We start from the raw sequence: 57,671 nt of genomic DNA on the forward strand, positions 1-57,671 counted from the left end.
CGGGCTCGAGCGGGGCCGGCGGGAGTCGAGTTCCCACCGGCCCCGTTCTCGGATCCGGGCGGCGTGACGGTTGGCGGTACTGCGGGAGAGCCCGTGATCGGCGCAGAAGCCTGACAGGCCTCGTTCGTCGAAGACGTCGGCTCCCTCGATGATCCATGCGGTCAAGGTGGCGTCGAGCAGGTTCATCCGGGCATCCGATCTGGCCATGGATTACTCCATAGCCGGTCACAGTGCCCCGCAGCATCACCACAGCCTGTGTGTCACATGTCCGTGGACATCTCGTGTCTCATATGTCCCCGGACTGAACACGACCCCTGCTACGAAGTTTCACTCACATGCGGCGAAGCCGCTCTACAGCCCCAGATCCCGGCCGATCAGTTCCTTCATGATTTCGTTCGATCCGGCCCAGATCTTGGTCACGCGAGCGTCTTTCCACGCGCGGGCGGCGCGGTATTCGTTCATGAATCCGTAGCCGCCGTGCAGCTGGACGCAGTGGTCGAGAATTTCGTTCTGCACCTGCGAGCTCCACCATTTGGCCTTGGCTGCGTCGATGGCCGTCAGCTCGCCCTGGCCGTGGGCGACGATGCAGTTGTCGATGTATGCCTGCGCCACATCGAGTTTGGTGACGAGCTCGGCGAGCAGGAACTTGTTCCACTGCAGCGAGCCGATCTGCTGACCGAATGCCTTGCGGTCCTTGGCGTACTGCAGCGTCTCTTCGAGAATGGGCCGTACGTGTCCGAGGTTGGCCACCGAGCAGCTGATGCGTTCCTGGGGGAGCAGCTGCATCATGTGGATGAAGCCGCCGTCGAATTCGCCGATCATGTTGGCGCTGGGTACTCGCACGTTCTCGAAGAACAGTTCCGCGGTGTCGGATTCGGGCTGGCCGACCTTGTCGAGTTTGCGGCCGCGGGTGAATCCTTCGGTTCCGTTCTCGACGGCGAACAGCGTGATGCCCTTCGCCTTCTTCTCGGGCGTCGTGCGCGTGGCGACGATGACGAGGTCGGCGGAATTGCCGTTGGTGATGAACGTCTTCGAGCCGTTGATGATGAAGTCGTCGCCGTCCTTGACGGCGGTGGTCTTCAGCGCGGCGAGGTCCGAACCGCCGGAGGGCTCCGTCATGGCGATGGCGGTGAGGATCTCGCCGCTGCAGAACCCGGGCAACCAGCGCTTCTTCTGCTCTTCGGTGGTGAGCTTGACGAGGTAGGGCGCGACGATGTCGACGTGGATACCGAAGCACGACGCCACCGCGGCACTCGAGCGGGCGAGTTCCTCACCGAGGACGGCGTTGAATCGGTAGTCCTCGGCTCCGCTGCCGCCGTATTCCTCGGGCACTTCGAGGCCGAGGAAACCGTTGCGTCCTGCTTCGAGCCAGATCTCGCGGTCGATGTATCGCTGTTCGACCAGCTTTTCCTCGACCGGTGTGATCGTCCTGGTGACGAACTCGCGTACCGATGCGCGGAAGTCGTCGTGGTCGGACTCGAACAGGCTGCGCTTCACTTACTTGTTCCTCTCGGTAACGGCTGATACGCGCACAATACTCGTCGGTAACTACGCCCCGGAACGCGTATGGCACTATGCGAGGCATGGCTGACGCACCTACCTCGCTCGTCCGATCGACCACTGCGGCCGGCGCTGAGGTCGCTGTCCTGACGTTCGATCACGGCCCCCTCAATCTGTTCGATCAGGCAATGTTCGACGCGGTGGCCGCGAACGTTGCCGATTTGGCCGCGAACCCGCCGCGTGCGGTTCTGCTGCGTGCCGAGGGCAAGGTCAACTCGGCGGGCGTCGACGTGCACGTGTTCGAGGGATTGTCCGCGGCCGAGGGTGCCGATCTGTGGCGTGGGTTGTTCGCCGGCATCATTCACCCGCTCGAGGCGTTGCCGTGTCCGGTGATCTACGCCGCGCACGGTTTGACGCTGACCGCGGCGTTCGAGATCTCGCTGGCCTGCGACATCGTTCTTGCCGGACCCAAGGCGAAGTTCGGTCTGGTCGAGACCGTCGTCGGGTTGACGCCGTCGATGGGCGGACCGCAGCGTCTGGCCGAGCGGGCCGGGTCGGGTCGGGCACGTGAATTCGTCATGACCGGAGATCTCTACGACGCCCAGACGTTGAAGGAGTGGGGCGTGGTCAACCAGATCCACGACGACGTCGATGCCGCGGCGCTCGCGTTGACACACCGACTGGCCGACGGCCCTACCGTCGCCCATGCGGCCACGAAACAGATTGTGGCGGCGTGGCGTTCGGGCGGTGTGGCGCACGCGGACGACATCACGTCGGAGGTGTCGGGCGCATTGTTCGAGACCGATGATCTGCGCGGTGCGGTGACGAGCTTCCTCGAGGTCGGCCCTGGTAAGGCGACGTACACCGGCAAGTAGAATCGTATGAGTGAGTAATGATCAACTGGCCGAACTGCACCTGCACATCGAAGGGTCGCTCGAACCGCCGCTGATCTTCGATCTCGCCGAGCGCAACGCAATCACGCTGCCGTACAACGATATCGACGAATTGCAGGCGAAGTACGAGTTCACCGACCTGCAGTCCTTCCTCGATCTGTACTACGCGAACATGGCCGTGTTACGCACCGCCGAGGACTTCGCCGATCTGGCGCGCGCGTACTTCCGCCGCACCGCGCAGGCCGGGGTGACGCATGCGGAGATCTTCTTCGATCCACAGGCGCACACCGAGCGCGGTGTACCGCTCCAGGCCGTCGTCGAGGGATTGGCCGACGCCTGCGCGACCAGTGAGCGCGAATTCGGCGTCACCAGCGGGTTGATCGCGTCGATCCTGCGAGACAAGCCGGTGCTGCACGCCAACCAATTGCTCGACGAGCTGTTGGCGATGAAGGCACCGATCATCGGCCTCGGTCTCGACTCCGCCGAGGTCGGCTACCCGCCCTCGCTGTTCGTCGACGTGTTCGCCAAGGCACGCGCCGAGGGCCTGCACGTGGTCGCCCACGCCGGTGAGGAAGGCCCGCCCGACTACATCTGGCAGGCACTGGATCTGCTGAAGGTGGAGCGCATCGATCACGGCGTCCGGTGCCTGGAAGACGAGGCGCTGGTGAATCGACTTGTCGAGGAACAGATTCCGCTCACCGTCTGCCCGTTGTCCAACGTTCGGCTCAAGGTGATCGACGACGTCGCGCAGTTGCCGCTACGGCAGATGCTCGAACGTGGGTTGTCGGTGTCGATCAATTCCGACGACCCCGCTTATTTCGGCGGGTACGTCGACGACAACTTCGTCGCGCTGGAAGAGGGCATGGGTCTGACCGCGGACGAGCGGAAGCAGTTGGCGGAGAACTCGGTTCGCGCCAGCTTCGCGACAACCTGAATCAGTTCGCCGTCACCGAGATTTTCGGGTAGCCGGTTGCTCCGTCGGGGACGGTGTCTGCAGTCTTGTTGGTCTGCAGCTCCCCGGCGGAGTTGGTGGCCCGGGCGCGGATCGCGTGCTGGCCCGCCGGCAGGTCGAGCTCGATCATCCACTGCCGCCACGTGTCCTTGGAGTACTCCTCCGACAGGGTTGCCGGCACCCAATTGCCCTCGTCCACTTGTACTTCCACGGCCTCGATGCCGGTGTGCTGATCCCAGGCGACGCCCGCGAACACGGTCTTTCCCGCGGACACGGAGCTGCCCGACCGCGGGGTGTCGATGCGGGCAGCGGTCTTGATCGGACCGAGTACGCCCCAGCCGCGGTCGGTCCAGTATGCCGTCACCTTGTCGAATCGGGTGATCTCGATGTCGGTGACCCACTTGGTGGCCGAGACGTATCCGTACAGTCCGGGCACGACCAGTCGGGCCGGGTAACCGTGCTCCACGGGTAGCGGGGCGCCGTTCATCCCGACGGCCAACAGTGCGTCGCGGCCGTCGAGCAGCACTTCGAGGGGAGTGCCTGCGGTGAAGGCGTCGCTGCTGGACGACAGGGCCATGTCGGCGTCGGGGGAGATGCCCGCTTCTTCGAGGATGTCCTTCAGTGGGTAGCCGATCCACGTCGCGTTGCCGACGAGGTCGCCGCCGACGATGTTGGACACGCACGTCAACGTGACTGTTTTCTCCACCGCCTGACGCTGTGCCAGATCGGCGAACGTCAACTCGATCTCGCGGTCCACCATGCCGTGGATCCGCAGCGACCACGTATCCGACGCCACGCGTGGCACGACCAACGCGGTGTCGATGCGGTAGAAGTCCTCGTTCGGGGTGATGTACGACGCGAGGCCGTCGATCTTCAGGTCCGCCCCCGACGGTATCGGCGTTTGCGGCGTCGGGGTCGGGAGCATGAAGCCGAGTCGATCGGCGGTGACCGCTCGCGCCGAGGTGAGCATTCGTCCGGCCGTCCCTGCGACGACTCCGAGTACTGCGGCACCGGCGGCGAGGGTCAGAAAACTGCGTCGGTTCATTCCGTCGGTCGCCGGGGTGGCGGATCCGATGAGGGCGTGCAGCACGACGATGCCGACGATGACGCCGCCGATGGTCGGGACTGCATAGAACACCGTCGCGTCGGGTCGGGTCACCGCGGCGAGGACGCCGATTACGCCCAAGGCGGCGAACACCGCGGCCCCGATCGGTTTGCGAGCGATTCCTGCCGCGGCGGCGATAGCGCCGATGACCACGGCCATACCGAGGAACAGGGCGAGCTTGTCGGAGGTGCCGAACGTGTCGATGGCCCATTCACGGACCGGTGCCGGACTGTTGTCGACGGCCGAGGATCCGACGGCGGTCAGTGGTGACGAGTTCGGTCCGATGGGGACGGCGATCAATTCGCCGACGCCGAGGACGACTCCGGCGGCGATGATGCCGGACAGCGCGCGTTTTCCTGTGCTCACCGAGTCCAATGTAAGCGAATCCGTCGTGCGCGGTATTTCGTAGCAGGGTACGAGATACCGCTCACGACAGCAGGTGGTCCAGATAGTCGTTGCGGAACAGCTGCGTCGGGTCCAGTGAATCTCGGATGCGCAGGAAGTCGTCGAAGTGTTCGTAGGAATCACGCAGTTCGGCGCTGCCGAGAGAGTGCAGTTTGCCCCAGTGCGGTCGACCTCCGACGCTGCGGCAGATGGCTTCGACAGCGTCGAAGTACTCGCGGTGATCACGCCGGTGGTACTGGTGCACGGCGATGTACGCCGTCGGACGCCCGGATGCCGTGGACAGCCAGATGTCGTCGGCGGCCGCGAACCGCACCTCGACGGGGAACGCGATGGAGATCGCCGAACGCTCGAGCCAGCGATCCACCTCGCGCAGCACCCAGGCGATCTCGGAGACGGGTACGGCGTATTCCATCTCGACGAACTTGACCGTCCGCGACGACGCGAACACCCGGTACGAGCGGTCGGTGTACTCGCGAGCCGACAGTGCTCGGGCCGAGACCGCGTTCACCCTGGGAATCAACGCAGGCACCCGCGTCACCACTCGGTTGAGGCCCTCGAAGACCGTGTTGGACAGCAGTTCGTCGTCGAGATACGAGCGCACCTTGCCCAGCGGACGCAGATCGGTGTCACCGGGCAGGCGGGTGTTGCGTTTGGTGAGCACACGATCGGTGTGCGGAAACCAATAGAACTCGAAATGGTCGACGCCGGCGACGGTGGCATCGAGATCACGCAGCGTCGCCGTCAGCGTCGACGGCGTCTCGACGGCCTGCAGCGCGAACGCCGCGACGCAGTTCAACGTCACACGCGTGATGACGCCGAGAGCGCCGAGACCGATGCGGGCCGCGTCGAACAGTTCGGTGTTCTCGTCTCGGGAGCACTGCACCGACTGTCCGTCCGCAGTCATCAGCTCCAGCGCGTGCACCTGGGTGGCGATTCCGCCGAATCCGGCACCGGTTCCGTGAGTGCCCGTCGAGATGGCCCCGGCGACGGACTGCTCGTCGATGTCGCCCAGATTGGTCATCGCCAGCCCGAGCTCCCACAACCGCGCCGACAACTCCCGGAGTCGAGTGCCGGCCAGCACCGTCACCTGGGCAGATCCGTCGTCGGCGCGTTCGACGGATTCGATACCGCTCAGCGCATCCAAGGCGATCTGAATACCGTCGGTGACGGCAATGGGTGTGAAGGAATGCCCTGCCCCGACGCAGCGCACCGGCAGAGAGCGTTCGGCGGCATCGCGCAGAATCGCACGCATCTCCTCGACCGACGAGGGCTCGGCTCGACGCGCCGGGAATGCATGTTGATTGCCCGCCCAGTTCTGCCACGACCGCTCGATCATCGAATCACTATCTCGCAGCGCGCTCCCCTGGGGCAATCCAAGGCACAGATGTCGACCGCGACCTAGTATCGGGTCATGCAATCGAGGCTGCCCGCCGACGTGCGCCGCGCACAACTGGTGCAGTCGGCAATCGACGTCGCCGAGCGGGTCGGTATCGAGTCGCTCACCGTTCGGGCGCTGTCGGAATATGCCGACGTCACCAAGGGCATCGTGCAGTACCACTTCGAGACGAAGCAGGATCTGGTGATCGCGATGGGCGAGCACCTCATCGTGGACGTCACCGAGATACTGCACGCCGCGTTGGACAGCGCGGTCGGAACACACGAACTACCCGGTGTTCGGGGATTGCGCGAGTTGGTGCACAGCGGGCTGAGCGCGGTGTGGTTGCTGATCGAGAAATCGCACGGTCGTCAGCTGTTGGCGTACGAGATCAAGACGTATCTGTTGCGGCATCGCGCACTGGGTTCGGCCACGGCCGCCGAGATCGCCAGCGGTCAGTATCGAATCCGGGATTCCGAGGCGCAGCTGTTCTTCGAGAATTGTTCCGACCACACCGGCACACGGTGGCTCGAACCGGTGGAGTCGATCGCCCGCTTCGGGATGGCGACTCTCGACGGTTTGGTGCTGCGGTGGTTGGTGGACGGCGACGATCTCGAAGTGCTGGCCCAGATCGACGACTTGTCGGGTTTGATCGCCGCCAAGGCCGAAGACCGCTGAGCAGAAGATCGCTGAGTGGAAGAGCGCTCGACGGGACTTCTCGGCTGCGGAGTGTTTGACTGTGTCGGCCCGGCAACGACGACGAAGGAATGTGCCGAATGAGTTCGATCGCCGGTGACACCACCACCGCTACGACCCCGCTGTCCCGCATAGTCGCAGCCACCGAGGATCTCGAATCTCCCTCGGCGGCAGTCGATCTGACTGCTCTCGATGCCAATGCTGCAGCACTGCGTGCCCGCGCGAACGGTGTACCGATCAGGATCGCCAGCAAGTCGGTGCGGTGCCGGGCCGTGTTGAATCGGGTCCTCGCGGCGGAGGGCGTGTCCGGAGTGATGGCCTATTCGCTGCGCGAAGCGATCTGGTTGGCGCAGGCCGGCGTCGACGACATTCTGATGGGGTACCCGACGGTCGATCGAACGGCGCTCGCCGAGGTGGTCAACGACCGCGTGCTGTCGGGACGCATCACCTTGATGGTCGACGACGTCGCGCAGTTGGACCTGGTCCGCGAGGCCGCTCACAGCGACCTGCTCAAGCCCCGCATCTGTATCGACGTGGACGCATCGTTGCGAGTGGGGCCGCTGCACATCGGGGTCAGACGCTCTCCGCTTCGGGATCCGGCGCAGGTGGCGCAGTTCGCCCGTCAGGCTCGCTCGCGGGGGTTCCGGGTGGTGGGGTTGATGTTCTACGAGGCGCAGATCGCCGGCGTTCCCGACGCCAACGTCGCTGTCGAGTTGATGAAGTCGCTGTCGTCTCGCGAGATCGGTGCGCGCAGAACAGCAGTGGTGGACGCCGTGACCGCGGCGATCGGGCCGCTCGAGATCGTCAACAGCGGTGGTACCGGGTCGATCGATTTCTCTGCCGCGGATCCGGCCGTCACCGAGGTCACCGCGGGCTCCGGTCTGTTCGCGCCGACCCTGTTCGATCGGTATCGCGCGTTCTCGGCAGAACCGTCGCTGTTCTTCGCACTGCCGGTGGTGCGCAAGCCGACTCCGCGGATCGCCACCGCGTTCGGCGGCGGCTACATCGCGTCGGGCCCGGCGTCCTGGTCGCGGTCACCCCGACCTGTCGGCTGGTCCAGGAGGGCAGCGGGCGTTGTCGCGTCGGGCCTGAAACTGCTGCGCAACGAGGGCGCGGGGGAGGTGCAGACCCCGGTGAGCGGGGCCGACGAGGTGCGCATCGGCGATCGAATCTGGTTCCGCCACGCCAAGGCCGGGGAGTTGTGCGAGCGGTTCGACACCCTGTCTCTGGTGCATTCCGATGGATCGGTCGACGCCGTTCCCACCTACCGCGGTGAGGGTATGGCGTTCGGCTGACGTGCGTTCTCGCACAGCCGCATGAACGTGCCGAGCGTGACGAGTCCGTCCGGGGTCGACGGTAGATACTGGGTCAGTGCGTGTGAGCGCACCAGTATCGCGGCCCACTGACCGCGAGAGATGGCGACGTTGAGTCTGTTGCGCGACAACAGGAATCCCATTCCGCGGGGCACGTCCTCGATGGCCGACGCTGCCATGGAGATGAGTACCACGGGCGCCTGACGGCCCTGGAATTTGTCTACGGTTCCTACCGACACCTCGTCGAGTCCGGCGGCCGCGAGTTGCTCGACGATGACGGCGACCTGTGCGTTGTAGGCCGCGACCACCAGAAAGTCGGTCTGCTGCATCGGCCGCGGGGCGCTGCCGTATGCCGGATCCACCCACGGCCGACCCAGCAACGACCGGACCCGCGTGACGATCTCGTCGGCTTCCTCGATCGAGTCGGTGGAATTGCCGTGGTGGTCCAGCTGGACCACATGCAGCCCCGGTTCCAGACCCGACAGCGAACGAGACTGTGTCACTTCCTTGTTCGATTCGAGCTTGCCCTCGTACGACAGCGTCGACACCGGCGCGCACAGATCCGGGTGCATCCGCCACGTCGTTGCCAGGAAATAGCCGCGGTCGGCGGGCAGAGTGGCGTGCCCGGTCGTCAGCCATCCCAGGGCCGACTCGTCGACGGGCTCGGGGTGGGTGCCTTGACTGACCTGGGGGAGCTGCGCCGGGTCGCCGAGAAGAAGCAGGTTGCGTGCCGATACCGAGACGGCGATGGTGTTGGCGAGGGAGAACTGACCTGCCTCGTCGACAACGAGTAGATCGAGAGAGCCGGGTGGGATTCGGCCGGGGTTGGAGAAATCCCAGGCGGTGCCGCCGATGACGCAGCCCTCGTCGGCCTCGGTGACGAAGTGCGAGTATCCGGTGATGTCCACGACGGTGTGTGCGGTCGGGGCCTTCTTGCCCACCTTCGACGCGTCGACCCCGGCCCCGACGATGGTGTCGAGCAAGTTGTTCACCACGTGATGCGACTGTCCGACCACTCCGATCCGCCAATGATGGTTGTTCACCAGCTGTTCGATGACGCGCGCCGCCGTGTAGGTCTTCCCGGTGCCGGGCGGGCCCTGCACCGCGACGTACGAATTGTCGAGATCGAGCAGCGCGGCCGTGATCGCGTGTGCGTAGTCGTTGTCGTGGACCGCAGGAAGGCCGGAGCCGGAACGGGTTCGAGGCGTCGAGCGCATCAGCAGATCGGCGACGGCAGTTCGCGGCAGTTCCGGCAACCCGCCGAGAACCTCGGTTGCGACGGAGACGATCGCCTGCTCGAGATGTTTGGTGTTCGGCGGCGGCTCGGGGGCGGTGGCAACCGGGAAATCGGTGTACTCCTGCACGCCCTTGCGTAGATTCTCCTGTACGACAATCACATCCAGGGTGCCCTCGTAGCCGGTCCGGACGATTTCGACCGATGTGGTGGCCCGGTGCGTCGGTTGCTGCTTCGTCAACCCCTCCGGGGCCGGATTCTCGTACAGCAGTTTCACCTTCGAGCCGGACAGCACGCCGTTGCTCAGGTGTCCGACCAGTGTGACCTGACGACGCAGCACCCGCTGCCCGGGTGCAGTTTTCATCCAGTCGTGCACCAGCTCGGCGCGTTCGACCTTCAATACGTCTGCGGCGTCGGCCCATTCGTCGAGCGGATGGGTCAGGCGGTCGTAGTGGCCCCACCAGAACGGCTTGTTCTCTCGTCGGTGATACCCGATGGCTCCGGCGAACAATCCGAGCGCGTGCTGCGTCGGTGTGCGATCCCACGGCAGTCCGGCGCGCTCGGTGAGTTCGAGTTCGAGTGGGGTCGCGGTGCGGTCGACGACGTCCTCGAGGTCCAGCTGCTGCGGCGACCGCGGTGCCACGCCGGCGTCCGATGCCCGATCGAGCAGCCAATCTCGCAGTCGCAGTGTCGATTCGCAGTCGGTGCGGTTGTACTCGGCGATGTCGGCGAGCAGAGCTGCTGCCTCGGCGTCCTTGCCTCGATCTCGCAGTTCGCACCAGTGCGCGTATTCGACGATCGACGCCGCCGCGTCGGTGACGTCTCCGTCACGGGCCGCGGGCATGTAGAGCGGTTCGAGTTTCTTGATGCTGTACGAGCGAGCACCGATGCGAACAGCGGACCGCACGACGGGGTAGAGGTCGACCAGAACGTTCTCTCTCAGCAGATCGTCGACGGCGTCCTCGCCCACTCCGTACCGGCCGGCCAGCCGCAGCAGAGCCGTCTTCTCGTACGGCGCATAGTGATACACGTGCATCTTCGGATATTCGGCTCGGCGGGCGGCGACATAGTCGAGGAAGTCGAGGAGCGCACGGCGTTCCTGAGCGCGGTCGTGCGCCCAGAACGGCAGGAAGTCGCCGTTCGCGGTGTAGACGCCGAACAGGTACTCGAGACCCCAGTCGGACGAACCGGATTCCGCGTACAGCGGATCTCCCTCGAAGTCGAAGAAGATGTCACCGTCGTCGGGCTCGGGAATCACCCCCAGTGCTTCGGCGTCGAAGATCTCGAATTCGGCTGCCCCGCTGTGCTCTTGGCGCACCTGTAGAGCCGCCTGCGCGCGCAGGTTCTCCAGTGTTCGAGTGGACATGCCGTCCACCGGGGTACTCGACTCGGCGAGCTCGTCGATCGACGAGATCCCCGCGTCCAGGAGGCGGTCCCTGGTGCTGCCGCGCATGCCGGCGACGAGCACCAGATCGCGATGCTGCTCCACCTCGGCGGTGCAGGCATCGCATTGCCCGCATCCCGAATACCGCGGATCGAACCAATCGACGACGGTGCCCTCGGCGTGATGCTCGTCGAGAATGTGCTGCAGGTGTGCTCTCGACTGCCGGTAGACCGGAAGAATGTCGGCCAGCGCGTGCGCGGAGTCACTGCCGTCGCCGAGCATCAGATGCACCTGTTCGCTCGGAGTGATACCCCCGGCCTGCAGCGCGTCGGCGTACGCGGCCAACTGCAGCAGCGCCGGCACCTTTGCGTGTCTCGACAGTTTCGTGTCGTAGACGGTGTATCGAGAACCGTCGGCAACCAAGAAGTCGCAGAAACCGAGAAACCGTCCGTCGAAGAAGGTGGCCTGGTAGAGCACCGGCACGCGTGAGGTCAGGGCAGTGAAGGTCGCCCACGCCGCGTCCGCCAGTTCCTGGGCGGTGCGGCCCGGTCGGTCCATGGTCAGGACGCCACCGGGGAAGCGCCGCTCGAACGCGTCGAGTTGGCGTCGTTCGTGCTCGAATCCGAGTGTGGACGTGCGATCGAGCATCGGGTCCGCCGCGACGCTCTGCCGGGGGATCAGGCCGGTGACAGCATCCAGTCGTCGGAGCAGGCCGAATTCGCAGGACGCCGCCGCGGCGAGGTCGCTGGCGCTGTAGACGACCTGATCGCCGAGGAGGAACACAAGCGTCCACCCTAGCGACCCGCGACAGCGGCACCGGTCACGTTGCGCGCGGAAGCCGGCGGGAAGAGGCAAAATGATTCAATGCCTTTTTTCGACGGAGCCACCGGTGCTGTCCACTATCGAACCTGGACCGTCGCCGACGCTCGATTCGGTCTCGTTTTCCTGCACGGTCTCGGCCAGAACAGCGCCCACTACCACCGCTTCGCTCGGCTGCTGAACGAGCGCGGGGTGGACGTGTGGGCGGTCGATCACGTGGGGCACGGTCTGACCGAGGGCGAACTGACCGACGCAGCGCAGATTCCCGGTCTCGCCCAGAACGCGCTGCAGTTGATCGACATCGCCGAGGCCGAGCACCCCGAGTTGTCGTTCGCCCTGATGGGCCATTCGCTCGGCGCTGCGACGGCCATCGCTGCGCTGGGTGCGCATCCCGAGGCCGTTCGGTGCGCGATCCTGTGCGGAACGCCGAAATCCGTGACGGGTTCTGCCGACGACCTGTCCGACAACGTCATTCCGTTGCTGGCCGTACACGGCGTCGACGATCGTCTGGCACCGGTCGATGCCGTGCGTGAATGGATCGGGCGCGTTCCGCAGGCGAGCTTGCGCGAGTTCGAGGACGGCGGACACGACCTGCTGCACGAAAAGATTCACCAGGCCGTGACGACGGTGGTCGCCGAATTCCTCGACGATCACATGCACTGACGATCACGTGCACTGACGGTCACATGCTGTACGACGAAGGGCCCGACGCGATTGCTCGCGTCGGGCCCTTCGGCACTCGTGTTGGGTGATCTACGAGTAGATGGCCTCGATGTCGCTGCCACGTTCGGTGTGGATGATGTTGCGCTTGAGCTTCATCGTCGGGGTCAGCTCGCCGGTCTCGACGGTGAAGTCGTTCTCGAGGATCGTGTACTTCTTGATCTGCTCGGGGTTGGAGACCTTCTTGTTGGCCTCGGCCACGGCCTTGTCGATTTCGGCGACGAGGTCGGCGTTCTTGGACAGTTCGGAGAACGGGATGTCGGCAGCGAGGTTGTGGCGTTCGAGCCAGCCCGGCATCGCTTCGGGGTCGAGGGTGATGAGCGCACCGATGAACGGCTTGGCGTCACCGACGACGAGGCACTGGCTGATGATCGCGTTGGCGCGCAGCGCGTCCTCGAGCACCGCGGGGGCGACGTTCTTGCCACCTGCGGTGACGATGATTTCCTTCTTTCGGCCGGTGATCGAGACGAAGCCTTCCTGATCGATCGACCCCAGATCGCCGGTGTGGAACCAGCCGTCGACGATCGCTTCGGCGGTGGCCTTCTCGTTGTGCCAGTAGCCGCTGAACACCACCGGGCCCTTGAGCAGCAGTTCGCCGTCCTCGGCGACCTTGACCGCGTGGCCGTCGATGGGCTTGCCGACGGTGCCCACGCGCTGTTCCTTGGTGGTGTTGACGGTGACGGCCGCACTGGTCTCGGTCAGACCGTAGCCCTCGTAGACCGGTACCCCTGCGCCGCGGAAGAAGTGGCCGAGGCGAGCGCCGAGGGGGCCGCCGCCCGAGACCGCACGATCGCAGTTGCCGCCGAGCGCAGCCCGCAACTTGGAGTAGACGAGCTTGTCGAAGACGGTGTGCTTGAGGTTGAGGACCAGGCCTGCGCCGCCCTTCTCCTGGGCCTCGCTCCACTCGATGGCCGTCGCGGCGGCCTTGTCGAAGATGCTGCCCTTGCCGCCGTCGTGTGCCTTCTGCTTGGCCGAGTTGTAGACCTTCTCGAACACGCGCGGCACCGACAGAATGAAGTTCGGCTTGAAGACGGCGAACTGATCCACCAGGGTCGATACGTCCGAGGTGTGACCGACGGTCACCTTGGACTCGAACGAGCCGAACGACACCGCGCGGGCGAACACGTGCGCCATCGGCAGGAACATCAAGGTGCGGTTGCCCTCGCGCATGGAGTCGTGCAGCGCGATCTGGGTGGCCTGGACCTCGGCGTAGAAGTTCGCGTGTGTCAGCTGCACACCCTTGGGGCGGCCGGTGGTGCCCGAGGTGTAGATCAGGGTCGCGGGGGAGGCGGCAGTGACCTGGTGTCGACGGGTATGGACGTCCTCGTCGCTGACTCCTGCGCCGCGCGTGGTCAGCTCGTCGATGGCTCCGGCGTCGATCTGCAGTACCTCACGCAGGTCGGCGGCCCCGTCGGTGACGTCCTTCAGGTTCGAGACGTGAGACGCGGTCTCGACGATCAGCAGCTTGGTCGCGGAGTCCTCGAGGATCCACTGCGCCTGATCGGGCGACGAGGTCTCGTAGATCGCGACGGTGCACCCGCCGGCGGTCCAGATGGCGTAGTCGAGGACGACCCACTCGTAGCGGGTCGCGCTGAGGATCGCGACGCGGTCGCCGAGTTCGACGCCCGACGCGATCAGGCCCTTGGCCACGGCGGTGACCTCTTTGGCGAACTGACCCGCGGTGACGTCGGTCCAGGTGCCGTTCACCAGGCGCTGGAACGGGACGAAGTTCGGTGATTCCTTCTCGTACCGGAAGACGGTGTCGGCCATGGATGCGTCGTCGGGAATGGTGAATGACGCCGGCACAGAATATTCGCGCACTGCTGGACCCCTTACGGATAAATAGCGTGGTAGTTGTGCATTTCATCACACCCGAGTCCGTAACGCACCACCGAGGTTGTCCGCTTTGTGAATTTTCGGTCGTTTTTCGGGGGAGGTGAGTGTGACTCGGGGTACAACATAACGGTGTCCGGTCGTGTGTCTCCGTCGGGTCGCCCTCGCAGGGCCGCGTGTGCGTGCCCCCATCACCGCTGTTTTCGTCACCTGATCAGCGCAGAAGGAGTCGCGGGGGCCGGGCAGGTACTAAACTCGGGTGTATATGAGCACTTCAGAATCTGATCAGGATGCCGCCGTGACGTCTGACGAGACGAGTTCGTCCCCTCCCGTCCACGCAGGTGAGTCTTCTTCGACAGCGGATGACGACATCACTTTTGCCGATCTCGGAATAGACGAGCGGGTCCTGAAGGCCCTGCGCGACGTCGGATACGAGAGCCCGTCGCCCATCCAGGCGGCCACCATCCCGCCGTTGATGGCGGGGAACGACGTCGTCGGCCTCGCGCAGACCGGAACGGGTAAGACCGCCGCGTTCGCGGTGCCGATCCTGTCTCGTCTCGATGTCTCGCGTCGGACGCCGCAGGCCTTGGTGCTGGCACCGACCCGCGAGCTCGCGTTGCAGGTGGCCGAGGCGTTCGGGAAGTACGCCACCCACATTCCGGGTCTGCACATTCTGCCCATCTACGGCGGTCAGGCGTACGGGATCCAGTTGTCCGGCCTGCGCAAGGGTGCCCAGATCATCGTCGGAACCCCGGGCCGTGTGATCGACCACCTCGAGAAGGGCACACTCGACCTCTCCGGGCTCGAATACCTCGTGCTCGACGAGGCCGACGAGATGCTCAAGATGGGGTTCCAGGAGGACGTCGAGCGCATCCTCTCCGACACTCCCGAATACAAGCAGGTCGCGTTGTTCTCGGCCACGATGCCGGCCGCGATTCGCAAGATCTCGAAGCAGTATCTGCACGACCCGGTGGAGATCACCGTCAAGACCAAGACGTCGACGGCACCGAACATCACCCAGCGGTACGTGCAGGTGGCGCATCAACGCAAGCTCGAGGCGCTCACTCGAATCTTCGAGGTCGAAGAGTTCGAGGCCATGATCATGTTCGTGCGCACCAAGCAGGCCACCGAAGAGCTCGCCGAGAAGTTGCGCGCACGGGGATTCTCCGCCGCCGCGATCAACGGCGACATCGTGCAGGCACAGCGTGAGCGCACCATCGGCCAGCTCAAGAACGGCCAGATCGACATTCTGGTGGCCACCGACGTTGCGGCTCGTGGTCTCGACGTCGACCGCATCTCGCACGTCATCAACTACGACATCCCGCACGACACCGAGTCCTACGTACACCGCATCGGCCGTACCGGCCGCGCGGGTCGCGCCGGTCAGGCTCTGCTGTTCGTCGCGCCCCGGGAGCGTCACCTGCTCAAGGCCATCGAGCGCGCGACGCGGCAGCCCATCACCGAGATGCAGCTCCCCAGCGTCGACGACGTCAATGCGCAGCGCGTGACGAAGTTCAAGGACTCCATCACCGAGAGCCTCGGCAACGAGAATCTGGCGCTGTTCCGCCGTCTCATCGAGGACTACGAGCGCGAGCACGACGTGCCTTTGGTCGACATCGCAGCAGCTCTGGCCATCCAGTCGCGCGACGGCGAAGCCTTCCTGCTCAAGCCCGAGCCGCCTGCCCCGCCGCGGGCACCCCGCGAGCCTCGTGAGCCGCGGCCACCGCGGACGTTCGACGAGGATGCGGCCAGCTCGCATCACCGCAAGACCGGCCAGGAGATGGCGACGTACCGGATCAGCGTCGGTAAGCGTCATCACGTTGCTCCCGGTGCCATCGTCGGTGCCATCGCCAACGAAGGCGGTCTGCGTCGAAGCGACTTCGGGCACATCAGCATTCGCCCCGACCATTCGCTGGTCGAGTTGCCTGCCGACCTCGCCGACGAGACAGTCGAGGCGTTGCGTCGTACCCGCATCAGCGGTGTGCTGATTCAGCTGCAGCCCGATTCCGGTCCTCCCGGACGTAGCGGCGGACCGCGCGGCGGCGGAAAGTTCAAGGGCAAGCGCTAGCACCACGTGCGCGGAACTTCGTAGCCTGCTACGAAGTTCCGCGCACGACCCGCCGGCTCGAGCGTTTGATGGCTCAGGCCCCGGGTATCCGCACGTGCATGACCAACGTCACTCTGCGTGTCAACGGAACCGATCGTGAGATCGACTGCGACACTCGATCCACTCTGCTCGACGCACTTCGCGAGAACCTGGATCTCGTCGGGGCCAAGAAGGGGTGCGACCACGGTCAGTGTGGTGCCTGCACCGTCCTGGTCGACGGCCGGCGAATCAACAGTTGCCTCACGTTCGCCGTCGCGCAGGTCGGGCGCGAGATCACCACCGTCGAGGGACTGTCCGACGGCGACACTCTGCATCCCGTACAGCAGGCTTTCGTCGATCGTGACGCCTTTCAGTGCGGGTACTGCACGTCCGGGCAGATCTGCTCGGCGGTCGCGGTGATCGAGGAGGCAAAACAGGGCTGGCCCAGTGCGGTCACGGAAGACCTCGAGGCCACCGATGTCGAACTCGACTCCGGCGAAGTGCGCGAGCGAATGAGCGGCAACCTGTGCCGCTGCGGTGCGTACGCGAACATCGTTCCCGCAGTGCAGGACGCGTCATGAAAACATTCGATTATCGAACCGCCACTGCGGTCGACGACGCTCTCGAACGCCTGGCGGGGGACGAGAACGCGATGTTGCTCGGTGGCGGCACCAATCTGGTCGATCTGATGAAGCTGGGTGTGGCGGCACCATCGGCGTTGATCGATGTCACGCGATTGCCGCTGCACGACATCGACGTCGCCGACGACGGAGCGTTGCGGATCGGATCCGGGGTGTCCAACAGTGATCTCGCGGTGCATCCGGTTGTCCGCCAGCGGTATCCGGTGCTCTCGCGGGCAGTGCTGTCCGGGGCCTCGGGCCAGCTACGCAACATGGCCACCACCGGTGGAAACCTGTTCCAGCGCACCCGATGCGTCTACTTCATGGACGCATCCAAGCCGTGCAACAAGCGCGAACCCGATTCGGGTTGTCCGGCACGTAACGGCGAGCATCGAAACCTCGCCATTCTCGGTGCGTCGGAGGCCTGCGTGGCGACGCATCCGTCCGACATGGCCGTTGCGCTTTCGGCTCTCGACGCGCGCATCGTCGTTCGCGGAGTCGACGGTGAACGGAAACTCGAGATGGACGAGTTCTACCGATTGCCCGGCGATGATCCGACGCGAGACAACACTGTCGCCCGAGACGAGATCGTCACCGCCATCGAAATTCCGAAGGCTGCCGACGGCACTGTCTCGACGTATCGGAAGGTACGGGACAGGCAGTCGTACGCGTTCGCGGTCGCGTCGATCGGCGCTGTGCTCGACGTCGAGGACGGAATCGTACGTGGGGTGTCGATCGCGCTGGGCGGCGTTGCGCACCGACCGTGGCGGGCCCGAACCGCCGAACATGCATTGCTCGGAACCGCTCCCGACGAGGCGTCGTTCCGGGCTGCGATCACCGAGGAGCTGCACGCAGCAGAGCCGTTGCGAGACAACGCCTTCAAAGTTCCGCTGGTGACAAACCTGGTGACGCGCACTCTGGTGGAATTGGCAGAGCTGGGCACACACGAAGAGTTGGGAGATCGGTCATGACGGCATCGATCGGCCAGTCGATTCAGCGCACCGAGTCCGTCGACAAGGTCACCGGCCGAGCGCGCTACGCGGCCGAGCAGCCGCCGATCGCCGGCCAGGTGTACGCCTGGTACGTGCCCGCGACGGTTCCCGTCGGGACGGTCGAGAACGTCGAACTCGCTGACGGGGGCCCGTCGGTCCACGCGCTCCTGTGGCACGGCAACGCCGAGAAGTTGGGCGACGTGGAAGATGCGGAACTACATGTGCTGCAATCGAATTCCGTTGCTTACCGCGGCCAGATCGTGGCCGTCGTTCTGGCCGAAACCCTCCAGGATGCCCGCGCGGCTGCCGCCCGAGTACAGGTGCGTTACGCCGACGTTCGCTCACCCGACAACACCCTGAGCGCCGATCACAGCTCGCTGTATGCGCCCGAGTCCGTCAACGCTGGGTTCCCCACCGACGTCACGGTCGGTGATCCGGACGCTGCATTGACGACGGCCGAGCACGTCGTCGACAACTGGTACTCGACGGCTCCGATGCACAACAGTCCGATGGAACCGCACGCCACCACGGCGCAATGGTCCGATGGTGTGCTGACGGTCTGGGATTCGACGCAGGCACCGTCGGGCGTTCAGGGCGATCTCGCCACGGCGTTCGGGCTCGAACCCGAGAACGTTCGTGTGATCGCAGAGAACGTCGGCGGAGGCTTCGGAGCGAAAGGCAGTACACGGCCCAACGCGGTTCTCGCTGCGATGGCGGCGCGAGCAACCGGCAAGACCGTCAAGCTGGTCCTGCCGAGGCAGGCCCTGTTCGATGTGGTCGGATACCGCACCCCGACCCTCAATCACGTTCGGCTCGGTGCAGATTCGGGTGGCAGGCTGCAGGCCATCGCTCACGATTCCTTTCAGCAGACCAGCACGATCTTCGAGTTCTGCGAGCAGACGTCGGAATCGACCCGGCACATCTATGCCTCGCCCAACCGCGCCACAACGCATCGCCTCGCGTCGCTGGATGTCGGCACCCCGCGCTGGATGCGAGCCCCGGGTGAGGCACCCGGCATGTTTGCCGTCGAGACGGCGATCGACGAATTGGCAACGGCCACCGGAATCGATCCGATCGAGCTCCGGATCCGCAACGAACCCGACGTCGATCCCGCGAGTGGGAATCCGTTCAGCTCCCGCAGTGTGGTGCAGTGCCTGCGCGAGGGTGCCGAGAAGTTCGGCTGGGATCGTCGAGACTCCACGCCGGGCCGACGCCGAGAAGGCAACACTCTGCTCGGAATGGGCGTCGCCACAGCGAGTTACCCGGTGCTGATCTCGCCGAGTACCGCGGCGGCTCGCGTCGAGCAGGACGGCACGATCACGGTGTCCGTCGCTGCATCCGACATCGGAACCGGTGCGCGGACCGTGCTGCGACAGATTGCCGCCGATGCGCTCGAGGTCGACGCGGATGCCGTCACACTGGAACTGGGCGACAGCGCTCTGCCCAAGGCCCCCGGTGCCGGTGGATCCTCGGGCACCTCCTCCTGGGGCTGGGCGGTCACCAAGGTCTGCACCGCGTTGCGGGACCAGGGACCGTTGCAGCCGGGTAACTCCGCCGAGGCCGATACAACCGACGACGTCGAAGCCCAGAAAGAGTTGGCGCGCATGGCGTTCGGTGCCCAGTTCGCCGAGGTGGCAGTCGACGTCGACACCGCTGAAGTACGCGTGCGCCGGATGCTGGGGGTGTTCGGCATCGGGAAGGTGATGAATCCACGACTGGCCCGGTCGCAGCTCATCGGCGGCATGACGTTCGGACTCGGAATGGCGTTGATGGAGAGCGGCGTCGTCGATCACGAATTCGGCGGCTTCGCCAACCACGACCTCGCCGAGTACCACATCCCGGCCTGTGCGGACGTCACCGATCTCGAGGCCGTGTGGATCGAGGAGGTCGACACCGAGCTCGCACCGATGGGCGGTAAGGGAATCGGTGAGATCGGTGCGGTGGGCTCGTCGGCAGCCATCGGCAATGCGGTCTACAACGCCACCGGCGTCCGAGTCCGCGACCTACCGATCACCCTGGACAAGGTGCTACCGCACCTCTAGAGCGTCGTCGCCGCATGTGATGCTCCTATGAGTGTCAAGTGGCAGTTTTCTGGGTGAGAAGTTGGAACATTTCGCGGGCGACGGCTCGTTTGAGGCAGCGGATTATGTCGCGTTTGCTCTTGCCTTCAGCGAGTCGTCGGTCGCGGTATTGCTGGGTGCGGGTGTCGTATTTGAGGCGGGCCATGACGATGACGTGCAACGCTCGGTTGGCCTGCCGGTTGCCGCCGCGGTTGAGTCGATGGCGAGTGGTTTTGCCCGAGGACGCGGGTAGGGGTGCGACACCGCAGAGGCTGGCGAATGCTGCTTCGGAGCTGACGCGGTGGGGGTTGTCACCGACGGTGATCAGCAACTGTGCTGCTGTTTCGTAGCCCACCCCGAACCGGCCGACGAGGTCTTCGGCGGCATCGTCGATGAGCACTGCGAGATTTTTGTCCAGTGCTTTGATGTCGGCGTCGAGGAGCTGGATCCGTCGCGCCACCGACCGCAGTGCAGTCTTGATCGCCGCGGTCAGTGCACCTGGAGTGACGGCGGTCGGCCGCAGTGCTGCGCATGCGTCGATCAATGCGACTGTTGTCAGACCCCGGAGCTGTTCTCGAATCGGTTCGGGCGCGTTGACGACGGCAGATTTGAGACCTGTGATCGCCTCGGCGCGAGCTTTCACCGCGGAGCGACGAGCGTTGTGCAGGAACCGAATCGCCTCGACGTCCCCGTCGTGGGTCTTCGGAATCGTGCGAGCCAGCCCGGCCGCAGCGATGCGAGCAGCACTGTAAGCATCGAGCGGATCGGACTTGCCGTGAAAGCGCCGCGAGCGGCGGTCGGTGCGGTCGACATCGACGACCTCGAGGCCCGCTGCGAGCAGGACCGTGGTCAGCGCGGAGCCGTAGCTTCCGGTGCCTTCGATTCCGACTCGGACGACGATGCCGGTCCCGATCAACCATGCCAGCAGTGCGCGGTAGCCGGCGCCGGTTGCCGGGAACTCTCGGTCGCAGATTTTGCGGCCGAGGTGGTCGATGATCGCCGCGTGGTGGGTGTCTTTGTGAGTATCGATGCCTGCAATGACGGCGAGGCTGACATCGGGTGGGTTTTCGGTCATGCTGGACACTGGTTATCCCTTCGACAGGTGACCACGCACCGGCCGGGACGGCGGACAACACAGTGACGGGACTCTTTGGTCAGGCTCCTATCAAGTCACTCCGCCCACCGGTCGCGTGTGAACGATGTCCGTCGAGGCGAAGGCCGACACATCACATGAAAGACAGCCATCGGCGTCAGAGCGGAAACGAGTCATACCTTCCACCTCGACGAACAACTCCAGTATCACTGAGTGGAAACTCGACCCCTGCTACGAAGTTCCACTCACATGCCTCGATGGATTCGTTCCGCAGGCTCCACTCACCTGCCTCGACGGATTCGTTCCGCAGGCTCCACTCACAGAAGGGGGCGCAGCCCCTCTACGCCAAGATTCGCTGTAGGAACTGTCGGGTACGGGGCTCGGTCGGGTTCGCGAGAACCTGCTCGGGTGTCCCGCGTTCGACGACGACTCCGTTCTCGAGGAACAACACCTGATCGGCCACTTGCTGGGCGAAGCGGATCTCGTGGGTGACGATCACCATCGTCCATCCTTCGGCGGCAAGGCCTTTGATTACGCCCAGTACTTCGCCGACCAGTTCGGGATCGAGCGCGGAGGTCGGCTCGTCGAACAGCATCAGCTTGGGGCGTAAGGCGAGGGCTCGGGCGATTCCGACGCGTTGCTGTTGGCCACCGGAAAGCTGGAACGGGTACTGATCGGACTTGGCGTCGAGACCGATCTGGTCGAGGATCGCGTGTGCGTCGCGAGTGGCGTCGTCCTTGGCCCGTTTCTGGACGATCACCGGTCCCTCGATGATGTTCTGCAGCACGGTCTTGTGAGGAAACAGATTGTGGCTCTGGAACACCATGCCGCTCTGCGCGCGGAAGTGGCGCAGTCGCGCGGCGTCCACGGGCTCGGCGAAGTCGACCGACACGTCGCCGATGCGGATCAGGCCGGCATCGGCTCGGTCGAGAGCATTGAGCGTTCGCAGCACTGTGGTCTTGCCGGAGCCGGACGGCCCGATGATGACGGTGACGGTGCCCGACGGCACGGTGAACGAGACGTCCTTCAATACTTCGATCGGTCCGAACGATTTCTTCAGTGCGGATACTTCCAGCAGGTCTGTCATTTCGCCACGTACCTGTCGAGTCGGACTTCGAGTTTGCCTTGGAAGAACGAGAGAATTATGCAGATCACCCAGTAGTACAGGGCGGCAACGGAGTACAGCGTGAAGAAGTCGAACGTCGGAGCCGCCGCCAGCTGCGCGACGCGCAGCAGTTCGGTCACCAGGATGGTCGATGCCAGCGAGGTGTCCTTGACCAGCGAGATCAATGTGTTCGACAGCGGCGGCACGGCGGTGCGCAGTGCCTGCGGAAGCACGATGCGCTGCAACGTGGTTCGGTATCCCATGCCGATCGTCTGCGCGGCTTCCCACTGGCCCTTGGGCACGCTCAGTATCGCAGCGCGAATGACTTCGGCCGCGTAGCCGCCGACATTGAGCGAGAACGCCACGACCGCCGCCGGAAACGGCGAGATCACGATGCCGAACTGCGGCAGGCCGTAGAAGATGATGAACAGCTGCAGCAGTAGGGGAGTGCCGCGAATGATCGAGACGTAGAACCGGGCCACTGCGGCGAGGGGCTTGATCGACGAGATCCGGGCGAGTGCCACGGCCAGCGCGATGACCAGTCCCACAACGAAACTGACGGCGGTCAGCGGGATCGTCATGGTGACCGTCGCCTTGAGCATCGGCCACAGGTTGTCGAGTACCAACTGCATCTTCGACGGCGCAGTGGTTCCTGCGTCCTCGCTCACCGGTGCCGCGGTGTCGGCGGTCGGTGCCGCGACGTCGCTGCCGAAGTACTTCTTCGAGATCTCGGCGATGGTGCCGTTGTCACGGAGGGTGTCGATGGCCGCGTCGACCTCGTCCATCAGGCCACTGTTCTTGCGGGCCACGAAGGACTGCAGCGTCGTGTCGCCCGTGTTTCCGGAGACCCGCACTCCCGTGTCGCCGGTCTGCTGCAGGTATTCCGCGATGGCGAGCGAGTCGTTGACGGTGGCGTCCACCCGGCCGTCCTTGACGAGGGCCACCGCTTGGACGAATCCCTCGACCGCCTCGACGTTCGCGCCCGCGTCGGCAGCGACCTCGGCCCAGTTGCTCGTCGACGATTGGGCGGTGGTCTTGCCGGCCAGATCGGCTGTCGAGGTGATCGTGGTGTTGTTCGCGGCGGTGAGAATCTGGCCTTCGGACACCGTGTAGGGCTTGGACAGGTCGTAGGCCGACTGCCGGGCGGGGGTGATCGACACCTGGTTCGCGATCAGGTCGAAGCGTTGCGATTGCAGGCCGGCGAAGATCGAGTCGAAGGGGGTTTGCACGAAGTCGACGCGGACGCCCAGTTCGTCGCCGACCGCGTTGATGACGTCGATGTCGTAGCCGGTGAGTTGGCCGTCCCCGCCCTGATAACTGAACGGGCTGTACGTGCCCTCGGTGCCGACGACGAGTACACCGTCGTCGCGCACTCGGTCCAGGAGGGATTGCGACGACGAACTACACCCGGACAATCCGAGTATGCCGATCAGAATCGCGACCAGAACCAGAGTGGATCTGCGCACCATCTAGGCCTGCTTTCGCTGTAATGACGAGTGGAGAAAAACCTACCCGTCGATCTCCAGTTCCGCTGACACGACGACGGTGTTGTTCATCGGCAATGCGGCCGCTCCCAGCGCAGTCCGCGCATGCGCACCGACCTCGGGTCCGAAGATCGCCAACACCAGATCGGAGAACCCGTTGACGACGGTGGTGGTCTGAGTGAAGCCGTGATCGGCGTTGACCGAGCCGGTGACGGTCAGCCACGCGCTGATTCGATCGAGATCTCCGATGGCACGGGCGAGGCTGCCCAATACCGCGAGGGCGGTGTCACGCGCGGCGTCGGTGGCGGCGTCGAGGTCGACTTCGGACGGCACCGCACCGAACGGACCGGCGAGGGTTCCGTCCGGTGCGAGCGGCGAATGACCCGAGACGAAGACGCGGTTGCCGCGCACGCGAACCCAATCGAAGGAGAACTCGAATCCGGGTGGTGCGCTCGGTTCACCGGGCAGCTCGAAGCCGAGTTCGGCGATGCGACGTTCGATCTCCATGGACGAAAATCCTGTCAGACCGCAACGCCGTTGATGGTGCGAACCGTCCATCGGGTGCCGTCGTGTTCGAGTGTGGACACACCGGCGTTGAGTATGCGGGGTGAGTGTCGTCGACGGATGGCGTCGAAGATGGCTCGTATGACGCCACCGTGGGCCACGGCGATCACCGCGGAGTCGGGGTAGCGCGAGGCGATCTCGTCGACGGCTCGCACGCCCCGGACGATCAGATTCGATCGTGGCTCGAGGCCCGGGTATCGCCCGTCCGGCCAATGCGAGTACGCGTCCCAGTCGGTGAATCCCTCGGCGTCACCGAAGTGACGCTCGGCAAGATCCGGGAATTCGGCGGTTCGGTTCAGACCGAGATGGGTCCCGATGATGTCGGCGGTTTCTGCGGCTCTGACCAGTGGCGAACTGACCAGGTGATCCCACGTACGGAACTCCAGTTCGTAGCCTGCCTCGCGGGCCTGAGCTCGTCCGGTGTCGTTGAGAGGGATGTCCGAAGAGCCCTGCAGGCGGCCGTGCAAATTCCAGTTCGTTTCACCGTGCCGAACCAGCGCCAGAAAAGTCATAGTGAGCGGAGAATATCCCAGAGTTACCAGGGAGTACGGTCGATACCGAGATAAGCGAACGAGCACGGAGGATTGTCGATGAATCTTGCCCTGACAGAAGAAGAGGCCGCGTTCCGCGACGAGATGCGGACGTTCTTCACCACGAAGATCCCCGCCGAGATTCGCGAGAAGAACGCGACGGGTCAGGAGTTGAGCAAGGACGAAGTGGTCACGACCATGCGAATCCTGAACGAGAACGGACTGGCAGTACCGCACTGGCCTGCGGAGTTCGGTGGCCGCGACTGGTCTGCGGTCCAGCGTCACATCTGGCTCGACGAAATGCAGCTGGCCTCGGTACCCGAGCCGCTGGCGTTCAACGCGTCGATGGTGGGCCCGGTCATTGCGACGTTCGGGTCGCAGGAGATCAAGGAGAAGTTCCTGCCGAAGACGGCGAACCTCGACATCTGGTGGTGTCAGGGGTTCTCCGAGCCCGAGGCCGGTTCGGATCTCGCCTCGTTGCGTACCACCGCCATTCGGGACGGTGACGACTACATCGTCAACGGCCAGAAGACGTGGACCACTCTCGGCCAGTACGCCGACTGGATCTTCGCGTTGGTACGCACCAACCCCGATGCACCGAAGAAGCAGGCCGGAATTTCGTTCCTGCTCATCGATCTGAACACCCCCGGCATCGAGATGCGTCCCATCAAGCTGGTCGACGGCAGCGTCGAGGTCAACGAGGTGTTCTTCGACAACGTCCGCGTCCCGGCCGAGAATCTCGTGGGCGAGGAGAACCAGGGCTGGAGCTACGCGAAGTTCCTGCTCGGCAACGAGCGCACCGGCGTCGCCCGCGCCGGGCACACCAAAGTTCGACTGGGACAGGCGAAGAAGCACGCGGCGCAGACGAAGGTCGGCACCGGGACGCTGCTCGAGGATCCACTGTTCGCGGCCAAGCTGGCCGAGGTGGAGAACGAACTGCTCGCCCTCGAGCTCACCCAGTTGCGGATGGTCTCGAGCTCGGACGACGGCAAGCCGAACCCGGCATCGTCGATTCTGAAGCTGCGGGGTTCCGAATTGCAGCAGACCACAACCGAATTGCTGATGGACATCGCCGGGCCGGACTCCTTGCCCTACGAGGCAGGCGAGGACATCGAGAGCGACGGTTGGGCGCAGCGGTCGGTACCGAACTACCTCAACTATCGCAAGGTCTCGATCTACGGCGGCTCGAACGAGGTTCAGCGCACCATCATCGCGTCGGCGATTCTCGGACTGTAAGGGAGCATCTGAAGACATGGATTTCGAACTCAACGAAGAGCAGAAACTGCTGCGCGACACCACCCGTGAGGTTCTCTCGCGCGCCTACGACACCGAGAAGCGCAACAAGATCGTGGCCGGTGAGCTGGGGTGGAGCACCGACGTCTGGAAGCAGCTGGCCGAGGTCGGTCTGCTGGGTCTGACGTTCAGCGAGGACGACGGCGGTATGGACGCCGGTCCCGTGGAGATCATGGCGGTCATGACGGAGGTCGGACGACGGCTCGCGCCGGAGCCCATTCTCGACGCCGTTCTGGTGCCCGGCGGGCTCATCTCCGAGCTCGGCTCAGCCGATCAGCGCAAGCGACTTCTGCCACCCGTGGCCGAGGGCTCGTCGATGTTGGCGTTCGCGCACAACGAATCCGGCAGCCGCTGGCCCAACGTCGAGGTCGCCACCACGGCGACCGAGGACGGTGGATCGTGGTCGATCAGCGGTGTCAAGAACCCGGTTCCGCACGGCGGCAGCGCTGACGTCATCGTCGTCAGTGCCGTGCTTCCCGGCGGTGGAACCGGATTGTTCGTCGTCGACGGCGACGCGACCGGGCTGACCCGCAAGTCGTACGCCACCCACGACGGGCAGCGCGCCGCGCAGATCGAATTCTCCGACGTTGCTGCAGAACCGCTGGGTTCGGCCGAGAACGCAGCCGCTGCGATCACCGGTGCCGAGGTGCGCGCACAGGCCGCACTGTGTGCCGAGGCAGTGGGAGCAATGGAGGAGGCGCTGCGGCTGACCACCGATTACCTCAAGCAGCGCAAGCAGTTCGGGGTTCCGCTGGCCAAGTTCCAGGCGCTCACCTTCCGTGCGGCGGACATGTACGTGCTACTCGAGCTGGCCCGCAGCATGAGCCTCTACGCCACGATGTCGTTGGCGGACGGCAATGTCGACACGACCATCGCCTCGCGCGCCAAGCTGCAGATCTCGCGTTCCGGTCGCAAGATCGGCCAGGAGGCAATTCAGCTGCACGGCGGAATCGGCGTCACGGCCGAATATCCCGTCGGGCACTACACCAGTCGGCTCGTGGCCATCGAGCACACTCTCGGTGGGGCCGACGAGCACCTGCGCATCCTGTCGGACAAGGTCGGCGATCACGACCTCATCGGAATCTGATCCGGTAGAAGGACACGGGCCCGGCCACCTCGTCCAGGTGGTCGGGCCCGTTCTCGTCTCTCGGACGCGTCAGCTACCCGAATCCGCCTGTACCACAAGGTCGGCCACAGCTGCGGGGTTGGAAACCAGAATCGCGTGCGAGCCCGGAACCTCGGTCACCCGGGCCCCGGCCCGCTGCGCCATGAACCGCTCGGCAGAGGTCGGGATGATCTGATCCTGCTGGGGGATCAGCGCCCACGACGGGGTGTGCGCCCAGGACGGCGGACCGCTCGGTTCGAGCAAGGCACCGGCAGCGATGGTCTTCTGGTGAGCGGCCATGCGGGCGGCCTGCTCCTCGGTGACGTCGGGGGCGAAGAACGGACGGAACAGCGCGGGCGTGATGTACGAGTCGACGTTCTTGCCGATCAGGTTGGTCGAATCGTCGACGATCGACAGCCCGATCACGGGTGGGACCAGAGCCGTCACGGGGAATCGGAACGGGTCGAGTTCGAGGGCGACGGGTTCGCCTTCGACCGGCATGAACGCCGCGACGTAGACCAGAGCCTCCACGTTGTCCGCGTGCACGTTGCTGATCACCGTGCCGCCGTAGGAATGGCCGACCAGCACCACGGGCCCGTCGATGTTCTCGACGACGTCGGTCACCGAGGCCGCATCGATCGCGGGGCCGCGCAGTGAGTTCTCGGCGGTGACGACGGGGTAGCCGCGGCCGCGTAAGTTGGCCGCGACACCGTCCCAGCTGGTGCTGTCGGCGAAGGCACCGTGCACGAGGACAACGGTCGGCAGGCCCTGCGCAGCGGCCGGAGCCACCCCGATCCCGAGCATCGTGCCCACGGTCAGTGCCGCGGCTGCGAGCAGGGAGGTCCACTTGGAAGACGTCATGTTCTCAACCTGCCACACGCCAGGAGTTTCCACGGTGTTCACCGTCCGGATTCGACCAGCTTTTTCTCAGTGAACGCTCGTATGCTTGGCTTGTGGCAGTGGCGTTCGCCCGACCGGGTGATCGTGAAACGGTAGGTCCGATCGTGAGCGAGAGTTCGATGAAGTCTCGGATGGCCGAGTACCCACGTCCCCATCACTGCTTGTTGCACATCAGCGACACGCATCTCGTCGACGGCGGCGGTCGCTTGTACGGCGGCGTGGACAGTGAGTTGCGGCTCGAACAAGTGATGACCGATGTTCGGAACTCGGGGGTGCGGCCCGATGCGTTGGTGTTCACCGGTGATCTGACGGACAAGGGCGAGGCGGGTGCCTACGAGAAGCTCCGCGCTCTGGTCGAGCCGGTGGCCGAGGAGCTCGGCGCGCAGATCGTCTGGGCGATGGGCAATCACGACGACCGCGCGACGTTCCGTCGGACCCTGCTCGACGCGGAACCGAGCGGGCAGTCCATCGATCGCGTGCACGACGTCGACGGTCTTCGCATCGTCACCTTGGATACGACGGTCCCCGGAAAGCATCACGGTGAGCTCGCCGACGAGCAATTGGCTTGGCTCGCAGACACTCTCGCAACCCCTGCCGAGTTCGGCACGATTCTGGCGATGCACCACCCGCCGGTACCGACCGTGCTCGATCTCGCAGTTCTGGTCGAGCTCATCGATCAGCCGCGCTTGGCGGACGTACTGCGCGGCAGCGACGTGCGATCGATACTCGCAGGGCATCTGCACTATTCGACGACAGCGACGTTCGCGGGCATTCCCGTCTCGGTCGCGTCGGCCACGTGCTACACCCAGGATCTCAACGTCCCCGCCGGCGGGTTACGCGGTCGCGACGGAGCCCAGGGCTACAACCTGGTTCACCTCTACGACGACACCGTCGTCCATTCGGTGGTACCGACGGGCTCGTACGACACTGTGGGAGAGGCAGTGTCGGCAGAGGAGACCGCGCGTCGGCTCGATGCAGCGGGAGTGACCATTGCCGACAGCGCCCGTCGGAAGTTGTTCAGCGACGCCTAGTTCTGGGTGCGTTCCCACGGCGCGACGATGGGGAAGTACTTGTCCAGGAACTGCGTCACGGTGCGCGTGCGCAGATCGAGGTCGACCTCCGGGAAGCTGCCGTCGTTGAGGCAGAAGAAGTCGACCGATCGCTTGGGCAGCAGCTTCTCCATCAACTCGAGACCCGCGACGGACGTGGTGTCGATGTACCGGACCTTCGCGTCCTTCTGGACCACGGCGCGTCCGCTCATCAGCGCGTAGTAGTGGTACAGCGAATTCGTGACCGAGATGTTCGTACTCGCGCGGAATGCACTGGCAGCGGTGGAGGCGAACTCGTCGGGGAACTCGTTCTCCATTTCCTGCATCACGCTGCGGCGCAACGGCGTTGCCGCATGCTCGAGGTGCCGGGTGGTTGTCATCCCGAAGCGGTCCTGCAGGATCCGACGGTTCACGCGTGCCGCGTTCTCGAAGCCGCTGCGGTCGGCGTCGCTGTAGCCCAATCCGATTCGCGTCGTCGCCTCGATGAACATGCTGATTCCGCCGGGGGAGAAGAACATCGACGGGCTGACGGGGCGACCGAAGAACATGTCGTCGTTCGAGTACAGGAAGTGCTCGGACAACCCGGGGATGTGGTGCAGCTGGCATTCGACGGCCTGCGAATTGTGCGTCGGCAGTACGGAGGTATCGACGAAGAACGCCTCGCTCGGCACGAACGTCACCTTGGGATGGTCGGCGAGCCACGCCGGCCTCGGTGAGTCGGTGGCAACGAAGATGCGCCTGATCCACGGCGCGTACAGGTGAATCGACCGCAGTGCGTACTTCAGCTCGTCGATCTGCCGGTACCGGGCGGCCGAATCGTCGCCCTCGCCGACGACGTAGTTCGCCATCCGACGAGCGCGTTGGGCCTGGAATTCCGCGGACGAACCGTCGACCCACGAGAACACGATGTCGATGTCGAAATTGATGTCCGACGCGTGGTCGGCGAACATGTTCTCGATGGTCGGCCAGGTTCGGCCGAAGCGCTCGACGGTGCCGCGGACGGCCTCGTCGGGCCGAATGTTGCGGCGCGTGAGCGAGTTCTCGATCGGCAGCACGATCTCGGACGGTGAGAACGACCACAGCTCGATCTGCACCGCGGTCGATGCGCCGTAGTAGAGCCCGCTGAACGGCTCGACACGTGGACGGTAGAGCCGCACGATGCGCGCGTTCGACGACGGCGACAAGGTGCCGTCGGCTACCAGTACCGCTTTTCCGCGGGCGTCGACGGTCTTGGAGTAGAACGGCTCGGCGCGGCAGGCATGCACCAGCGCCGTGGTCAATGCCTCGCGAGCGGCCAGTTCTATGGCGATGACGGGACGCTCGTCGTTGCCACGCACCAGTAGGTACTTGATCCGCGCGGCGTCGAGCACGGCGCGCACGAACAGCAGATCTTCGACCATCGCCTGGTGCGGGGTGGTCGAGGTGATGGTCAGTGCGTAACGGCCGTCGTGGCTGACGACGTCGGACCGTTCGCTCAAGCGCGCGGCGGCGGCGGCGGATTCTCGGGTGACGGCATCGTTGGTCTCGTGCTCCGGTGGAACGAGGTAGATATCGTGCGGGGCAGAAGACGAGGTGATGACGTTCCTTCCGGAGTGTTCGCGCTGGCCGAGGAACCCCGGTGCCGTCTCAGTCTAGTGCAGGTGCGGTGCCTTTCGGACGCGCTGCGGTAGAACCCTGCTCGCTGCGACCAGGCCCAGTGCGATACCGACGGCGTCGGCGAGTGCGTCGGCCGCCGATCCGGAGCGACCGAGCGGCAGGAGCGCCTGCAGGAACTCCGACACCACTGCGAACGCCGACACCCACAGTGCGGTGCTGACCCAGCCGACGCCGGCGAGTCGGGAGGTGTAGGCGAGAGCAGCGAACAGGATGCAATGAATGATCTTGTCGCTGTGCTGAAAGCCGGACGGCACCCCGGACGCGGGGGTGAAGAGAACGATCAGCGCGACGACGAACGTGACGGCCAGGGGAATTCGGTACGTCGACTGCGAGATCACTGCGAAGAGTTTACCGGCGCTGCAGCACCACCACTGTGTCGATTCGCTCGTCGCCGTCCGGCGTCGTCCGGGTGCGGTGTTCGGCGTGGATCACCTCGAACCCGTCGCCCGCCGCAGCGACGACCGGTTCCGGTGCGAACAGTCGGTGCTTGGCCGGATGCTGCGAGGCGTGGCTGTCGCTGGGACTGTGCCCGACGATCAGTAGACGGCCCTTCGGCGCGACCGCCGCGGCGAACCTGCGGGTGGTCAGTTCCAATTCGTTCGGCGGCACCTGCAAGAAGTGCACCGACACCAGATCGAACGCCGCGGCCGGGGGAGTCCAGTCCAGTACGTCTTCCTGACGCCAATCCACCGCGAGCGTCTGTGGCCCGAGTGCCTGCTGTGCGGCGCGAGCGCGGCCCAGGGCCACATCGGAGATGTCGACGCCGGTCACGTTCCATCCTTCGCCGGCCAGCCAGAGTGAGTCGGCACCTTCACCGCAGCCGATGTCCAGGGCGCGGCCCGGAATCAGCTCGGACGCTTCCTGTACCAACACGGCGTTGGGATTTCCGCTCCAGATGGTGGTGCGTTGGTTGTAGAGGTTGTCCCAGAACGATTCGTCGAAGGCGCCGTTCTCGAAATCGGGTTCTGGGTGGGTCGGGTCGGCGGGATGCGTGTGAGCAGGTGTGTGGTCGGCCATGGTTCGAGACTGCCCGCTGTCGTCCGTGAGCGCAAACAAATTTGCTCATTCGGCAAAAATCAGTTTTGGGTAAGGTAATCCGTCATGACCGAACCGGAACGCGAAGTACTGACGTGGGAGACCTTCGGAGACGCCTCGCGCGATCTGACGAAGAAGATCGTGGGCGACGGGTTCGTTCCGGACATCGTCATCGCGATCGCCCGCGGCGGACTCATCCCTGCCGGTGCCATCTCCTACGCCATGGGCGTCAAGGCTGCCGGCACCCTCAACGTCGAGTTCTACTCCGATATCGAAGAGACTTTGCCCGATCCTGTTGTGCTCGAACCACTTCTGGATACCGACGCGATCGTCGGCAAGAAGCTGCTCGTCGTCGACGACGTCGCCGATTCCGGCCGCACCCTGGCGCTGGTGATCGATCTACTGAAGGCGCACACGGCCGACGTGCGGTCGGCCGTGATCTACACCAAGCCCAGAACCATTGTGCAGCCGGACTACTCGTGGCGAGAGACCGACAAGTGGATCAATTTCCCGTGGTCCACATTGCCGGTCATCACCTGAATTATTCGCTGGAGACGTCGATCAGCACCTTGCCGACGGTTCCGTTCTCCACGGCGTCGTGTGCGGCCGCGGTCTCGCTCAGCGGGAAGCGGTGCAGTGGCAGGCCGGTGGCTTCGCCCACCTCCAGCACGCCTGCTGCCGCCGCTGCGCTGACGTCCGCCTCGGCGTTACGCAGAGCCTCGTCGCCCACGGTGTAGAGCAGCACGAACTGGTAGCGAGTGTTGAGCACCATGTTAGGCCGGACGTCGAGGGTGATGGTGTCGCCGCCGTTGTTGGCGTAGACGGCTACGGAGGCTCGGTTCGCTCCCACGGCCGCGTTGAGTGCGGCGTTCTGTGCGGGAGCGACCTCGACCACCAGATCGATTCCGCCGGGCACCAATTCGCGGATGTCAGCGGCGGCGTCTCCGGTCTTGTAGTTCACCACGTGGTGCGCGCCGGCAGCGGTGGCCAGTGCGCCCTTCTCCGGTCCGCTGACGGTCGTCACCACGGTCGCGCCTGCCCAGCGGGCCAATTGGATCGCGGCATGGCCGACGGCACCGGCACCACCGGCGACGAGTACCGACTTGCCTTCCAACGCGCCGGGATGCAAGCGAGACGGGCCGTCCTCCGACACCGTCAGTGCGCGGTGTGCCGTCATCGCGGGTACGCCGAGGCTCGCGCCGACGTCGAAGCTGACGCCGTCGGGGAGAGGAACGACTCGTGATGCGGGAAGGTTGGTGAACTTCTGCGCCGTTCCGGTCGGACGCTGATGCTGGGCCAGGTACACCCAGACTCGATCTCCTACGGCCAGCCCCTCGACGTCAGGGCCCACGGCGTCGATCACTCCGGCACCGTCCTGGTTCGGAACCACCTCGTCGAACGCCAGCTTCTCGCCCGGTCCGGAACCGGTCCTGTTCTTCCAGTCCGTCGGATTGACGCCCGAGACCACGACGCGCACGCGCACTTCGCCTGCGGCAGGGTCGGTCACCTCGCGATCTTTCGGTTCGAGGACGGACGAATCGCCGGTGCGGGTGTACACAATTGCTGGAGAAGTCATACCGGGTTCAACGCGCCTGGAGGGCCCCGATGTTCCCTTCGAGGCAATCGGGGTATGCATGACTGGCTATCAGTGCTCGACGAAAGAGGCGTACTCGATGAACCACAACGACCTGCTGACCGACGCATTCGGTCGAATCAAGGAACTCGTTCACTCGGTGTTGGACGACATCCCCGCTGCCGCGTTGACCTATCGGCCCGACGCCGATGCCAACAGCATCGCGTGGTTGCTGTGGCACCTGACGAGGGTGCAGGACGACCACATCGCGGGTGTGGCCGGGAGCGAACAGGTCTGGACGTCGGACTCTTGGTTCGAGCGTTTCGGATTGCCGTTCGACAAGTCCGACATCGGGTACGGCCAATCGTCCTCCGACGTCGCTCGGGTCACCTCGAGCGCCGAGTTGTTGCGCGAATACCACGACGCCGTGCACTCGAAAACCGTTGCGTACCTGAGCGGTATCTCGACCGACGATCTGGACCGAATCGTCGACGAGAACTGGGATCCGCCGGTCACGTTGGGTGCGCGCCTGGTGTCCGTGGTCTCCGACGACCTTCAGCATGCCGGGCAGGCGTCGTACGTTCTCGGCCTGTACACCCGGCAGGCATAGTCGTCAGGCGTAACGCTTCTGCAGGTTCTCCAGCGTCTTTCGGATGTTGCGACGCTGGAACTGCGGGAACGTCTTGCCGCTGGTGACGATCTTGTCGAACACGAGCGCCAGGGCATCGGGCCATTTTGTTCTGTCGTCGGTCCAGGTTTCGGTGACCTTTGTGCCGCCCGCGACTGGCTCGAAGTCGTATCGCCAGGTTGCGTTAGCGCCCTTGATCTTCGGAGCGCTCTTACCGATGGCGTGGACGCGGAACTCGAAGGTCTTGCCCGGGTCGGCTGCGGTCACGGTGCAGCGAGTGATCCACTTCGCCCGGCCGCGCTTGTTGGTTCCGTCGAATACCATTCCCACGTAGGCGCTCTCGCGGGGATCGTGCACAGTGGCACCGGTATTTTCGGGACTCCACTGGCCCATCTTGGTGGGGTCGCTGATCGCAGCGTAGAGGGTGTCGGCGTCGGCGTTGACAACGACGCTGTCGGACACCGTGAACTCGCGGCTCATGAGGATGCGCCGTTCTTCAGGCCTGGATGAATACGAGTGAGCATGGGCACCAACAATGTTCGCGGGGTGATCTGGGCAAAGATCGATCCGATGCGGTTGGCGGGCCCGGGGATCGACACCATCCGTCCCTTGTCCATGTCGTCGACCGCGGTCTTGGCCACCGTTTCTGCCGACACCCACATGATCGATGGCAGTGCCTTCTCGGCGTCGTCTTTCGCGAAGCCCGCGGCCTCGCCGAAACCGGTCTGCACCGGTCCTGGGCACAGCGCGGTGGCGGTCACGCCGGTTCCGCGCAGTTCTCCGGTCAGAGACTGGGTGTAGGAGAGAACGAACGCCTTGCATGCGCCGTAGCCCGCCTGGCCGGGAAGCGGCTGGAACGCGGCGGTGGAGGCCACGTTCAGCAGAGCTCCGCGTCGTCGCTCGGTCATGCCGGGGAGGAAGCGAGTGCAGAGATCGGCGACGGCAACCACGTCGACCTCGATCATGTTCATCTCTGCTTCGGGGTCGGATTCGACGACCGGGCCGAGCGTCGACAGCCCGGCGTTGTTCACCAGGATGTCCGGTATCAGTCCGAGTTCGGTGATGCGCCCGAGCAATTCGGCGCGGGCGCTGCGATCGGACAGGTCTGCTGCGAGCACCTCGGCGCGAACTCCCCGCGAGCGGAGTTCGTTCGCAAGCTCGTCGAGCTTGTCGGCGCGGCGGGCGACGAGGGTGACTCCGTGACCTCGGGAGGCGAGTTCGCGAGCGATTGCGGCACCGATTCCGGAAGACGCTCCGGTCACGACGGCAGTCCGGTCGGGTGCGGGGCGAGGAAGGCTCATGCCCCCACCGTAGCGAACGCCCGCTGTGCAGCGCATTTGAATCCGGATGAGAGGTTAGCCTAGGGTTACTTTAAATTCCCTTTGCTTGTCGAAAGGTAACCATGTTCTTTGTTTCACCGACCGGCCGACGGACTGCTCGCCGCGCAACCCTGCTGTCCGCGCTCACGGTGTCGGCCCTTGTGGTCGGCGCGTGTTCGAGTACCGATACCGCGGAGGAACCACAGGCGGGCAGCGACTTCGCGGCCGTCACCATCGATTCGGCGTTGGGTCAGGCCATCATCACCGAGAAGCCGGAGCGCATCGTGACGCTCGGGCAGGGTTCGGCAGAGACGGCGATTGCGCTGGGTACAGTCCCGGTGGGCGTCGAGGAGTATTCCTGGGGTGCCGACGACACCGGCTACCTCCCGTGGGTGCACGACGCGGTCACCGAGTTGGGTGCCGAGCTTCCCCAGCAGTTCACGGGCGGAACCGAATTGAACATCGAGGCCGTCGCGGCTCTCGAACCGGATCTGATTCTGGCACCGTGGTCGGGCGTCACGCAGGATCAGTTCGACAAGCTCAGTGCCTTCGCCCCGGTGGTCGCATACGAGGAGAAGCCGTGGACCACGACGTGGCAGGACCAGATCACCGTCATCGGCAAGGCCATGGGCGAGGAGCAGAAGGCGGCCGAGGAGATCGACAAGATCGAGAACCGCTTCGCCGACGCTGCCGCCCAGCACCCCGAGTACGCGGACGTGAGTTTTTCGTACATCTACAACACCGGCCCCGGAACGCTCGGAGTGTTCCTCGCCGACGAGCAGCGCGTCGCGATGGTCCGCGGTCTCGGGCTGCAGGTCGATCCGGTGGTGAACACGCTCGACGAGACCGAGGGCACCGACTCGTCGGTGATCGGCTTGGAGAACGCGAATCTGTTGAACGATTCCGACTTGATCTTCACCTTCTACTCCGATCCGCAGAACCGCACCGACACCGAGAATCAGCCTGCGTACAAGCAGATTCCGGCCGTGTCCCGTGGGTCGGTCGTTGCGCCGACGGATCAGTCCTTCGTCACCGGGTCGTCGATCATCAACCCGCTGACAGTGCCGTGGGCACTCGAGCGCTACGTGCCGATGATCGACGAGGCTGTCGCGAAGCTCGACGCCGGCATGTCTTCGACCAATTGAGCGGAGCGTAGAAGAGACGGTTGATCTCGACCCCATCGAGTCCCAGACCCGCAGACGGTGCAGAAAGCCCACGGTGGTCTACTCGAATCAATCTGTTGAGCAATCTCTTCCAGCCCCGCACCGTGTTCTCGGTGCGGGGCTGGATTGTTTTCGCGCGTCTCTATGCGATGTGGGGGCCTGCTCGGGCGTGGGATGGCCTGGGTTGTCGGTAGGGGTCGACGGTGGCCGGGGGTACGAACCAGGGGTGCTGATCGGTGCCGATGAACACTTCCCAGTCGCTGTGGTGGATGAGTCGGTGGTGGAATCCGCACAGCAGGACGAGGTTGTTCATGTCGGTGGGGCCGCCGTCGGCCCAGTGCCAGATGTGGTGGCCTTCGGTCCAGGCGGCGGGTTTTCCGCAGCCGGGGAACGCGCAACCGTGATCGCGTGCAGTCAAGGCGCGTTTCTGTTTCGCGGTGACGGTACGGGCGGTGCGGGCGAGGTTGAGTGGGTTGCCGTTCTCGTCCATGACGATGGCGGTGAGAAGGCAATCGCAGGCCAGTTGGCGAGAGGTGTTGCGGGAGAGGGGTCCCATCCACGGTAGCCACCCGACCGACGTGCCGTCACCGAACAAGTCGCGATACGCGCCGCGATCCGGGCTCGGTCCGGCAGCGCTGTCGGTCTCGAGTTCATTCGCCGCGTCCGACTCGGTCGGGTCGGAGTGTATTGGGTCGGAGTGGATCGGGTTGCCGGCGTCGATGTCCACCGGGTTGGCTGGATCGGCGTTGTCGGATTCTGCTGCAGCGCGGGTGGTTTCGTCGTCGGTGATGTCGTCACTGCTCTGGCTGGCCAGGCTCTGGAGGTCCTGCAACCGGATGTGGAGGTTGATGTGGGGTCTTTCGCCGCCTTCGGTGGGGCGGTCACTGGAGGCGAGGTAGTGGTCGAGGATCTGCCCGAATGCGTCGGCGCGTCGCCTCGCAGGACTGCGTTCGTCGGGGGTGCCGTCGGCTGCGGGTCGAGGTTCGGTCAGCGGTGAGAGTGCGGTGAAGAGCTTTTCCGCGGTGACGGCATCGAAGTCGGCCTTGAGGCACAGGCGTTGGTTGAGGGTTTTCGATGCGAACAGTTCGTTTCGGTCGGTGTCCTCAGGGGGCGGCTTGTCGCTGCCGTAGGTGTCTTCGAGTTTGGTGATCGCTTCGCGGATGTTGTCGGTGCGTGCCCCGGGCCCGGTTGCTGCGGTGATCATGGCTTTACGAGCGAGATCGCGGCCCTCTTGGGGGAGGTTTTTCGGGGGTGTTTCGGCGAAGGTGAGGATCAGGGCGGCGTGGTCGACGGACATGACGCCGGTGTTCACGGCGTCGGCGATGTCGGGGAAGTTCTTCAACCCGCGAGCGAGGGCCACGATCTTGTTCGCTTTGCTCGGGGTGAGCAGGGTGGTGGAGGTGAGCCAACCGGCGGGCCCGGGGAAGCCGAGCTTCTCCCGGCTCACGCGGGTGTCGATGTCGGCGACCAGAGCAATCCGCCGTGCTTCGAGCAGTTGGATGTCGTGGGAGACCGCGGCAGCGTCGGCGAGCAGTTCTGCTTCGCTCAGTTGCCAGATCTCCGTGGTCATAGGAAGAAGTGTATCGAACGGGTGTTCGATGCGCAATGATGGTGCAATCGAAAACTATTGCTGTGCAGAAGGATTCGGGATACGGAACCTGTCAGTGGTCCGTGGTAGAGGCTCGATCTCCCCGACGATCGCACCAGACCGCCATTCTGCGGCGACAGGAGCTGTGGAACACGGCCGGCTCCCGTGTCAGCGCCTCAGTAATAGTGGTGCGCGTTGCGCAGTCGATACCAACAGAGACCACTCGACAGGGTCCGGCCGTGCACAATTTGCCGGGGCGCGTCAGTACACCTCGCGTTGACGTTCCTGTTCCAGCACCTGCTCGAGGTCGTTCAATCGGTTCATCGACGACACCTGTCGCGCGGTGCGGTGGTTCAGTGCCAGCATCTCGCGGTGTCGGTGGACGAAGGCCCAGTAGCCGGCGGTGAAGGGGCAGGCGTCGTCACCCAGCCTCTTTTTCGGATTGAATTCGCATGTGCCGCAGTAGTCGGTCATGCGGTTCAGGTACGCCCCACCCGAAGCGTAGGGCTTGGTGGCGATCACTCCGCCGTCCGCGTGCTGGCTCATGCCGATGACGTTCACCGGCATCACCCAGGCGAACCCGTCGACGAAAGCCGTCGCGAACCACTCGGTCAGCGCTCGTGGGTCCCAGGCATGTTGCAGCGCAAAGTTTCCCAGGATCATCAGCCGCGGAATGTGGTGCACCCAGCCGCGGTCGCGTACGCCGTCGACGGTACTGGAGAGGCATTTCGCCACCACCGCATCGCCGTCCAACTCGAGAAGCCAATCCGGTAGTGGCTCATGGGCTTCGAGTTTGTTCCGTTCGAGGTACTCCGGCCCCATATGCCAGTAGAGGTGCCACACGTATTCGCGCCAGCCGAGGATCTGCCGAACGAAACCCTCCACGCTCGCCAGCGGGGTGCCGTCGCGATGGGCGTCCTCGGCGGCGTGCGCCACGTCCAACGGTTGCAGCAGACCGAGGTTGAGCGGGACCGACAACAGCGAGTGCGACATCGTCCAGTCGTCGGCCATCACTGCGTCCTCGTATTTGCCGAAGTCGTCCAAGCGGTAATCGATGAAGTGCGACAACGCTTCCGAGGCCTCGGAGGCAGTTACCGCGAACACTCGTGGCCCGTCGACTCCGACTGTGTCCAGCTCCCACGAATCGAGATCGGCACGCACCTCGTCGTCGATGGCATCCTCGGTCGGCCACCACGGTTCTTCCACGCCCAGGGTCAGCCGACCCTTCGGGGGTGGCGACTGATTCTCGGCGTCGAGGTTCCATTTGACAGAGACTGGGTCGGCACCGTCCATCAGCACATCGAATCTTTTGCGCTGCTCGCGGTAGAACGTCTCCATGCGAAAGGTTCCGCGCTCGGCCGCCCAGTCGGCGAACTCGGCCCGGGGGAGCGCGAACATCGGCGTCGGCAGAATTTCCGAGACCAGACCCTCCTCGTGCAAGGCAGCGACAAACATCTCCGCCGCATGCGAGGTGGGCTCGAACACCACCACGGGCTTGCCGTACTCGGCCAGGGCTTCGCGATACGTCTCGGTCTGCAGATAAGTGACGCGATCACCCAGCTCGTCGGCCAGATGACGCATCCCCGACAGCACGAGATGGAGCTTCTGTCGGTGGTATCGCCGGCGTCGAAACACGCGCCGGGACTCGATCATCAGCACGTCTCGCTCGGCATGCTCGTCCACGGAGTGGAAGTGCGGGCCGAGCTGATCACCGAACAACCACAGAGCGTCCATTCTCGGAGTGTTCTCCCGCAGCGACGACGGCAAACCAGCGTCCGCAGCATGGCCGGCTGGTGAACACTGTGGCCGACCCAGGCGCGCCTCACTTGACCACCGACGATCCATCGCATGGACTGACCCGATGCCCGCTGATTCTGCGCTGTCCAGAAGAACGTTTCTTCGCTCGTCGTCGGTGGCCGTTGCCGTGGCCGGAGTCGTCACGACACTGCCCGCGGTCGCCCACGCCCAAGGCAGCGACCGAGGCTTTCTGCACGGGGTGGCATCGGGAGATCCGTTGCCCGACGCGATCATTCTGTGGACCCGCATCACCCCCACGCCCGACGCCACCCCAGGCTCCGGCGTCGGCCCGCAGGTATCGGTCACCTGGCGCGTCGCCCGGAACGTAGACATGAGTGGCGTCGTCGCCTCCGGAACCGTTTCCACCGGCCCCGATACCGATCACACCGTGAAAGTCGACGTCGACGGCCTCAGCGCAGACACCACGTACTTCTACGATTTCCGCACGAACGACGCGGCGTCGGCCGTCGGGACCACGCACACCGCCCCGGCCAACGATGCCGACATCGATGCGATGCGTTTCGGCGTCGTCTCGTGCTCCAACTGGGAATCGGGCTACTTCGGTTCCTATCGCCACCTGGCAGCCAGGGGAGACCTCGACGCCATCGTCCATCTCGGCGACTACATCTACGAGTACGAGACGGGCGGCTTTCCGGGGCGCGACGGCGTCGTCCGACAGCATTCGCCCACCCACGAGATCGTCACCCTTGCCGACTACCGCCAGCGTCACGGTCAGTACAAGTCCGACCCGGATCTGCAAGCAGCGCACGTCGACGTGCCGTGGATCTGCACGTGGGACGACCACGAGTCGGCCAACGACGCCTACGACGGCGGTGCCGAGAACCACACGCCGGCCACCGAGGGCGATTGGTACACGCGTAGGGCCAACTCCGAGAAGGCCTACTACGAGTGGATGCCGGTCCGCGCAGCAGGCACTGCCACCAACCGTCACCTGTACCGCAGGCTGCGGTTCGGCAACTTGCTCGAACTCTCGATGCTGGACCTGCGCACCTACCGCTCGCAGCAGGTGTTGCCGTTCAACGGCCCCGAGGTCGATTCACCGAACCGCACCATCACCGGTGCCGAGCAGATGCAGTGGCTCACCGACGGCATCGTCTCGTCGCCGACGCAGTGGAAGATCGTCGGCAACCCGGTGATGATCACGCCCACTCTGATCCCACCGCTCGATCGAGACGCAGCCAGGGCCGTCACCTCGCTCCTCGGAATCCCGGAGGGCGGCTTGCCCTACAACGCAGATCCCTGGGACGGATACACGGCCGACCGCCGCAAGCTGCTCGGTGCCATCGTGGACGCAGGCGTCGACAACACCGTCTTCATCACCGGCGACATCCACTCCGCTTGGGCCTGCGAGGTACCCCTCGACGCAGCGCACTACGCAACGACGGAACCGGCTGCCACCGAGCTCGTCGTCACCTCGGTGAGCTCGGCCAACATCGACGATCTGACGCACACTCCGCCGCACACGCTGGGCCGGGTCGCCGAGGAAGCGTTCAAGGCGCTCAACCAGCACGTGAAGTTCGTCGACCTCGACAGTCACGGTTTCGGCGTCTTCGAGGTCACCAAGACGGCGGCTCGGATGGACCACTGGTTCCTCACCGCCAAGGAGGATCCGCGGACCGGCGTGTACTGGGGAGCGGGCTTCACCGTCGACTCCGGCACCCAGCGGCTTCGGGCGGCGGCACCGCCACTGGGCTGACCCGCCATACTGGACGGCGTGGCTGTACCGAAAATCGTCCTGTTCTACGTGTTCACTCCATTGCCAGATCCCGAGGCGATCCGGCTGTGGCAACACACGCTGGCCGCGTCCAACAACCTGACCGGACGCATCCTCATCTCCGAACACGGCATCAACGCGACGGTGGGCGGCGACGTCGACGACGTCAAGAGGTACGTCCGCGGCACCCGCAGCTATCCGGCCTTCAAGTCGGCCGACATCAAGTGGTCCGACGGACTCGGCAACGACTTTCCGCGATTGAGCGTGCGAGTGCGCGACGAGATAGTCACGTTCGGAGCCCCCGGGGAACTGAAGGTCGACGCCGACGGCGTGGTCGGCGGTGGCACTCATCTGAGCCCGCAGCAGGTGCACGAGCTCGTCGATTCCCGCGGCGACGACGTGGTCTTCTTCGACGGCCGCAACGCGTTCGAGGCGCAGATCGGTAGATTCAAGAACGCGGTGGTCCCCGACGTGGAGACGACGAAGGACTTCGTCTCGCAGCTCGATTCCGGTGCCTACGACCATCTGAAGAAGTCGCCGGTGGTCACGTACTGCACCGGGGGAGTGCGGTGTGAGGTGTTGTCCTCGCTGATGGTGGCTCGCGGGTTCGAGGAGGTCTATCAGCTCGACGGCGGAATCGTCCGGTACGCAGAGACTTTCGGCGACGACGCGCTCTGGGAGGGCTCGCTGTTCGTGTTCGACAAGCGGATGGCGCAGAACTTCTCCGACCACACCGCCGTCATCGGTCGCTGCAGCGCCTGTGGCAATCCGACGTCGCGGTACCAGGACTTCGACGGTGATGCCGGCCGTGGTTTGCGGTTGATCTGTCTCGACTGCGCCTGAGTGATGCTGCCCTTTCGAGACGGTCTTGCGCCTCTGAGACTGCTTCTGCCGCATGGTGATCCGGCCACCACCATCGTCGAATATCTCGAACGTGAGATGTCCGACGACGATTGGCGTCGGGCAATCGGCGACGCCGAACTGGTGGACGAGAAGAGTCGGCCCATAACTTTGGACACTCGCTACCGCGCCGGTAGCCAGGTGTACTTCTATCGTGTTCCGGCGCATGAGGTTCCGGTGCCGTTCGAGATCGGCATCCTGCACGAGGACGACGACCTGTTGGTGGTCGACAAGCCACATTTCCTCGCCACCATCCCGCGTGGTCGGCACGTCACCGAAACCGCGACCGTGCGGCTGCGCAAGCAGTTCGACTGCCCCGACCTCACGCCCGCGCATCGACTCGATCGCGCCACCGCTGGAGTGCTGCTCTTCACCAAGACCAAGCATGCCCGACGGCCGTATCAGGAACTCTTCTCGACGCGCAACGTCGCCAAAGAGTACGAGGCCGTCGCGGGTTTCGATGCAGCACTGCAGTTTCCGCGCGTCGTACAGAGCAGGATCCTGAAGGAACACGGTGTCATGACAGCGTACGAGGAGCCGGGGGAGCCGAACAGTGAGACCAGAATCGAGCTCATCGACACTCTCGGCGACCTCGCCCGCTATCGACTCTTCCCCAAGACGGGTAAGACCCATCAGCTGCGAATCCATCTGTCGTCGTTGGGGATTCCCATCGTCAACGATCCGTACTATCCGGTGTACACATCGACTCCCGCCGACGACTTCACTCGGCCGTTGCAGCTCCTGGCCCGGGCACTGGACTTCATCGACCCGCTCACCGGCGAACAGCGGCGATTCGCCAGCGCCCGAGAACTCCAGCTCTGACGCTCAGAATCGTTCGTTCGGACGATGGTGACAATTCGGGCGCGAGGTTAGCGTGTCGAGCAGATATGTCCGATGGAAGAACAGAGGAGAACTGCGTGAAGCGTCGTATTGCTGTTGTGTTGGGAGCTGCCGTCATCGCTATAGCGTCGCCGGCTGTTGCCGTGGCCGATACCGGAAGCGCGAGCACCGGTAGCTCCGACAACCTCGCGGCCTTGTTCGGTGCACTGCCCGCGATCTGGCAGGAGTGTGGACTGCTCGTATTCACCGGCCAGTGTGGCGGTGTCGTGACCCAGCCCCCCGTGTAGACACCAACCCAACCGACAAACGCGCGCGCGTTCGCCAGACGCTCGCGGAATGGTTGACAATTCCGCGAGCATCCAGCAAACGCGCGCGCGTTTGCGAGAAACCCAGGCCCTACTTGGCCAGCGACCGCGCCATTCCGCGTTCGACGGCGGCGACCAGCTGCGGGCGTAGTTCGGCGGCGGGGACGATGTGGTGCACCGATCCGACGCTCTGTGCTCGTTGGATGTTGTGGATGGCCTCGAATTCGGCTGCCACTTCACCCAGTTTGGCGTTGCGGGCGTTCGCTCGCACGGTGGCGAGTTCGACGCGCAGTGCAGAGCGGGTGGCGTCGTCCTCGGCTGCGTTCAGTCGTGCTTCGAGCTCCTTGACGTCGGCGTCCGCTGCGGTGCGGGCGTTGACGTCGCGGGTGAACACCACTGCGGCTGCCGGGGCACCGCCGAGTACGGAGGCGAAGGAGCCCTCGACGGCGAGGACTTCCATGTTGTCGTTGAGTGCTCCGGAGAACACCACGAACGCGCCGCCGTGGTAGCGCGAGACGACACAGAACACGACCGGTCCGTCGAAGTTGACGATGGCGCGGCCGATTTCGGCACCGTATTCGAGCTGGATGTTGCGCAGCGATTCCGGTGATCCGTCGAAGCCGGAGAGGTTGGCCAGCACCACGATCGGCCGGCTTCCGCTGGCGGCGTTGATGGCGCGTGCCGTCTTCTTCGACGAGTTCGGGAACAGGGTTCCCGAGGTCCACTGATCGGGGCCGTCGGACGGGAACCAGCCCTTGCGGGGGATGGCTCGCGATTCGATACCGATCACACTCACCGGGATTCCGGCGAGGTGGGCGTCGAACACCACCGAGGTGTCGGCGTCGGCCATGTCGGCCCACCGCTCGAGCACCGAGTGGTCCTGGTCGACCACGGCGCGCATCACGGTACGAATGTCGAACGGCTTCTTGCGGTCCGGGTTGGTCACCGAGGAGAAGATGTCGCCGACGGTGGTGAAGTCGCTCGACGGGTGGACGTGCGGGTAGGTACGCACGTCGCGCTCGGTCGGGTCGGCCGTGGCTGCACGGCGTGGGAAGCGTTCTCCCGGTGCGGCATACGCGTGATCGTAGTGGGCGAACAGGATGTCGCATGCGGCTCGCAGGTTCGGTGCCCAGTACTGCGCCTGGCCGTTGGGGCCCATGACGCGGTCGTAGCCACCGATACCGAAGTTGTCCTCGGCCGAGACGCCGCCGGAGTAGTCCAGGGACTGCTTTCCGGTGAGCACCATCGCGCTGTCGGGGGTCATCACCAGGATGCCCTTGGTGTGGGTGAGCATGGTGGCTTCGGCGTTCCAGTACGGCTGCGCGCCGACGTTGATGCCCGCGACGACGATGTTGATCTCTCCGCCGGCCTGGGTGAAGGTGATGATGCGGCGCAGGCCGCGCGAGACCCAGTCCATGTTCTCGGTGCCCGATTCCATGGAAATCGTTGCGCCGGAGGACAATGCGAACCATTCGACAGGGGCACCGAGTTGTTCGGCGAGGTCGATGGCCGCAACGATCCGCGAGCATTCCGCCTCGGCGACGGTGCCGAGCGCCTTGGTGGGGTCACCGAAGAGTGCGACGCGGGTGATGCCCTCGGGGTACTTGGCGGTCGGGGTGGTGGCCACACCGACGATGACGCCCGCGGAGTTGCGGCCGTAGGGACGATCGACCGGGGCGAGCACGCCGTCGGCGTCGAAGTCGTACTCGGTGAACGTGCCGCCGTTGCTGCTGAGCAACGGAATCAGCTCGTACGGGTACACGGTGCCGCGGGCCTGGGATCGCTGCACCTTCTGGGTGTACTCGTCGAGCGGGCGCATCGGCTCGGTCGGCGGCGGGGTCACCTTGGCGACGATGCCGGCACCGGACCGGTACGACAGGCGCAGAGCCACCTCGCGCGGCGTCGCGCCCGGTGTTTCGGCCAGGCGTGCGATCAGCGTGATCTCTTCGAGTCCGGCTCCGATGGTCAGCGGTGCGATGTGCCGGGCGATGGTGGCGATGCGGTCCGCGGGCACGTTCAGCACCGGCCAGACGTAGAGCACGACGCGGTTGGCGTCGAGACGCTTCTTGCCGCGTCCGGCCTGTGCGCGGCGGATGCCGTCGAGGCAGGCTGCGACGGTTCGTTCGATCTCCGGCACGGCGACGATGTTTCCGGCGTCGTCCAATTGTGTTGTGATGCCGCGGATTTCGGCGAGGGCGACGAGTCGCTCGTCGGACGGGTTGGCCTTGGACGTCAGGTGGAACAGGTAGGTTCCGGCGCTGGCGGGCAGGCGAACTCCGTCGAAGTTCTTCAGTCGCCACAGGTCGAGTCGCTGACCGGTGAGTGGGTGCATGTCCCGGATGATGGTGTCCTCGGCGAGGGGCTCGGATCCCTCGACCGTGGTGCGGCGGTACGTCATCTTTCGCGTGACCGCGCCGAACACGGTGACCGTGACCCGGCGCCAGCGGCCGGAGCCGGAGTGGGCGGCCAGAACTTCCTGCAGTCGGGCCGAGAGCACGTCGCCGTCGGCGGGGGCGTCGGGCCACGACAGGTACAGATCGACGGCAAGGTTCTCCGGCGACGGGCCGGCGATGTCCTCGACGGCGTCGAGAGTCGTTGCGAGGGAATCGAAGTCCGTCGCGGTCGAGATCAGATGCAGTCGTTCGCCCGAGAGCTCGAAGTTGCCGGTGACGAAGTGCTTACCGTCGCGGTCGAAGGCCTTGACGTCTTCGAGAGTCCGAATTTCGTAGTACTGACGGGTGATCACCTCGAGCAGAGCACCGGGATCGGTGATCCGTTGTGCCAGAAGCTCGATCAGCGGTTCCGGTGTCGCCACGAGAGCGGCTACACGCGCCGAGTAGTCGGCTGCGTCGTGGTTCTCGGCCAGGTACTGCAGGCTGCCACGGACACCGTCGTAGACCTTCTCGCGGGCGATCCGGATCTGCGGCTCGTCGAACAACCGGAAGCGCAGGTTGCGGGCGACGTCGCCGATGACGGGGTAGCGGGCCTGAGTGGCACCGATGAGGCGCTCGAGTACCTCGGCCATGGCCGGGGTGGCCTCGGGCTGGGCGGAGGAGTCGCTGAGCCAGTGGCCGAGCAGCGCCGCGATCACCGGAACCTGGTTCTCCATGCGCTGCAGGGCGAGGAAGACGCGGTAGACGGCCTCTTCGAGAGCCGGGGTTCGGCCCTCGTCGATGGCAGCGTCGTAGTGCGCGAGCGCGCGAGTGAGCTTGGCGCGGAACGACTCCGGCAGACCCTGGACGTCCGCGTCGAGCGAGTGCAGGAACGAGTGGAAGTGCTCGCGGGGGGAGTGGACTCGCTCGTCGCCCGTCTCCTCGTCCATCGTCGGACGGTTGCGGGAGAGCTCGCAGATGTCGGCGAAGGTGTTCAGCAACGCCAGTTCGGCGGTGACCAGCTCCGAATCGTCACGTGGCACCTCGGCACGCAGAGTCTCGTAGGTGGACAACAGGTTTCGAGCCCGGGCACCGCTGACGTCGAAGCCGGTGATGAGGGCCGCGAGTTCGTCGAGCCGATCCAGTGCCCGGCGCTGCGGCGAGCGCTGCGCGGCGTCGTCGACGCCACGGAACTGCACCCGAGGTGCCTGCTCGGAGACCTTCTGTTCTCCGGCCTGATCGACGCGCAGCAGTGCAGCTCCCGCGTCGACCTGTCCGTTGACCGAGGCCAAGACCTCACGCACGGTGCCCGCGTACGGGGACCGGACGGCAGTTTCCATCTTCATCGATTCGAGGACGACGAGGGTCTGTCCTGCTTCGACCTCGTCGCCGACGGCGACCGGGACGGCGACGACGACAGCGGGTGCAGGCGCGCGGACCAGCCCGGCCTCGTCCTGGGAGATCTGGTGGCTGATGCCGTCGACCTCGACGAGGAAGTGGGCGGCTCCGGCGACGGTGACCACCTGGTAGCGGCGGTCACCGATGACGAGGCGGCTCTCGTAGGTGCCGAGGCGCTCGACGTCGACCTGCAGTTCGCCGATGCCGTCGCTTTCGATGCTGTAGCGGTGAGTTCCGGTCTGGCCGACCTCGAGCTTGTAGGCCTGGCCCTGGTAGTTCAGCTCGACGGTGCGGCCGATGGCGTGTGTCGCGCGTGGGCGCCCGCCGCGTGCGGAGTTGAGGAACGAGGTGCGTTCGCGGCCTTCTTCGGCGTCGTAGGCGTCGATCGCTGCGGCGATGATGGCGATGTCGGCGACGGCGGTCGGTCCCACCTGGGAACCGGCTTCGGTGCGGTCGAGCCAGCCGGTGTCGGCGGAGGCGGAGATGACTTCCTCGCGGTCGAGCAGGCTGAGCAGGAACGACTTGGTGGTGGTGCCGCCGTCGATGACGACCGTGGTCTCGCGCAGTGCGTTGCGCAATCTCGCCAGCGCTTCGCTGCGGTCGCGGCCCCAGGCGATGACCTTGGCGACCATGGAGTCGTAGTCGGGTGGGATGACGTCGCCCTGGGCGATGCCGGTGTCGACGCGGATGCCGGTGCCGAGGGGGAACTTGAGCAGCTCGACGGTGCCGGGGGCCGGTGCGAAGCCGTTGTCGGCGTCCTCGGCGTTGAGGCGGGCCTCGACGGCGTGACCGAACTCGGGCGGGCAGTCGCCGGGCAGTGCCTGGCCGTCGGCGACGAGGATCTGCAGCTTCACCAGGTCGATGCCGGTGGTGTATTCGGTGATCGGGTGCTCGACCTGGAGGCGGGTGTTGACCTCGAGGAACGTGAAGATTTTCTGCTCGGGTTGGTAGAGGTACTCCACGGTGCCCGCGCCCTGATATCCGGCTGCCTTGACCAGCTCGGCCGAGGCCGTGCGCAGCTGATCGGACTGTTCCTTGGTCAGCAGCGGGGAGCTGGACTCCTCGATGACTTTCTGGTTGCGACGCTGAATCGAGCAGTCGCGCACACCGGGGGCCCACACGTTGCCGTGACTGTCGGCGATGACCTGGACCTCGACGTGCCGGGCGTCGGTGACCAGACGCTCGAGGAACACGACGGGGTCGCCGAACGAGCGCTCGGCCTCACCCTGGGTGCGTTCGAGGGACAGTTCGAGTTCGTCCTCGTGGAAGACCTTGCGGATACCGCGGCCACCGCCGCCCGAGCGGGCCTTGATGATCAACGGGTAGCCGATCGCCGCGGCGTGACGACGGGCGTCGGCGCGGGTCTCGACGGGGCCACCGGACCACGGTGCGACGGGAACGCCGACCTTTTCGGCGAGAATCTTGGCCTCGACCTTGTCACCCAGCAGGCGCATCGCGTCCGCGGACGGGCCGATGAAGGTGATGTTCAGGCGGGCGACCAGGTCGGCGAACGTCGGGTCCTCGGCGACGAAGCCCCAGCCGACCCATACGGCGTCGGCCCCGGATTCCACCAGTGCCGCTTCCAGCACGCCGTAATCGAGGTAGGCCGAACCGCTCGCCGGCTTACGCAGCGTGACCGCTTCGTCGGCCAGGCGGACGAACATGGCCCGCTTCTCGGCCTCGGTGTGCAGCGCTACGGTGCGGATGCCGTAATCGTGTTCGGCGTTGAGCTCTCGGACGGCTCGGATCAGCCGTACTGCTGCCTCGCCTCGGTTGACTACTGCAATCCGCTTGAACAACGTATCTCTCTTCGCTCGGTGTAGGCGCACATCGCGTCGGTGCACTCGATGGGAGGTGGGTCCGGCTGGGCATGTCCGTTTGATGGTTGTCGGGTCGTTGCGCAGGCTCCGGTCCTGCGCCCATGCAGCACTCCGGTCGACTTATTCTAGCGGCAACCGGGCCCTGTGCCGTGCCAACGGCGTTCGGGTTGAGTGTGATTGATCACGAACGAGCCAATTCAATTCTGTGACAACGCATTCCGTATTGGACATTTTCTTTCCTCTGCCTCACGACAGATTCGTACTCACGAGTAGCGTTGTCGGGACGCATAATTCGTGATTCCTCACCATCTCTGGCTACCGGCGAGTACATTACCGACGGGTACAGGTCGACGAAGGCGGTTTCGGACGAGCAGCAGGTTGCCGAGGAGGCGTTCATCCGGTGTGTCCGACGCTCTTGTCCGGTATCCGCAACGCGTTGACCCACAGCCTCGTCGCAGTGGCGAGCAGCGCCTCGTAGTCGGCGTCGGGATTGCCGTCCTCGGCGTCGACGACGAAGTGGTTGAACGCGAGACGACTGATCATCGACGACAACGCGCGGGAGGCGAGCAGGGGATCGAGGTCGGTATCCGCCACGCCGCGTTTCTGCAGGCTCTCGATACTGCGTGCGTTGCGTCGAACGAACGCGTCGGCGCGTTCGCGGCGTAGGCGGCGAAAGTCGGGATCGATGTTGGAGACCTGCTCGAGCAGTGCCATCAGCTTGGCGTTGCGCCGATATGCCTCGAAGTACGCCCGGTTGCTGGCTGCGATCACGGCAGCGGGATCGTCGTGCGGGTCCACCCGTTCCGTGCCGGGGTGCAGCATGTCGTCCCTGGCCTGTTCGAGCACCGCGGCCAGAATCTCTTCCTTGCTGGTGAAATACGTGTAGAAGGTCCCAGCCGAGCAGTGCGCGGCTCTGGTGATGTCGATCAGCCGGGAATCGAGGTAGCCGCTGTTCTCGAACACGCGTCGGGCGGCTGCCACCAGTGCGGATCGGGTCCGTAGTCCGCGCTGGGTCGTCGGCCGGCGAGTCGGCTGCTCCCCTTCGGACACCGGTGCGGCAGGCATTCAGTCTTTATACGTCATCGCTCACCGCCGTCGGGTCGAACCAGCCGGGTGAACCGCACGCCGCTGTCGAACTGGCGTGAGTGCAGATGCTCGAACCGTCGTGCGATCGGCGGCTCGGGTCCGGTCTCGGGCGCGAACAGCCCGATGCCTCGGCCGAGCACGACGGGATAGACCTTGAGAAACAGCTCGTCTATCTCGTCGACGAGCTGCCCCGCGAGGTGGCCGCCGCCGCAGAGCCACACGTCGGCGTCGCTGTCCTCGGCTTTGAGTTCTCGAACCAGGTCGATCGGGTTCCGGCCGACGATCGGCTCGGTCGCGTCCGTCGCGGCAGGCAACGTATGGGAGAGCACGTACTGCCGCAGATGGGGGTAAGGGCTGGTGATGCCGATGTCGAGTGCGGGTTGCAGGGTCGCCCGGCCCATCACCACGGTGTCGAACCGCGCCGGCGGGGCATCGATGCCGAGTGCGGTGCGGACGTGCACCGGCAGCGTCTCGGGCAGCTCGGTCACGATGGCCTCGAGGTGATCACCCTCGGTCGCGAAGCAGTGGTAGGTGCCGTCGGGCGCGGCGATGAATCCGTCGAGTGTGACGGCGATGTAGTAAACCAGCTTGCGCATGCGACGCTCCTGCGATCGGCGGCCGGTGCGTGTCCGGACGGGCCGCGTTTTCTGTTGTTGTTCCAAGCAACCGAGTCGGTCTTTGTGACCGAGCACTAGAACGCATTCTGTGTGCTCGGACCCCGGTGAACAACTGCTTTTCAACGGCTACTGTGACGCGGGTGCGTAAGCACTGTCCCCTGGCGGGACGGCCATTCGAGCATTTGTGGGGAAACTGTGACGGCTGCAGCGGCTACCGGTCGTGAATACGACGACGAGCTCAAGAGCAGGGTTGCGCGCCTGTTGCGCTTCCTGCGCGAGATAGTCGAGGCGCGGTCGAATCCGGTCCTGAGGTTCGACGATCATGTCCAGGTCGAGTGGCTGTACTCCAGTGAGATTCCGGTTCGTATCGACCCGAAGGCCGGCCAGGGCGGGGTCGTACTTCGGGCGCCGCGCATTGCCGTCGACGACCCGCCCGAGCCACCGGCGCTTCTGACGGGTTGGCTCGATCCCCAGGTCGTCGGAGACAGTCGCTACCGCGAGATCGAGCTCGCCGACGCGTCGACGGCGGCATCACGTCGTCGCGGCGAGGCGCAGGAGTCCGACGCCGACTTCGATATTCGCAAGGCCTACGAGATCAAGAAGGCTTTCGAGCAGTACTCGGAGTCCTGGAAGCAGTGGGCTCAGGAAGATCGAGACCGGCGGCCCAAGGCAGCGCTGTACCAAGCATTGCAACTAATGATGCAAGAGCTCGCCTCGCGCCCCGAGTCGATCGAACTGGTGGTGGCATCGGGTCTGCTGACGTCGAGCAACCCCGACCCCCAGCGCAGCGTGCGTACTCACCTCCTCACCCAGTCGGCCGGAATCGAACGTGATGTGCGGACCGGCGACCTGTTGGTGCGACTGGTCGCCGGTAGTACCCCGCGTCTCGAGGACGGCCAGCTGCTCACCGGATCGAAGGACTTCGATACCTCCGGCTCGGTGGCCCTCGCCGAGAAGCTGCACGGCAACGTCGACTCGCCCCTCGGTGAGGGCGTCGAAGAATTCTTGCGCGAATGGGCGACGCGAGTTCCCCGTCACGAGATCGAGGTGCTCGATCGCCTCGGGCCCCCGGGAGCTCTCGCGTACATCGACGACGATCGAACGCTGACGGTCTCGCCCGCACTCGTGCTCCGAACCCGCGACTCGTTCGCGCTGGTCGAGTACTACGAGCAGATGATCGCCGATCTCGACGCCGCCGACTCACCGGTTCCGCTGGGCCTCGCGCAACTGGTCGACGCGATCGAGCCGGCCGATCGGATGGCATGGCTCGAACGGACCGGAGCCGGCGCGTCGGCGGCGCTGGCCGAAGATCCTCTGTTTCCGCTGCCGGCCAACGCCGAGCAGTCGCAGATCATCGAACGACTCGGACGCGACAGTGGTGTGGTCGTCGAAGGGCCGCCCGGGACGGGGAAGACCCACACCATCGCGAACCTGATGTCCGGGCTGCTGGCGCGAGGTCAGCGGGTTCTGGTCACTAGTGAAAAGTCACAAGCTTTGCGAGTCCTGCGCGACAAGCTGCCGCCCGAGTTGCAGGAGCTCTGCGTCTCGATCACCGACCTCTCCCGTGGTGGTTCGGACGAGTTGAATCGCAGCGTCGCCAAGATCGCCGAGCGTAAGACCTCGTTCGACGAAGTCAGTGAGCAGCAGAAGATCGACGCGCTCACCACCCGCCGCGCGGCCGCGCTCGCTCGTCGGACGGAACTGCTGAACCGTGTCAGCGTCCTTCGTGAATCCGAAACCGTTGTGCACGAATATGTTTCGGATGGGTATGACGGCACGGTGGCGTCGATCGTACGTAAGGTCAAAGCAGCCGAAGGCGCCCACGAGTGGCTGCCCGGGCCGTTGCTCGCCGACCGGCCACCGTTCGACGGTGCCCAGGTCGACCAACTCCGAGCGCTGATTGCGACGTCCGACGGAGCCCGCGAGCAACGATCGCGCCAGGTGCTGCCGCGTCCCGAAACGATGCTGCCGAATTCGGCCGAACTCGCAGCGCTGTGCCGGCGTGTGCATACCCTGATAGACGCCGTCCCGCCGCTGGCTGCCGACCTGATCACGTTGCTGAGCGGCGTCGAACCTGCGGTCTCGTCCGATATCCGTTCTCTCTGCGAGGAATTGGCGGCTCGCGTGCGAGTGGTCGCGGAGCTCGATGCCACGTATGCGCGAGTGACCGACTCGGTGCTGTCCGGCGAAGCGTCTCACCTGTGGTCGCGGGTCAGCGGAATCGATGACCTCGTTGCCACTGCCGCAGCGTCCGACCGGTACATCGGCGCGCACGACGTGCAGTGCTCGTCCACGTCTGCTGCGACTCTGCAGGCTATGGATGCGCTCGCAGCTGCGCTGGAATCGGGAATCGAATGGAAGCCGCGGTTTCGGCGTAGCGAGGAGCAGAAGGCAGTCGAAGCTCTCGGCATCGTTGCCACCGTCGACGGGCAACCGGCGACGAGTGCGATGGCCGCTCGGCTTGTCGCGGAACACATTCGGGCTCTCGACACCGTGCAGACGGCGGCGGTGTTGCTGGCCGACCTGGCGATCGTCGTCCCCCTAGACGGCCCTCGATCGATTCGCGTCAACACCGTTGCGCAGATCGCCGATCGACTCCGTTCCGTAGCGGCAGTGGTTGCCGCTCGTGACGCACTGGTACACCGGCTCTACACGGTGTCGCCTGCTGCGCCGTGGATTCGAAGCCTCGCCGAAGCTCAGGAGATAGCCGGAGCCGCTGCGGCCATCTCCGCGCGCGTCGACATCGACATCGCCCGCGCCGAGCTGGACGCTCTGCAGTTCGCGGTGGCCACTCGTATCGACGCGGGACCGTCCCCCGAAGGTCTGAATCTGGTGACGGCCCTCGGCGCTGCCGATCCTGCGGAATTGGCGGGCGCGGTCTCCGCCTACGCTCAGGCCTGCGCGGAGCAGGAGAATCAGCTGCTGCTCGAGTCGATGTCGGCCACACTGTCGGCAGTCGCGCCGGCCCTGTTCGAGTTGGTCAAGGACACCGCGGCAGACCCGGAATGGGACGAGCTCAGTTGGCAGCTGTCCAAGGCGTGGGCGTGGCGTCGCGCGCGCGAATGGGTCGGTGAGCAGCACCACGGGGGTCTCGAGCAGCAGCTGGAAGCGGAGTTGGCCGCCGCGGATGTCGACATCGCCTATCTCACGACGCGTCTCGCTGCCGCGAGTGCCTGGCTCAACAGCCTGCAGCGGATGACGGCCGTCGAGGTTCGCGCACTGCAGACTTACCGCGAGCACATTTCCAGTATCGGTTCGGGTGCCGGCAAGTACGCCGAAACCTACCGCAGCGCAGCACGATCGGCGATGCGAGAGGCACAGAGCGCGGTGCCCGCATGGGTCATGCCGCTCTCCCAGGTGCTCGCGTCGATTCCGCCGGTGCCGGGTAGCTTCGACGTCGTCATCGTCGACGAGGCCAGCCAGGCCGACATCACGAGCCTGTTCCTGCTGTACCTCGCGCCTCGGGTGATCGTGGTGGGAGACGACCGGCAGTGCGCGCCCGCCGATGTCCCTCAGGCCGGCACGCTCGAGGACGTGTTCGACCGCCTCGATGTATATCTCCCGGACCTACCGGAGCACGTGCGGGCGACGCTGACACCGCGGTCGAGTCTGTTCTCGATGCTGCGCACCCGGTTCGGTCAGGTGGTGCGACTACGAGAGCACTTCCGTTCTATGCCGGAGATCATCAATTGGTCGAGTCAGCAGTTCTACGGAGACTCGCCACTGGTGCCGGTGCGGCAGTTCGGTGCCGATCGCCTGCCGCCGCTTCGGCACACGTACGTTCGCGGGGCGACGGTCACCGGAAAGAACGCCTCGCTCGTCAACCGGACCGAGGCCATTGCCATCGCGGAGCAGATATCCGAGTGCCTCGCCGATGCCGCGTACGACGACCTGACCTTCGGAGTCGTTGTGCTGCAGGGGCAGTCGCAGGTCGACGAGATTCGCAACGAGCTGATCAAACGTATCGGCATCGAGCAGTGGGAACAACGCCGCTTGCGAGTGGGCACGCCACCGGACTTCCAGGGCGACGAGCGCAACGTCGTGTTCCTGTCGATGGTGGTAGCACCGGATCAGAACTTCGCCACCCTGACCTCGAACCAGTACAAGCGTCGGTTCAACGTGGCCGCGTCGCGGGCGCAGGATCAGTTGTGGCTGTTCCATTCGGTCACCGTCGATCGCCTCAAACGAGCAGACCTGCGTAACTCTCTGCTCGGCTACGTCACGTCGGTCTCGCCTGCTCCCGCCGATCCGATGCCCCAGAACGTCTCGCGCGAGATCAGGAAAGCCCCGTTCGAGACGCTGCTGGAACAGCAGCTGTTCAACGACCTCGTCGAGCGTGGCTTCCACGTCAATCCCGGTGTCGAAGTGAACAATCGGCGTATCGCGCTCGTCGTCACGGGGGAGTCCTCTCGCCTCGCCGTCGAATGCGACGGTGATTCGTTCTCGACCACCCCCGCGCAACGATCGGCGGATCTGCAACGCGAGCAGGAACTCAAGCGATGCGGGTGGACGTTCTGGCGCGTGCGGGAATCGGAGTACCACCTCGACCGTGACGGTGCTCTCGACAGTCTGTGGTTCACCCTCGCGCGATTGGGAATCAAGCCCGGTGCCGTTGGTGCGGAAGGCGGAACGGCGTCCGAGGAGACCTGGACACCGGTACCGCTCGAGTCCTCGCAGTTCGACGATTCCGGGGCTTTCGAGGCTGCGACACGAACGAACGCACCCGTTCGGCATGATTCGGTGCTGTCTCTGTGGACGATGCCTCGCCTCGACATACCTACCGACAACACCGCCGACACCGACACCACGAACGGAACCGGCACATCCAGACGGTCGGGGTCGACCAACGGAACCGGTGCTGCGAACGGTTCGAGCACGATCGACGCGACCGGAGCTCCGCGCGCGTCCACACCCCCGACAGCACCGAAAGTGCCTGCTGCAGCTGCGGACTCGGACGGACCGGGTGCATCCGATTCGGTCGACAGCTCCGAAGAAGTGCGGGGCGCGGTCGACGGAGTCGAATCGAGTGGTGGCGTCGAGGAGTCCGAGAGCTCGGTCGACGAGGTGGTCGCCGAGCACCAACTGCCTCTCAACGGACTGCGGGGATACACCACGCGCCGCAGCCCGTAGGTGTAGTCCGCGGGAGTCGCGGCCCATCAGCGTGCAGCTCGTTACCGTCGTAGTCTGGTTCGCGGTATTCGTGCACGTTCGAGCAAAGAGGGTCGCCGCCGATGGCAGATCGACAGACGCAGGGGCTGCACGCCGACAGGGCGGTGCCCGAACGGCCCGGCCGAACACTTCGTCGGCGAATCATGGTCCCGGCCACGGTCGTTGCCCTGTGTGCGGTGCTGTTCGGGCTGCCCATGTGGACCGTGCTGTTCGCGGGGGCGCAGTGGCCGCCGGTGGTTCGGCTGCTCGGCGCGGCACTGGTGATCGCTGCCGCGCTCGCCTTGCCCACCGCGATGTATCTCGGTCACCGGCCCGGCATCGAGGGGGACAGGAAGGACGCCTGGGCGCGTCTCGGCGACGTCCTGCTGGGTCTCGCCTGGATCGCGTTCGTATGGTCGGCGCTCTCGCTGTTGCTCAGGCTCGGGCTGTGGGCGGCCGGTGTCGACGATCCATTGCGGTCGCGAATCACGGCGGCGGCGACGGTGACAGTGATCGTCGGCCTTGCCCTCTGGGGCCATTACGAGGCCATGCGGACCCCGCGCGTTCGGCACACGAGCGTCAGCATTGCCCGGCTCGGTGCCCGATTCGACGGCCTGCGAGTCGTCCTGGTCACCGACACCCACTTCGGGCCGGTGAACCGAACCGTGTGGTCGAGGCGACTGACCGATGCCGTCAACGCGCTCGAACCGGACGTGCTCGCGCACGTCGGCGACATTGCCGACGGTTCCGTGTCCACGCGCAGGCAACAGGCTGCGCCGCTGGAATCGATGCGCGCGTCCGCCGCCCGCGTCTACGTCACCGGGAATCACGAGTATTTCGGTGAGGCGCAGGAGTGGCTGGACCACATGCAGAGCATCGGGTGGAACGCGCTGCACAATCGTCATGTCGTGCTGCATCGAGGTGACGATGCCTTGGTCATCGCCGGTGTTGACGACGCCACGGCAGCAGGGTCGGGTGCCCCCGGCCACGGTGCCGATCTGGCTGGGGCACTGGCCGGGGCCGATCCGTCGATCCCGGTGTTGCTGCTGGCCCACCAGCCGAAACAGATCGGCGACGCCGTCCGAGCGGGCGTCGATCTACAGGTGTCCGGCCACACCCACGGCGGTCAGATCTGGCCGTTCGCGGCATTGGTTCGACTGGACCAGCCGGTGGTGCACGGACTGAGCAGGCATGGAGCGCGTACGCAGCTCTACACCAGTCGGGGGTCGGGATTCTGGGGGCCGCCGTTCCGGGTGTTCGCACCGAGTGAGATCTCGGTTCTGACGTTGGTGGCAGGCTGACGCGTCGGCACCTGGCAGTATCGGACGGGTGAGGCACACGGGAGAGATCCAGGTAGTCGCAACCGATCTCGACGGCACGCTACTTCGTTCGGATCGAACGGTGTCGGCGCGGACGGCAGATGCGATGGCCGCGGCCGAAGCCGCAGGCATCCGGGTGGTGTGGGCGACGGCGCGGGCGCGGCACTCCATCGCCGAGCTTGCGGCGTCGTGTGGGTTCACCGGTACGGCAGTGGGAGCGAACGGTGCGGTGGTGCTGGACCTTGCCGATGGCAGCCCGGTC

The 57,671-nt window shown here is 65.1% G+C and carries 44 protein-coding genes and 1 pseudogene (1 of these 45 cut by a window edge); 22 read left to right on the plus strand and 23 right to left on the minus strand.

Going from position 1 to position 57,671, the window contains the following annotated elements; all coding sequences use genetic code 11:
* A pseudogene (locus VF34_RS25180) lies at positions 1-207 on the minus strand (IS481 family transposase); the annotation flags it as partial.
* A 144-nt stretch (positions 208-351) separates the two neighbouring features.
* Positions 352-1,497, minus strand: coding sequence for an acyl-CoA dehydrogenase family protein (locus VF34_RS04330; RefSeq protein ID WP_027498008.1), 1,146 nt, complete (start codon positions 1,495-1,497; stop codon positions 352-354).
* An 86-nt stretch (positions 1,498-1,583) separates the two neighbouring features.
* Between VF34_RS04330 and VF34_RS04335 the strand changes: the two genes are divergently transcribed.
* Together VF34_RS04335 and VF34_RS04340 are read left to right on the plus strand one after the other, a co-directional pair.
* A complete protein-coding gene (locus VF34_RS04335) occupies positions 1,584-2,375 on the plus strand; it encodes an enoyl-CoA hydratase/isomerase family protein (protein ID WP_032375185.1) in 792 nt (263 codons plus the stop codon).
* Between the two features lie 10 nt (positions 2,376-2,385).
* The gene (locus VF34_RS04340; protein WP_032375178.1) at positions 2,386-3,327 is read left to right on the plus strand and encodes an adenosine deaminase; all 942 of its coding nucleotides are present in this window, start codon (positions 2,386-2,388) and stop codon (positions 3,325-3,327) included.
* Position 3,328: 1 nt separating this feature from the next.
* On the opposite strand, the gene VF34_RS04345 is transcribed toward VF34_RS04340, so the two are convergent.
* Both VF34_RS04345 and VF34_RS04350 read right to left on the minus strand, forming a co-directional pair.
* Positions 3,329-4,816: a molybdopterin-dependent oxidoreductase gene (locus VF34_RS04345; RefSeq protein WP_032401320.1), complete on the minus strand. Its 1,488-nt coding sequence runs from the start codon at positions 4,814-4,816 to the stop codon at positions 3,329-3,331.
* A gap of 61 nt (positions 4,817-4,877) precedes the next feature.
* Entirely contained in the window at positions 4,878-6,191 is a 1,314-nt protein-coding gene (locus VF34_RS04350; RefSeq protein ID WP_032390314.1) for a D-arabinono-1,4-lactone oxidase, read from the minus strand.
* A 75-nt stretch (positions 6,192-6,266) separates the two neighbouring features.
* On the opposite strand from VF34_RS04350, the gene VF34_RS04355 reads away from it, so the two are divergent.
* Together VF34_RS04355 and VF34_RS04360 are read left to right on the plus strand one after the other, a co-directional pair.
* Complete coding sequence (locus tag VF34_RS04355; protein WP_027498003.1) at positions 6,267-6,908, plus strand: TetR/AcrR family transcriptional regulator; 642 nt, start codon at positions 6,267-6,269, stop codon at positions 6,906-6,908.
* 98 nt (positions 6,909-7,006) lie between these two features.
* Positions 7,007-8,221, plus strand: coding sequence for an alanine racemase (locus VF34_RS04360; protein WP_045840970.1), 1,215 nt, complete (start codon positions 7,007-7,009; stop codon positions 8,219-8,221).
* On the opposite strand, the gene VF34_RS04365 is transcribed toward VF34_RS04360, so the two are convergent.
* Positions 8,191-11,640, minus strand: a complete 3,450-nt coding sequence (locus VF34_RS04365) for a TM0106 family RecB-like putative nuclease (protein ID WP_032375180.1) — start codon at positions 11,638-11,640, stop codon at positions 8,191-8,193. The genes VF34_RS04360 and VF34_RS04365 overlap by 31 nt on opposite strands.
* Before the next feature lie 81 nt (positions 11,641-11,721).
* Here VF34_RS04365 and VF34_RS04370 point away from each other — a divergent pair, with 81 nt between their 5' ends.
* Entirely contained in the window at positions 11,722-12,339 is a 618-nt protein-coding gene (locus VF34_RS04370; protein ID WP_032375181.1) for an alpha/beta hydrolase, read from the plus strand.
* 90 nt (positions 12,340-12,429) lie between these two features.
* On the opposite strand, the gene VF34_RS04375 is transcribed toward VF34_RS04370, so the two are convergent.
* On the minus strand, positions 12,430-14,217 hold the full coding sequence (locus tag VF34_RS04375; RefSeq protein ID WP_032375182.1) for an AMP-dependent synthetase/ligase: 1,788 nt from the start codon (positions 14,215-14,217) through the stop codon (positions 12,430-12,432).
* Positions 14,218-14,494: 277 nt separating this feature from the next.
* Here VF34_RS04375 and VF34_RS04380 point away from each other — a divergent pair, with 277 nt between their 5' ends.
* The 4 genes from VF34_RS04380 (at position 14,495) to VF34_RS04395 (ending at position 19,969) form a co-directional block, all read left to right on the plus strand.
* Entirely contained in the window at positions 14,495-16,297 is a 1,803-nt protein-coding gene (locus VF34_RS04380) for a DEAD/DEAH box helicase (protein ID WP_032364895.1), read from the plus strand.
* A 98-nt stretch (positions 16,298-16,395) separates the two neighbouring features.
* On the plus strand, positions 16,396-16,896 hold the full coding sequence (locus VF34_RS04385; protein ID WP_027497997.1) for a 2Fe-2S iron-sulfur cluster-binding protein: 501 nt from the start codon (positions 16,396-16,398) through the stop codon (positions 16,894-16,896).
* Entirely contained in the window at positions 16,893-17,906 is a 1,014-nt protein-coding gene (locus VF34_RS04390; RefSeq protein WP_032375183.1) for an FAD binding domain-containing protein, read from the plus strand. The genes VF34_RS04385 and VF34_RS04390 overlap by 4 nt, the downstream gene beginning before the upstream one ends.
* The gene (locus VF34_RS04395; RefSeq protein WP_032375184.1) at positions 17,903-19,969 is read left to right on the plus strand and encodes a xanthine dehydrogenase family protein molybdopterin-binding subunit; all 2,067 of its coding nucleotides are present in this window, start codon (positions 17,903-17,905) and stop codon (positions 19,967-19,969) included. The genes VF34_RS04390 and VF34_RS04395 overlap by 4 nt, the downstream gene beginning before the upstream one ends.
* Before the next feature lie 34 nt (positions 19,970-20,003).
* On the opposite strand, the gene VF34_RS04400 is transcribed toward VF34_RS04395, so the two are convergent.
* From VF34_RS04400 to VF34_RS04425, 5 genes are all read right to left on the minus strand, one after another.
* Entirely contained in the window at positions 20,004-21,062 is a 1,059-nt protein-coding gene (locus VF34_RS04400; RefSeq protein ID WP_032375837.1) for an IS110 family RNA-guided transposase, read from the minus strand.
* A 358-nt stretch (positions 21,063-21,420) separates the two neighbouring features.
* The gene (locus VF34_RS04405; RefSeq protein ID WP_027497994.1) at positions 21,421-22,167 is read right to left on the minus strand and encodes an amino acid ABC transporter ATP-binding protein; all 747 of its coding nucleotides are present in this window, start codon (positions 22,165-22,167) and stop codon (positions 21,421-21,423) included.
* On the minus strand, positions 22,164-23,654 hold the full coding sequence (locus VF34_RS24505) for an ABC transporter permease subunit (RefSeq protein ID WP_080733432.1): 1,491 nt from the start codon (positions 23,652-23,654) through the stop codon (positions 22,164-22,166). Before VF34_RS24505 ends, VF34_RS04405 begins: the two co-directional genes overlap by 4 nt.
* Before the next feature lie 39 nt (positions 23,655-23,693).
* The gene (locus VF34_RS04420) at positions 23,694-24,176 is read right to left on the minus strand and encodes a RidA family protein (protein ID WP_032371653.1); all 483 of its coding nucleotides are present in this window, start codon (positions 24,174-24,176) and stop codon (positions 23,694-23,696) included.
* A gap of 14 nt (positions 24,177-24,190) precedes the next feature.
* Entirely contained in the window at positions 24,191-24,745 is a 555-nt protein-coding gene (locus VF34_RS04425; protein ID WP_027497992.1) for a histidine phosphatase family protein, read from the minus strand.
* 78 nt (positions 24,746-24,823) lie between these two features.
* Between VF34_RS04425 and VF34_RS04430 the strand changes: the two genes are divergently transcribed.
* Both VF34_RS04430 and VF34_RS04435 read left to right on the plus strand, forming a co-directional pair.
* Positions 24,824-25,999 (plus strand): acyl-CoA dehydrogenase family protein, encoded by a 1,176-nt coding sequence (locus tag VF34_RS04430; RefSeq protein WP_027497991.1) that lies wholly within the window; start codon positions 24,824-24,826, stop codon positions 25,997-25,999.
* A gap of 16 nt (positions 26,000-26,015) precedes the next feature.
* Positions 26,016-27,143: an acyl-CoA dehydrogenase family protein gene (locus tag VF34_RS04435; RefSeq protein WP_032375479.1), complete on the plus strand. Its 1,128-nt coding sequence runs from the start codon at positions 26,016-26,018 to the stop codon at positions 27,141-27,143.
* A 69-nt stretch (positions 27,144-27,212) separates the two neighbouring features.
* Here VF34_RS04435 and VF34_RS04440 read toward each other — a convergent pair whose 3' ends face one another.
* Positions 27,213-28,022 (minus strand): alpha/beta hydrolase, encoded by an 810-nt coding sequence (locus VF34_RS04440; RefSeq protein ID WP_032375544.1) that lies wholly within the window; start codon positions 28,020-28,022, stop codon positions 27,213-27,215.
* Between the two features lie 158 nt (positions 28,023-28,180).
* Between VF34_RS04440 and VF34_RS04445 the strand changes: the two genes are divergently transcribed.
* Positions 28,181-29,092 (plus strand): phosphodiesterase, encoded by a 912-nt coding sequence (locus VF34_RS04445; protein WP_027497988.1) that lies wholly within the window; start codon positions 28,181-28,183, stop codon positions 29,090-29,092.
* Here VF34_RS04445 and VF34_RS04450 read toward each other — a convergent pair.
* The 3 genes from VF34_RS04450 to VF34_RS04460 form a co-directional block, all read right to left on the minus strand.
* Positions 29,089-30,588, minus strand: coding sequence for a stealth family protein (locus VF34_RS04450; RefSeq protein WP_027497987.1), 1,500 nt, complete (start codon positions 30,586-30,588; stop codon positions 29,089-29,091). The genes VF34_RS04445 and VF34_RS04450 overlap by 4 nt on opposite strands.
* 153 nt (positions 30,589-30,741) lie before the next feature.
* Entirely contained in the window at positions 30,742-31,104 is a 363-nt protein-coding gene (locus tag VF34_RS04455) for a VanZ family protein (RefSeq protein ID WP_032375478.1), read from the minus strand.
* Positions 31,105-31,114: 10 nt separating this feature from the next.
* Entirely contained in the window at positions 31,115-31,783 is a 669-nt protein-coding gene (locus tag VF34_RS04460; RefSeq protein ID WP_080733431.1) for a class I SAM-dependent methyltransferase, read from the minus strand.
* An 84-nt stretch (positions 31,784-31,867) separates the two neighbouring features.
* Here VF34_RS04460 and VF34_RS04465 point away from each other — a divergent pair, with 84 nt between their 5' ends.
* The gene (locus VF34_RS04465) at positions 31,868-32,341 is read left to right on the plus strand and encodes a phosphoribosyltransferase (protein ID WP_027497985.1); all 474 of its coding nucleotides are present in this window, start codon (positions 31,868-31,870) and stop codon (positions 32,339-32,341) included.
* 1 nt (position 32,342) lies between these two features.
* On the opposite strand, the gene VF34_RS04470 is transcribed toward VF34_RS04465, so the two are convergent.
* Positions 32,343-33,377, minus strand: coding sequence for an NADPH:quinone reductase (locus VF34_RS04470; RefSeq protein ID WP_032375477.1), 1,035 nt, complete (start codon positions 33,375-33,377; stop codon positions 32,343-32,345).
* A 97-nt stretch (positions 33,378-33,474) separates the two neighbouring features.
* Between VF34_RS04470 and VF34_RS04475 the strand changes: the two genes are divergently transcribed.
* Positions 33,475-33,984 (plus strand): mycothiol transferase, encoded by a 510-nt coding sequence (locus VF34_RS04475; protein ID WP_032364903.1) that lies wholly within the window; start codon positions 33,475-33,477, stop codon positions 33,982-33,984.
* Between the two features lie 3 nt (positions 33,985-33,987).
* Here VF34_RS04475 and VF34_RS04480 read toward each other — a convergent pair whose 3' ends face one another.
* Entirely contained in the window at positions 33,988-34,482 is a 495-nt protein-coding gene (locus tag VF34_RS04480) for an SRPBCC family protein (RefSeq protein WP_032375476.1), read from the minus strand.
* On the minus strand, positions 34,479-35,303 hold the full coding sequence (locus tag VF34_RS04485) for an SDR family NAD(P)-dependent oxidoreductase (protein ID WP_032375475.1): 825 nt from the start codon (positions 35,301-35,303) through the stop codon (positions 34,479-34,481). The genes VF34_RS04480 and VF34_RS04485 overlap by 4 nt, the downstream gene beginning before the upstream one ends.
* 101 nt (positions 35,304-35,404) lie before the next feature.
* On the opposite strand from VF34_RS04485, the gene VF34_RS04490 reads away from it, so the two are divergent.
* Positions 35,405-36,466 (plus strand): iron-siderophore ABC transporter substrate-binding protein, encoded by a 1,062-nt coding sequence (locus tag VF34_RS04490; RefSeq protein ID WP_045840971.1) that lies wholly within the window; start codon positions 35,405-35,407, stop codon positions 36,464-36,466.
* Between the two features lie 160 nt (positions 36,467-36,626).
* Here VF34_RS04490 and VF34_RS04495 read toward each other — a convergent pair whose 3' ends face one another.
* The gene (locus VF34_RS04495) at positions 36,627-38,054 is read right to left on the minus strand and encodes an HNH endonuclease signature motif containing protein (RefSeq protein WP_045840972.1); all 1,428 of its coding nucleotides are present in this window, start codon (positions 38,052-38,054) and stop codon (positions 36,627-36,629) included.
* Between the two features lie 279 nt (positions 38,055-38,333).
* A complete protein-coding gene (locus tag VF34_RS04500) occupies positions 38,334-39,806 on the minus strand; it encodes a cryptochrome/photolyase family protein (protein ID WP_045840973.1) in 1,473 nt (490 codons plus the stop codon).
* 127 nt (positions 39,807-39,933) lie between these two features.
* On the opposite strand from VF34_RS04500, the gene VF34_RS04505 reads away from it, so the two are divergent.
* The 4 genes from VF34_RS04505 (at position 39,934) to VF34_RS04520 (ending at position 43,631) form a co-directional block, all read left to right on the plus strand.
* Positions 39,934-41,586: an alkaline phosphatase D family protein gene (locus tag VF34_RS04505; RefSeq protein ID WP_032375472.1), complete on the plus strand. Its 1,653-nt coding sequence runs from the start codon at positions 39,934-39,936 to the stop codon at positions 41,584-41,586.
* Between the two features lie 18 nt (positions 41,587-41,604).
* Positions 41,605-42,447 (plus strand): oxygen-dependent tRNA uridine(34) hydroxylase TrhO, encoded by an 843-nt coding sequence (gene trhO / locus VF34_RS04510; RefSeq protein ID WP_032375471.1) that lies wholly within the window; start codon positions 41,605-41,607, stop codon positions 42,445-42,447.
* 3 nt (positions 42,448-42,450) lie between these two features.
* Positions 42,451-43,326, plus strand: coding sequence for a pseudouridine synthase (locus VF34_RS04515; protein WP_032375541.1), 876 nt, complete (start codon positions 42,451-42,453; stop codon positions 43,324-43,326).
* A 95-nt stretch (positions 43,327-43,421) separates the two neighbouring features.
* Positions 43,422-43,631, plus strand: coding sequence for a hypothetical protein (locus tag VF34_RS04520; RefSeq protein ID WP_032375470.1), 210 nt, complete (start codon positions 43,422-43,424; stop codon positions 43,629-43,631).
* 109 nt (positions 43,632-43,740) lie between these two features.
* On the opposite strand, the gene VF34_RS04525 is transcribed toward VF34_RS04520, so the two are convergent.
* The 3 genes from VF34_RS04525 to VF34_RS04535 form a co-directional block, all read right to left on the minus strand.
* Complete coding sequence (locus VF34_RS04525; RefSeq protein WP_032375540.1) at positions 43,741-49,218, minus strand: ATP-binding protein; 5,478 nt, start codon at positions 49,216-49,218, stop codon at positions 43,741-43,743.
* Between the two features lie 414 nt (positions 49,219-49,632).
* Positions 49,633-50,304 (minus strand): TetR/AcrR family transcriptional regulator, encoded by a 672-nt coding sequence (locus tag VF34_RS04530; protein ID WP_032375469.1) that lies wholly within the window; start codon positions 50,302-50,304, stop codon positions 49,633-49,635.
* A gap of 14 nt (positions 50,305-50,318) precedes the next feature.
* A complete protein-coding gene (locus tag VF34_RS04535) occupies positions 50,319-50,921 on the minus strand; it encodes a dihydrofolate reductase family protein (RefSeq protein ID WP_032375468.1) in 603 nt (200 codons plus the stop codon).
* A 216-nt stretch (positions 50,922-51,137) separates the two neighbouring features.
* Between VF34_RS04535 and VF34_RS04540 the strand changes: the two genes are divergently transcribed.
* The 3 genes from VF34_RS04540 to VF34_RS04550 form a co-directional block, all read left to right on the plus strand.
* Positions 51,138-56,072, plus strand: coding sequence for an AAA domain-containing protein (locus tag VF34_RS04540; RefSeq protein ID WP_045840975.1), 4,935 nt, complete (start codon positions 51,138-51,140; stop codon positions 56,070-56,072).
* Between the two features lie 101 nt (positions 56,073-56,173).
* Positions 56,174-57,391, plus strand: coding sequence for a metallophosphoesterase (locus VF34_RS04545; protein WP_045840976.1), 1,218 nt, complete (start codon positions 56,174-56,176; stop codon positions 57,389-57,391).
* 28 nt (positions 57,392-57,419) lie between these two features.
* A protein-coding gene (locus VF34_RS04550; RefSeq protein WP_027497968.1) for an HAD family hydrolase crosses the window boundary here: on the plus strand, positions 57,420-57,671 show its 5' end (the start). It continues 588 nt past the right edge of the window; the window shows 252 of its 840 coding nt (coding positions 1-252); its start codon is at positions 57,420-57,422; its stop codon lies off the right edge, out of view.

Origin of the sequence: Rhodococcus sp. PML026 (assembly GCF_000963615.1) — a bacterium.
Classification (GTDB): Bacteria; Actinomycetota; Actinomycetes; order Mycobacteriales; family Mycobacteriaceae; genus Rhodococcoides; species Rhodococcoides fascians.

Excerpts from the sequence above, each read along its gene's own strand:
- VF34_RS04335 (WP_032375185.1), top strand. The coding sequence starts at position 1,584 with ATGGCTGACGCACCTACCTCGCTCGTCCGATCGACCACTGCGGCCGGC.
- VF34_RS04350 (WP_032390314.1), bottom strand. The coding sequence starts at position 6,191 with ATGATCGAGCGGTCGTGGCAGAACTGGGCGGGCAATCAACATGCATTC.
- VF34_RS04355 (WP_027498003.1), top strand. The coding sequence starts at position 6,267 with ATGCAATCGAGGCTGCCCGCCGACGTGCGCCGCGCACAACTGGTGCAG.
- VF34_RS04360 (WP_045840970.1), top strand. The coding sequence starts at position 7,007 with ATGAGTTCGATCGCCGGTGACACCACCACCGCTACGACCCCGCTGTCC.
- VF34_RS04370 (WP_032375181.1), top strand. The coding sequence starts at position 11,722 with ATGCCTTTTTTCGACGGAGCCACCGGTGCTGTCCACTATCGAACCTGG.
- VF34_RS04380 (WP_032364895.1), top strand. The coding sequence starts at position 14,495 with ATGAGCACTTCAGAATCTGATCAGGATGCCGCCGTGACGTCTGACGAG.
- VF34_RS04385 (WP_027497997.1), top strand. The coding sequence starts at position 16,396 with ATGACCAACGTCACTCTGCGTGTCAACGGAACCGATCGTGAGATCGAC.
- VF34_RS04390 (WP_032375183.1), top strand. The coding sequence starts at position 16,893 with ATGAAAACATTCGATTATCGAACCGCCACTGCGGTCGACGACGCTCTC.
- VF34_RS04395 (WP_032375184.1), top strand. The coding sequence starts at position 17,903 with ATGACGGCATCGATCGGCCAGTCGATTCAGCGCACCGAGTCCGTCGAC.
- VF34_RS04400 (WP_032375837.1), bottom strand. The coding sequence starts at position 21,062 with ATGACCGAAAACCCACCCGATGTCAGCCTCGCCGTCATTGCAGGCATC.
- VF34_RS04405 (WP_027497994.1), bottom strand. The coding sequence starts at position 22,167 with ATGACAGACCTGCTGGAAGTATCCGCACTGAAGAAATCGTTCGGACCG.
- VF34_RS24505 (WP_080733432.1), bottom strand. The coding sequence starts at position 23,654 with ATGGTGCGCAGATCCACTCTGGTTCTGGTCGCGATTCTGATCGGCATA.
- VF34_RS04420 (WP_032371653.1), bottom strand. The coding sequence starts at position 24,176 with ATGGAGATCGAACGTCGCATCGCCGAACTCGGCTTCGAGCTGCCCGGT.
- VF34_RS04425 (WP_027497992.1), bottom strand. The coding sequence starts at position 24,745 with ATGACTTTTCTGGCGCTGGTTCGGCACGGTGAAACGAACTGGAATTTG.
- VF34_RS04430 (WP_027497991.1), top strand. The coding sequence starts at position 24,824 with ATGAATCTTGCCCTGACAGAAGAAGAGGCCGCGTTCCGCGACGAGATG.
- VF34_RS04435 (WP_032375479.1), top strand. The coding sequence starts at position 26,016 with ATGGATTTCGAACTCAACGAAGAGCAGAAACTGCTGCGCGACACCACC.
- VF34_RS04440 (WP_032375544.1), bottom strand. The coding sequence starts at position 28,022 with ATGACGTCTTCCAAGTGGACCTCCCTGCTCGCAGCCGCGGCACTGACC.
- VF34_RS04445 (WP_027497988.1), top strand. The coding sequence starts at position 28,181 with ATGAAGTCTCGGATGGCCGAGTACCCACGTCCCCATCACTGCTTGTTG.
- VF34_RS04460 (WP_080733431.1), bottom strand. The coding sequence starts at position 31,783 with ATGGCCGACCACACACCTGCTCACACGCATCCCGCCGACCCGACCCAC.
- VF34_RS04465 (WP_027497985.1), top strand. The coding sequence starts at position 31,868 with ATGACCGAACCGGAACGCGAAGTACTGACGTGGGAGACCTTCGGAGAC.
- VF34_RS04470 (WP_032375477.1), bottom strand. The coding sequence starts at position 33,377 with ATGACTTCTCCAGCAATTGTGTACACCCGCACCGGCGATTCGTCCGTC.
- VF34_RS04475 (WP_032364903.1), top strand. The coding sequence starts at position 33,475 with ATGAACCACAACGACCTGCTGACCGACGCATTCGGTCGAATCAAGGAA.
- VF34_RS04480 (WP_032375476.1), bottom strand. The coding sequence starts at position 34,482 with ATGAGCCGCGAGTTCACGGTGTCCGACAGCGTCGTTGTCAACGCCGAC.
- VF34_RS04485 (WP_032375475.1), bottom strand. The coding sequence starts at position 35,303 with ATGAGCCTTCCTCGCCCCGCACCCGACCGGACTGCCGTCGTGACCGGA.
- VF34_RS04490 (WP_045840971.1), top strand. The coding sequence starts at position 35,405 with ATGTTCTTTGTTTCACCGACCGGCCGACGGACTGCTCGCCGCGCAACC.
- VF34_RS04495 (WP_045840972.1), bottom strand. The coding sequence starts at position 38,054 with ATGACCACGGAGATCTGGCAACTGAGCGAAGCAGAACTGCTCGCCGAC.
- VF34_RS04500 (WP_045840973.1), bottom strand. The coding sequence starts at position 39,806 with ATGGACGCTCTGTGGTTGTTCGGTGATCAGCTCGGCCCGCACTTCCAC.
- VF34_RS04505 (WP_032375472.1), top strand. The coding sequence starts at position 39,934 with ATGCCCGCTGATTCTGCGCTGTCCAGAAGAACGTTTCTTCGCTCGTCG.
- VF34_RS04515 (WP_032375541.1), top strand. The coding sequence starts at position 42,451 with ATGCTGCCCTTTCGAGACGGTCTTGCGCCTCTGAGACTGCTTCTGCCG.
- VF34_RS04530 (WP_032375469.1), bottom strand. The coding sequence starts at position 50,304 with ATGCCTGCCGCACCGGTGTCCGAAGGGGAGCAGCCGACTCGCCGGCCG.
- VF34_RS04535 (WP_032375468.1), bottom strand. The coding sequence starts at position 50,921 with ATGCGCAAGCTGGTTTACTACATCGCCGTCACACTCGACGGATTCATC.
- VF34_RS04545 (WP_045840976.1), top strand. The coding sequence starts at position 56,174 with ATGGCAGATCGACAGACGCAGGGGCTGCACGCCGACAGGGCGGTGCCC.